At 72.5% G+C, this 56303-nt stretch carries 55 protein-coding genes, 1 tRNA gene and 1 other RNA gene (1 of these 57 cut by a window edge); 25 read left to right on the forward strand and 32 right to left on the reverse strand.

Annotated features, from left to right (window positions below):
* A protein-coding gene (locus tag VEL82_03920; protein ID HXW67008.1) for an NADP-dependent malic enzyme crosses the window boundary here: on the reverse strand, positions 1 to 297 show its 5' end (the start). 1134 nt of this gene lie to the left of the window's left edge; only the first 297 of its 1431 coding nucleotides appear in the window; the start codon lies at positions 295 to 297; the stop codon falls past the left edge of the window.
* A gap of 159 nt (positions 298 to 456) precedes the next feature.
* On the opposite strand from VEL82_03920, the gene VEL82_03925 reads away from it, so the two are divergent.
* The 3 genes from VEL82_03925 to VEL82_03935 all read left to right on the forward strand — a co-directional run bounded on the left by VEL82_03925 (position 457) and on the right by VEL82_03935 (position 3739).
* On the forward strand, positions 457 to 1542 hold the full coding sequence (locus VEL82_03925; protein ID HXW67009.1) for an MBL fold metallo-hydrolase: 1086 nt from the start codon (positions 457 to 459) through the stop codon (positions 1540 to 1542).
* Positions 1543 to 1622: 80 nt separating this feature from the next.
* Entirely contained in the window at positions 1623 to 2600 is a 978-nt protein-coding gene (locus VEL82_03930; GenBank protein ID HXW67010.1) for a hypothetical protein, read from the forward strand.
* Positions 2597 to 3739 carry a hypothetical protein gene (locus VEL82_03935; protein HXW67011.1) on the forward strand — a complete coding sequence of 381 codons (1143 nt, stop codon included), beginning with the start codon at positions 2597 to 2599 and terminating at the stop codon, positions 3737 to 3739. The genes VEL82_03930 and VEL82_03935 overlap by 4 nt, the downstream gene beginning before the upstream one ends.
* A gap of 19 nt (positions 3740 to 3758) precedes the next feature.
* Here VEL82_03935 and map read toward each other — a convergent pair whose 3' ends face one another.
* The 3 genes from map to ndk are packed head-to-tail and all read right to left on the reverse strand — an operon-like array spanning position 3759 to position 5679.
* The gene (gene map / locus VEL82_03940) at positions 3759 to 4643 is read right to left on the reverse strand and encodes a type II methionyl aminopeptidase (GenBank protein ID HXW67012.1); all 885 of its coding nucleotides are present in this window, start codon (positions 4641 to 4643) and stop codon (positions 3759 to 3761) included.
* A 6-nt stretch (positions 4644 to 4649) separates the two neighbouring features.
* A complete protein-coding gene (locus tag VEL82_03945) occupies positions 4650 to 5216 on the reverse strand; it encodes an L-threonylcarbamoyladenylate synthase (protein HXW67013.1) in 567 nt (188 codons plus the stop codon).
* Between the two features lie 4 nt (positions 5217 to 5220).
* A complete protein-coding gene (gene ndk, locus VEL82_03950) occupies positions 5221 to 5679 on the reverse strand; it encodes a nucleoside-diphosphate kinase (protein ID HXW67014.1) in 459 nt (152 codons plus the stop codon).
* Between the two features lie 164 nt (positions 5680 to 5843).
* Here ndk and VEL82_03955 point away from each other — a divergent pair, with 164 nt between their 5' ends.
* Positions 5844 to 6620, forward strand: a complete 777-nt coding sequence (locus VEL82_03955; protein ID HXW67015.1) for a class I SAM-dependent methyltransferase — start codon at positions 5844 to 5846, stop codon at positions 6618 to 6620.
* 7 nt (positions 6621 to 6627) lie between these two features.
* Here the strand turns inward: VEL82_03955 and VEL82_03960 are convergent, their stop codons facing one another.
* The 7 genes from VEL82_03960 to VEL82_03990 form a co-directional block, all read right to left on the reverse strand.
* On the reverse strand, positions 6628 to 7155 hold the full coding sequence (locus VEL82_03960; GenBank protein ID HXW67016.1) for a PD-(D/E)XK nuclease family protein: 528 nt from the start codon (positions 7153 to 7155) through the stop codon (positions 6628 to 6630).
* Positions 7137 to 7397: a hypothetical protein gene (locus VEL82_03965; GenBank protein ID HXW67017.1), complete on the reverse strand. Its 261-nt coding sequence runs from the start codon at positions 7395 to 7397 to the stop codon at positions 7137 to 7139. The genes VEL82_03960 and VEL82_03965 overlap by 19 nt, the downstream gene beginning before the upstream one ends.
* Positions 7398 to 7469: 72 nt before the next feature.
* Positions 7470 to 7889: a 50S ribosomal protein L24e gene (locus VEL82_03970; GenBank protein HXW67018.1), complete on the reverse strand. Its 420-nt coding sequence runs from the start codon at positions 7887 to 7889 to the stop codon at positions 7470 to 7472.
* Positions 7890 to 7898: 9 nt separating this feature from the next.
* Positions 7899 to 8111 (reverse strand): 30S ribosomal protein S28e, encoded by a 213-nt coding sequence (locus VEL82_03975; protein ID HXW67019.1) that lies wholly within the window; start codon positions 8109 to 8111, stop codon positions 7899 to 7901.
* 22 nt (positions 8112 to 8133) lie between these two features.
* A complete protein-coding gene (rpl7ae, locus tag VEL82_03980) occupies positions 8134 to 8505 on the reverse strand; it encodes a 50S ribosomal protein L7Ae (protein ID HXW67020.1) in 372 nt (123 codons plus the stop codon).
* A 73-nt stretch (positions 8506 to 8578) separates the two neighbouring features.
* A complete protein-coding gene (locus tag VEL82_03985) occupies positions 8579 to 9223 on the reverse strand; it encodes a dienelactone hydrolase family protein (protein ID HXW67021.1) in 645 nt (214 codons plus the stop codon).
* A 33-nt stretch (positions 9224 to 9256) separates the two neighbouring features.
* Positions 9257 to 10321: a tyrosine--tRNA ligase gene (locus VEL82_03990; GenBank protein HXW67022.1), complete on the reverse strand. Its 1065-nt coding sequence runs from the start codon at positions 10319 to 10321 to the stop codon at positions 9257 to 9259.
* A gap of 125 nt (positions 10322 to 10446) precedes the next feature.
* Between VEL82_03990 and VEL82_03995 the strand changes: the two genes are divergently transcribed.
* The 3 genes from VEL82_03995 (at position 10447) to VEL82_04005 (ending at position 13451) form a co-directional block, all read left to right on the forward strand.
* Positions 10447 to 12699, forward strand: coding sequence for an ATPase domain-containing protein (locus tag VEL82_03995; protein HXW67023.1), 2253 nt, complete (start codon positions 10447 to 10449; stop codon positions 12697 to 12699).
* 64 nt (positions 12700 to 12763) lie between these two features.
* Positions 12764 to 13076: signal recognition particle sRNA (gene ffs / locus VEL82_04000), an RNA gene on the forward strand.
* 78 nt (positions 13077 to 13154) lie between these two features.
* Complete coding sequence (locus tag VEL82_04005; protein HXW67024.1) at positions 13155 to 13451, forward strand: hypothetical protein; 297 nt, start codon at positions 13155 to 13157, stop codon at positions 13449 to 13451.
* 33 nt (positions 13452 to 13484) lie between these two features.
* Here the strand turns inward: VEL82_04005 and VEL82_04010 are convergent, their stop codons facing one another.
* Entirely contained in the window at positions 13485 to 13940 is a 456-nt protein-coding gene (locus tag VEL82_04010; GenBank protein HXW67025.1) for an acyl-CoA thioesterase, read from the reverse strand.
* Between the two features lie 155 nt (positions 13941 to 14095).
* Between VEL82_04010 and VEL82_04015 the strand changes: the two genes are divergently transcribed.
* Positions 14096 to 15388: a serine hydroxymethyltransferase gene (locus VEL82_04015; GenBank protein HXW67026.1), complete on the forward strand. Its 1293-nt coding sequence runs from the start codon at positions 14096 to 14098 to the stop codon at positions 15386 to 15388.
* Here VEL82_04015 and VEL82_04020 read toward each other — a convergent pair.
* The 5 genes from VEL82_04020 to VEL82_04040 all read right to left on the reverse strand — a co-directional run bounded on the left by VEL82_04020 (position 15385) and on the right by VEL82_04040 (position 22851).
* A complete protein-coding gene (locus VEL82_04020) occupies positions 15385 to 18165 on the reverse strand; it encodes a hypothetical protein (protein ID HXW67027.1) in 2781 nt (926 codons plus the stop codon). The genes VEL82_04015 and VEL82_04020 overlap by 4 nt on opposite strands.
* A 117-nt stretch (positions 18166 to 18282) precedes the next feature.
* Entirely contained in the window at positions 18283 to 18819 is a 537-nt protein-coding gene (gene thpR, locus VEL82_04025) for an RNA 2',3'-cyclic phosphodiesterase (GenBank protein HXW67028.1), read from the reverse strand.
* A gap of 9 nt (positions 18820 to 18828) precedes the next feature.
* Positions 18829 to 21387 (reverse strand): hypothetical protein, encoded by a 2559-nt coding sequence (locus VEL82_04030; GenBank protein HXW67029.1) that lies wholly within the window; start codon positions 21385 to 21387, stop codon positions 18829 to 18831.
* Positions 21374 to 21694 carry a hypothetical protein gene (locus VEL82_04035; GenBank protein ID HXW67030.1) on the reverse strand — a complete coding sequence of 107 codons (321 nt, stop codon included), beginning with the start codon at positions 21692 to 21694 and terminating at the stop codon, positions 21374 to 21376. Before VEL82_04035 ends, VEL82_04030 begins: the two co-directional genes overlap by 14 nt.
* A gap of 680 nt (positions 21695 to 22374) precedes the next feature.
* Positions 22375 to 22851 (reverse strand): helix-turn-helix domain-containing protein, encoded by a 477-nt coding sequence (locus tag VEL82_04040; GenBank protein ID HXW67031.1) that lies wholly within the window; start codon positions 22849 to 22851, stop codon positions 22375 to 22377.
* A gap of 144 nt (positions 22852 to 22995) precedes the next feature.
* On the opposite strand from VEL82_04040, the gene VEL82_04045 reads away from it, so the two are divergent.
* Both VEL82_04045 and VEL82_04050 read left to right on the forward strand, forming a co-directional pair.
* The gene (locus VEL82_04045) at positions 22996 to 23601 is read left to right on the forward strand and encodes a hypothetical protein (GenBank protein ID HXW67032.1); all 606 of its coding nucleotides are present in this window, start codon (positions 22996 to 22998) and stop codon (positions 23599 to 23601) included.
* Positions 23602 to 23619: 18 nt separating this feature from the next.
* Positions 23620 to 23946, forward strand: coding sequence for a luciferase family protein (locus tag VEL82_04050; protein HXW67033.1), 327 nt, complete (start codon positions 23620 to 23622; stop codon positions 23944 to 23946).
* 18 nt (positions 23947 to 23964) lie between these two features.
* Here VEL82_04050 and VEL82_04055 read toward each other — a convergent pair whose 3' ends face one another.
* From VEL82_04055 to VEL82_04065, 3 genes are read right to left on the reverse strand one after another with little or no spacing between them, the layout of a single operon-like run.
* A complete protein-coding gene (locus VEL82_04055; GenBank protein ID HXW67034.1) occupies positions 23965 to 25314 on the reverse strand; it encodes a DUF4147 domain-containing protein in 1350 nt (449 codons plus the stop codon).
* A gap of 56 nt (positions 25315 to 25370) precedes the next feature.
* A complete protein-coding gene (locus VEL82_04060; protein HXW67035.1) occupies positions 25371 to 26537 on the reverse strand; it encodes an FAD-binding oxidoreductase in 1167 nt (388 codons plus the stop codon).
* A complete protein-coding gene (locus tag VEL82_04065; protein ID HXW67036.1) occupies positions 26534 to 28192 on the reverse strand; it encodes a 2Fe-2S iron-sulfur cluster-binding protein in 1659 nt (552 codons plus the stop codon). Before VEL82_04065 ends, VEL82_04060 begins: the two co-directional genes overlap by 4 nt.
* A gap of 138 nt (positions 28193 to 28330) precedes the next feature.
* Here VEL82_04065 and VEL82_04070 point away from each other — a divergent pair, with 138 nt between their 5' ends.
* Complete coding sequence (locus tag VEL82_04070; GenBank protein ID HXW67037.1) at positions 28331 to 29401, forward strand: phosphate uptake regulator PhoU; 1071 nt, start codon at positions 28331 to 28333, stop codon at positions 29399 to 29401.
* Positions 29402 to 29413: 12 nt separating this feature from the next.
* Here VEL82_04070 and VEL82_04075 read toward each other — a convergent pair whose 3' ends face one another.
* The 3 genes from VEL82_04075 to VEL82_04085 are packed head-to-tail and all read right to left on the reverse strand — an operon-like array spanning position 29414 to position 31903.
* Complete coding sequence (locus VEL82_04075) at positions 29414 to 30562, reverse strand: iron-containing alcohol dehydrogenase (protein HXW67038.1); 1149 nt, start codon at positions 30560 to 30562, stop codon at positions 29414 to 29416.
* 23 nt (positions 30563 to 30585) lie between these two features.
* Positions 30586 to 30888, reverse strand: a complete 303-nt coding sequence (locus VEL82_04080; protein ID HXW67039.1) for a hypothetical protein — start codon at positions 30886 to 30888, stop codon at positions 30586 to 30588.
* Between the two features lie 52 nt (positions 30889 to 30940).
* A complete protein-coding gene (locus VEL82_04085; GenBank protein HXW67040.1) occupies positions 30941 to 31903 on the reverse strand; it encodes a hypothetical protein in 963 nt (320 codons plus the stop codon).
* Positions 31904 to 32055: 152 nt separating this feature from the next.
* Here VEL82_04085 and VEL82_04090 point away from each other — a divergent pair, with 152 nt between their 5' ends.
* Positions 32056 to 33990, forward strand: coding sequence for a glycosyltransferase (locus tag VEL82_04090; protein ID HXW67041.1), 1935 nt, complete (start codon positions 32056 to 32058; stop codon positions 33988 to 33990).
* Here the strand turns inward: VEL82_04090 and VEL82_04095 are convergent.
* The 4 genes from VEL82_04095 to VEL82_04110 are packed head-to-tail and all read right to left on the reverse strand — an operon-like array spanning position 33987 to position 38030.
* Complete coding sequence (locus tag VEL82_04095; GenBank protein HXW67042.1) at positions 33987 to 35180, reverse strand: glycosyltransferase family 4 protein; 1194 nt, start codon at positions 35178 to 35180, stop codon at positions 33987 to 33989. The two genes, VEL82_04090 and VEL82_04095, sit on opposite strands and share 4 nt — an antisense overlap.
* Positions 35177 to 36586 (reverse strand): hypothetical protein, encoded by a 1410-nt coding sequence (locus VEL82_04100; protein HXW67043.1) that lies wholly within the window; start codon positions 36584 to 36586, stop codon positions 35177 to 35179. Before VEL82_04100 ends, VEL82_04095 begins: the two co-directional genes overlap by 4 nt.
* Positions 36576 to 37766 (reverse strand): class I SAM-dependent methyltransferase, encoded by a 1191-nt coding sequence (locus VEL82_04105; protein ID HXW67044.1) that lies wholly within the window; start codon positions 37764 to 37766, stop codon positions 36576 to 36578. Before VEL82_04105 ends, VEL82_04100 begins: the two co-directional genes overlap by 11 nt.
* Positions 37767 to 37802: 36 nt before the next feature.
* Positions 37803 to 38030 (reverse strand): hypothetical protein, encoded by a 228-nt coding sequence (locus VEL82_04110; protein HXW67045.1) that lies wholly within the window; start codon positions 38028 to 38030, stop codon positions 37803 to 37805.
* Between the two features lie 362 nt (positions 38031 to 38392).
* Here VEL82_04110 and VEL82_04115 point away from each other — a divergent pair, with 362 nt between their 5' ends.
* Positions 38393 to 39424: a tetratricopeptide repeat protein gene (locus VEL82_04115; protein ID HXW67046.1), complete on the forward strand. Its 1032-nt coding sequence runs from the start codon at positions 38393 to 38395 to the stop codon at positions 39422 to 39424.
* A gap of 388 nt (positions 39425 to 39812) precedes the next feature.
* Here VEL82_04115 and VEL82_04120 read toward each other — a convergent pair whose 3' ends face one another.
* Both VEL82_04120 and VEL82_04125 read right to left on the reverse strand, forming a co-directional pair.
* Complete coding sequence (locus VEL82_04120; protein HXW67047.1) at positions 39813 to 40715, reverse strand: SDR family oxidoreductase; 903 nt, start codon at positions 40713 to 40715, stop codon at positions 39813 to 39815.
* Positions 40716 to 40959: 244 nt separating this feature from the next.
* On the reverse strand, positions 40960 to 41421 hold the full coding sequence (locus VEL82_04125) for a MarR family transcriptional regulator (GenBank protein HXW67048.1): 462 nt from the start codon (positions 41419 to 41421) through the stop codon (positions 40960 to 40962).
* Between the two features lie 94 nt (positions 41422 to 41515).
* Here VEL82_04125 and VEL82_04130 point away from each other — a divergent pair, with 94 nt between their 5' ends.
* From VEL82_04130 to VEL82_04140, 3 genes are read left to right on the forward strand one after another with little or no spacing between them, the layout of a single operon-like run.
* On the forward strand, positions 41516 to 42604 hold the full coding sequence (locus tag VEL82_04130) for an ATP-binding cassette domain-containing protein (protein ID HXW67049.1): 1089 nt from the start codon (positions 41516 to 41518) through the stop codon (positions 42602 to 42604).
* Positions 42601 to 43476, forward strand: coding sequence for an ABC transporter permease (locus VEL82_04135; protein ID HXW67050.1), 876 nt, complete (start codon positions 42601 to 42603; stop codon positions 43474 to 43476). Before VEL82_04130 ends, VEL82_04135 begins: the two co-directional genes overlap by 4 nt.
* Before the next feature lie 49 nt (positions 43477 to 43525).
* Positions 43526 to 43900: a ferredoxin family protein gene (locus tag VEL82_04140; protein ID HXW67051.1), complete on the forward strand. Its 375-nt coding sequence runs from the start codon at positions 43526 to 43528 to the stop codon at positions 43898 to 43900.
* 784 nt (positions 43901 to 44684) lie between these two features.
* Here the strand turns inward: VEL82_04140 and VEL82_04145 are convergent.
* The 3 genes from VEL82_04145 to VEL82_04155 form a co-directional block, all read right to left on the reverse strand.
* Positions 44685 to 44769: transfer RNA gene (locus VEL82_04145), tRNA-Leu, on the reverse strand.
* A 61-nt stretch (positions 44770 to 44830) separates the two neighbouring features.
* Positions 44831 to 45652 (reverse strand): 3-hydroxy-5-phosphonooxypentane-2,4-dione thiolase, encoded by an 822-nt coding sequence (lsrF, locus tag VEL82_04150; protein ID HXW67052.1) that lies wholly within the window; start codon positions 45650 to 45652, stop codon positions 44831 to 44833.
* Between the two features lie 62 nt (positions 45653 to 45714).
* The gene (locus VEL82_04155; GenBank protein HXW67053.1) at positions 45715 to 46206 is read right to left on the reverse strand and encodes an Lrp/AsnC family transcriptional regulator; all 492 of its coding nucleotides are present in this window, start codon (positions 46204 to 46206) and stop codon (positions 45715 to 45717) included.
* Between the two features lie 120 nt (positions 46207 to 46326).
* Here VEL82_04155 and glnA point away from each other — a divergent pair, with 120 nt between their 5' ends.
* From glnA to VEL82_04200, 9 genes are all read left to right on the forward strand, one after another.
* The gene (glnA, locus tag VEL82_04160) at positions 46327 to 47790 is read left to right on the forward strand and encodes a type I glutamate--ammonia ligase (protein ID HXW67054.1); all 1464 of its coding nucleotides are present in this window, start codon (positions 46327 to 46329) and stop codon (positions 47788 to 47790) included.
* A 92-nt stretch (positions 47791 to 47882) separates the two neighbouring features.
* Entirely contained in the window at positions 47883 to 49466 is a 1584-nt protein-coding gene (locus tag VEL82_04165; protein ID HXW67055.1) for an amidohydrolase, read from the forward strand.
* A 23-nt stretch (positions 49467 to 49489) separates the two neighbouring features.
* On the forward strand, positions 49490 to 50131 hold the full coding sequence (locus VEL82_04170) for a hypothetical protein (GenBank protein HXW67056.1): 642 nt from the start codon (positions 49490 to 49492) through the stop codon (positions 50129 to 50131).
* Between the two features lie 60 nt (positions 50132 to 50191).
* Positions 50192 to 51376, forward strand: coding sequence for a saccharopine dehydrogenase C-terminal domain-containing protein (locus VEL82_04175; protein ID HXW67057.1), 1185 nt, complete (start codon positions 50192 to 50194; stop codon positions 51374 to 51376).
* Between the two features lie 84 nt (positions 51377 to 51460).
* Complete coding sequence (locus VEL82_04180; GenBank protein HXW67058.1) at positions 51461 to 51808, forward strand: zinc ribbon domain-containing protein; 348 nt, start codon at positions 51461 to 51463, stop codon at positions 51806 to 51808.
* Positions 51809 to 51877: 69 nt separating this feature from the next.
* Positions 51878 to 52543 (forward strand): zinc ribbon domain-containing protein, encoded by a 666-nt coding sequence (locus VEL82_04185; GenBank protein ID HXW67059.1) that lies wholly within the window; start codon positions 51878 to 51880, stop codon positions 52541 to 52543.
* 13 nt (positions 52544 to 52556) lie between these two features.
* Entirely contained in the window at positions 52557 to 53831 is a 1275-nt protein-coding gene (locus VEL82_04190; protein HXW67060.1) for a zinc ribbon domain-containing protein, read from the forward strand.
* A gap of 84 nt (positions 53832 to 53915) precedes the next feature.
* Positions 53916 to 55520 (forward strand): aspartate aminotransferase family protein, encoded by a 1605-nt coding sequence (locus tag VEL82_04195; GenBank protein ID HXW67061.1) that lies wholly within the window; start codon positions 53916 to 53918, stop codon positions 55518 to 55520.
* Positions 55521 to 55972: 452 nt separating this feature from the next.
* Positions 55973 to 56303 (forward strand): hypothetical protein (locus VEL82_04200; protein ID HXW67062.1); only part of this gene is annotated, 331 nt, incomplete at its 3' end.

Raw genomic sequence — 56303 nt, forward strand, 5'->3', positions numbered from 1 at the left:
CGTGACGATCGCGATCGTGTTCCAGCGGCCTGTGAGCTCGAACGACTGGTCCGGATCGTCGCGGATCGTCCGAGAGACCTCCGCGACCCCGGGCGTGTACCACAGGGCAAAGTCGTGGAGCGAGCGCACCGGCACCTTCGGAACGGTCTCCACTTTGCCCTGGTAGAATCGGCTGAGGGCGACCGCGCGCCGACCGAGCGCGTCGGTCTTGCCCTCCGCGTCCGCGGTCCGTCGCGGCCTCGCGCTCCGCCGGCCGGCCCGGCCGTCGTCGACCGGGGCCGCGGTGCTCTCGGCCATCTGGATGAGCGCGCACCGAGCGCCCCGCACTTAAGGATTTGCGGGGAGACGATGGCCGGGTTCGGCGATTGTCGGCCGCCTTCGAGGCCGCCCGGCGGTCCCGTAAACCGCGGGCAAGCCCGAGTATAAATACGCCGGGCCGCGATGACGGCTCGGTCGATGGCCGCCGGCACGAGCCCGTTGCCGCATCCGTTCTTCCGCCCGCCCCGGGCGGGCGCGGCCCCGCTCGTGGCGCCGTGCGAACTGCGCCGGTTGCTCGAGGGCCCCTCGCCGCCCTACCTGCTCGACGTGCGCCCGGCCGCCGAGCGAGCGATCGCCCATCTCTCCGGCGACCGCTCCGTCCCGCTCGAAGCCCTGCCCGCCGCGCTCGCCTCGCTGCCCCGGGACCGCGCCATCGTCGCGTACGATCAGTTCGGTGCCCGCGCGCGCCAGGCGACCGAGTTCCTCCAGGCCCGCGGGTTCCCGCTCGCGGTCGCGCTCGAGGGAGGTCTCGACGAGTACGCGCGGGTCGCCGATCCGGCGATCGCGCGCTACGACCTCGATGCGGGCGGCCTCGATCTGGTCGTTCGCCAGATACCGCGACCCGACTCGGGCTGCCTCGCGTACCTTCTCGCGGACCCCGTGGAGCGCGCGGCGGTCATCGTCGACCCCGGCCGGGAGGTCGGGCCGTACCTCGAGCTCCTGCACGAGGAGGACTGGCAGCTGCGCGCGATCCTCGAGACCCACACGCACGCTGACCATCTGGCGGGGCACGCCGCACTGCACGCGGCGACCTCGGCCCCGATCTACGTCAGCCACCGCTCGCCCGCCGAGTACCCGCACCACGCGCTGAGCGAGGACGCCGCGCTCGCGTTCGGGCGCGAGGAGATCCGGGTGCTGGAGACCCCGGGCCATACGCGCGACCACCTCACGCTCGGCGTGCGGGACAAGATCTTCACCGGCGACACGCTCTTGCTGGGATCCTGCGGCCGCACCGACCTCGGGGATGGCTCGGCCGACCGGCTCTGGGAGAGCCTCACGGACAAGCTGCTGCGTCTGCCGGCCGAGACCGAGGTGTACCCCGCGCACTACGGACCCCGGCACGCCCTGAGCGAGCGCTACGTCTCGACCCTCGGCTTCGAGCGCGCGGTCAACGAGGCGCTCGCTCAGCCGACCCGCGAGGCGTTCGTCGCGTACATGACCGAGGGATGGCCCCCGAAGCCCGCCGACTTCGACCGGATCGTCCGGACGAACCTCGCCGAGTGAGCACCGGTTTCCCCCGACGCAAGGCTGTTTCTCCGCTCGCACCGCGGTACCGTTAAGCCCGTGGCGCGGTCGTCCCGCCGATGATCGTTCGGACCGGGCTCACCGGGCCGTTCCCGCGGCCCGAGGCGCTCGTCGCGGCGACCCGCGACCTGGACCGCGGCCGTGCCAGCCCCGACGCGGTCGAGGAGGTGTTCGCCCGCACCGAAGCGGAGGTCGTGGCGCTCGAGGACCGGCTCGGGCTCGACACGCGGACGGGCGGCTACCTGCGCTGGATGGACCTGTTCCGTCCGTTCGCCGAGACCTGGGAAGGCTTCAGCGTGGGTCCGCTCACCCGCTGGTTCCAGACGAACACCTTCTACCGCCAGCCGATCCTCCACGCGCCGCCGGGCCGGGTCCCCGGGGCGATCGCCGCCCGCCTGCCGCTCCCCGCCCGCGCGGACCCGGCCCGTGGCGGGGTGATCCTCCCGGGGCCGTACACGTTCGCCGGCCTGCTCGACAACCGCTCGGGGGAGGCCGACGAGGCGCTCGTGCATCGGCTCGGGCGCCTGCTCTCGGAGGAAGGCCGCGAGCTCGCCGGCCTCGGCTTCGGTGCGTTCCAGTTCACCGAACCGCTGCTCGTCGACCGGCCCCCGGAGGGCGCGCTCGCGGAAGCGGTCGTCGCCGCGTACCGGTCGATCGCGGGCGCGATCGGGCCCGGTACGGCCCTCGTCTGGACCTACGGCGCGGACGCCACCCCCGTCCTGCCGCTCCTCGACCGGCTCCCCGTGGGCGGGGTCGGCGTGGACCTGGCCGAGACCGATTGGGAGTCGCTTCCGGCCGGCGGCGAGCGACGGGGCCTCGGACTCGGGGTGATCGACCCACGGACCACGCTCGTCGAGGACCCCGCCGAGGTCGCGCGCATCGTGCGGGAGCTCGCCGAGCGCCGTCGACCGAGCGCGATCTGGCTGGGACCGGGCGCGCCGCTCGATCTGCTTCCGTGGGAGCCGGCGACCCGAAAGCTCCACCTGCTCGCGGCCGCGCGCCAGGCGCTTGGCGACGCCGACGGAGGCCCCCGATGAGCCGCCCGCTCTTCCCGGCGCAGGAGATCGGGAGCCTGATGAAGCCGCGCTGGCAGATCCTCGGCCAGCACGCCGAGCCGCTCGACGAGTCGGCACGATCGGAATTCGTTCGCGAGAACGAGCGCACCCACTTCGCCTCCGAGCTCCCCGGGGCCGCCGATGCGCTCCTCGCTGGTCACGCGCGCGAGCTCGGGGGCGAGGCCGTCCGCGACCTGGGCGCGCTGTTCGCCCTGCGCCTGCTCGAGCGGGCCGGCCTCGCCCGCGTCTACGACGGCGAGGCCCGTCGTATCGAGATGTACGAGTACCCGATCCGCCAGATGCGCGGCTTCCAGTTCCAGGGCCACGTCCGCTCCTTCGACAACAAGTACTACCTCAAGGCCGCCGTCACCGACGAGGTCCGCCTCGAGCATCCGTACCATCTGGAGGAGTTCGACTTCGTGCGGCGGCACGCGCACGGCGAGCCGAAGCTCCCGATCACGGGGCCCTACACCCTCGCCGACTGGTCGTACAACGAGTTCTATCTCGCCCGGCAGCGCGGCTGGAAGGGGCGCGCGGTGCGGCGGGCCGCGCAACGTGACTTCGTGGTCGACCTCGCCCGCCGGGCGATCCGGCCGACCCTCGCCGCGCTGATCGAGCACGGCTGTCGGGTCATCCAGATCGACGAACCGGCCGCGGGCACGCACCCGGACGAGGCGGACCTCGTGGTCGAGGGATTCAATGCGGCGACCGACGGGCTCGATGCGGAGTTCTCGATGCACATCTGCTACTCGGACTACCGCGCGCTCCTGCCCGAGCTGCTCGAGGCGAAGCGGTGCCGGCAGTGGGCCTGGGAGTTCGCGAACCGAGACCGCGACGGTCGGGACGGCTACGAGGTGCTGCGCGCGCTCGCGGACTACGGCGACACCCGTGAGGTCGGCCTCGGGGTCGTGGACGTGCACCGCGACGAGGTCGAACGCCCGGCCACGGTCGCCGATCGGATCCGCCGCGCGGTCGGCTACCTCGGCGACCCCGCCCGCATCTGGGTGAACCCGGACTGCGGGTTGCGCACCCGCGGCCTCGACGTCGCTCGGCGCAAGCTCGAGGCGACGGTCGCCGGCGCCGCGCTCGCGCGCGAGGACTTCGAGTCCGGACGGCGCTAGCCGCCGGACGGCACCACGGTCACTCGGAGAGCGGGGCGGACAGGACCTCGGCCCCGCCGGCCGCGACGAGCACCGTGTGCTCGGCCTGGGCGACCCGCCCGTGCCCGCGCTCGACGAACACGGGGTAGGACTGCAGCGAGCGTCGGGCGCGCTGGATCGCCGCGCGCTCCTCGGGGCCCTCCGCCCAGCGGACCGCGAATGGGAGCGTGCGGAAGCGCGCGAACAGTCGGGCGAGCACCGGATCCGCCGGCCCGGGGTCGGAGCGGAACCTCAGGATGTTGCCGAACGGTCCGTTCTCGATCGAGCCGCGGCCGTTGGTGGCGAACGGTTCGATCGCGACGATCTCCCCCTCGACGAACCTCCCGCCGTCGTGACCGGGCACGTTCGGCACCGACTTGCCCGCGTGCAGCAGGTAGCGCTCGATCGAGTGGCCGGTGAGCTCGACGATCGGCTTGAGGCCCCGGGCCCGGATCGCGGCCGCGACCGCCCGCCCGACCGCCTCGACCTCGGCGCCGGCGCGCACCTCCGCGATCCCAGCGCGGACCCCCTCGCGGGCCGCGCGCACCAGGTTGTCGAAGCGGTGCGTCCCGCCGACCTCGACGGTCTCCGCCGTGTCGGCGATCGCGCCGTCGAGGTGCGCGCCGACGTCGACCTTCACGACGTCGCCGGGCTCGAACGCGAGCTCGTCGTCGGGCCCCGGCGTGAAATGCGCGGCCTCGTCGTTCCTCGAGAGGTTGACGGGGAACGCCGGCGCCGCGCCGGCCTGGCGGATGAACGCCTCGACCGTCTCGGCGACGTCGCGCCGGCGCGCGCCGGGCACCGTCAGCCGAACTCCCAGGTCCCGGGCCCGGGAGGCGATCCGCCCGGCCGCTCGCCAGCGGTCCAGCTCGTCGCGGGGCGGCAGCGAATCTCACCTCCTCGCGAGCGGGCGCGGTTCGGTCCCGGTGAGGTCGACCAGCGCGGAGGGGCGACCGGAGGGGCGTGGCCCGCCGGCGACGTAGACCGCGACGGCCGGGCCGAAGGTGCGGCGGACCGCGGCGATCGAGGGGCACGGAGAGGTCCCGTGCCGGTTCGCCGACGTGGCGATCACGGGGCCGGCGCGGCGGGCGAGTTCGCGCGCGATCGGATGGTCGGGCACCCTTAGGCCGATCGTCCGCCGCGCGCCGGCGATCTCGTCGGCGAAGGCGCGCCGGGCCGACGCGCTCGGCCGGGCGAGGACGGTGAACGGGCCGGGGAGGTGCGTGCGGACGAACCGCCGCGCCTTCGGCGAGAGCTCCGCGAGCGGCTCGATCTCCTCGATCGAGCTCACCGCGATCGAGATCGGCATGCCGCGGGGTCGGCCCTTGGCCGCGACGAGCCGGGCGACGGCCGTCCGGTCGCGAGCGGACGCCCCGAGAGCGTAGAGGGTATCGGTCGGATACACTACGAGGCCCCCCGTAGCGAGCGCGCGCACCGCCGCCGCGAGCGCGGCCCCCATCGGGCTAGAAGTACTCCTCGCCGATGCGCGAGTAGCCGAGGAACTCCTCGGGCGAGAAGTACAGCGCGAGCTCGCGGGCGGCGGACTCCAGCGAGTCGGAGGCGTGGACCAGGTTGGGCGTCAGCCCGAGGGCGAGGTCGCCCCGCACGGTCCCGGGCGCAGCGGTCTGGGGGTTCGTCGCTCCGGTCAGGAGCCGGACGACGGGTATCGCCGAGCGGCCCTCGAGGGCGATCGCGAAGACCGGCCCGGACGTGATGTGCTGGATCAGGGCCGGGTAGAACGGCTTGCCCTGGTGTTCGGCGTAGTGGCGCTGGGCCAGCTCCGGGGCGACGCGGAGGGTCTTGGCCGCGAGGATCTTGAGGCCCTTGCGCTCAAAACGGGTCAGGATCTCCCCGACGATACCGCGCTTCACGCCGTCGGGCTTGACCAGGACGAGGGTCCGCTCGAGGTTGCCTTCCGCCATCCCTCGGGCCGAATGCCGCCGGGGGGTAAGCCTTTCTGGCGACCGGCGCGCGGAGCCCGCGCTGGCCCTCGGCCGGGTCCGGCCCTCCCGCGACGCGCGGGAGCTCCTCGCGCCGGCCCGCCCCGCGACCCCAGGGATTTTCTCCCGCTCGGGCTCGGGCGATCATGTCCCGTTCCCGGGTCCCATCCGAGGTCCGCGGATTCGACACCGGCGCGGAGGCCTACGAGCGCGGCCGGCCTGACTACCCGGCACCGGCGGTGCGCCACCTGGGCCGCGTACTCGACCTCGGGCGCGGGCGGACGATCGTCGAGCTCGGGAGCGGCACGGGAAAGTTCACCCGAGCGCTCGCCCCTCTCGACGCGGCACGAATCGCCGTCGAGCCGATGGCCGGCATGCGTCGGGTATTCCGCCGGGCCGTGCCCGAGGTCCCGGTGCTCGACGGGACCGCGGAGGAGATCCCGCTGCCGAGCGGGTTGGCCGACGCGGTGGTCTGCGCGCAATCGTTCCACTGGTTCCGCACCCGGCCCGCCCTCCGCGAGATCGCCCGGGTGCTGCGCCCGAGCGGCGGGCTCGCCCTGATCTGGAACACGCGCGACGAGCGGCCCGCCTTCTCGCGCGGGATCTCGCAGATCGTCGCACGCTTCGGCTGGATGAGCCCGACCGAGCGGGAGGCCCGATGGAAGCCGGCGTTCCTCGCCGGCGGGCACCGGTTCGGGCGCCTGCACCGGCGCCGCTTCCCCCACATCCAATCGGGCTCGCGCGAGACGTTCGTCGCCCGAACGCTCTCGGTGAGCGCGATCGCTCGTCGACCACCGGCCCAGCGTCGGGCCGTGGCGCGGGCCGTCCGGCGGCTGCTGCGCCAGGACCCGACCCTCGCCGGCCACGAGACGGTCGAGCTACCGTACACCACCGAGGTCTACTGGGCGTTCCGGCGCGGTTGAGTCCGGCCTAGGACCCCGGGGCCCTCGCATCGCACACCTCGCGCCAGCCGCAGCGCGCGCACTTCGCCGGCGAGGGCGTCGCCCGCCCGTCGTACGGCTCCGCGAGCGCGGCGCGCAGCCGCACGACCTCCGCGCGGGCGATGGGTGTCCACGGCAGCCGGAACTCCTGGCCGTCGCCGTAGCGGAGCAGTCCGTACGGAGGCGGACGGCCGGTCGTCTCCTCGATCAGGAGCAGGTAGGCCTCCAGCTGGACCCGGTGCGACGGCGGGGGTCCTCGGGCCGGGGCGTCGCGCGTCTTGAGCTCGATGGGGACGAGGCGCCCGTCCGGCAGCCGCCGGATCTCGTCGGGCCGGCCGGCGAGTCGGTACCGGGGCGAGCGCAGGGTGAGCGCCGCGCCCGCGTCGATCGCCACGAGGGCGCCGACGGCTGCCTCCCGTCGGCGGGCGGCGAGCGCTCGGGCGGCGGTGATCGCCAGCGCGAGGCCGGCGAGCGCGACCCCGATCGCGGCGAGGGTGTCTACGGATGGAAGATCCATGCCAGCGCCCCGACGACGAGCAGGACCCCCAGGACGAGGGCGCCCCAGTAGGCGACCCCGTGTTCCGCCCGCCGCCGCTCCGCGGCGAGCGTGCGGGCGTGGTAGCGCGCGCCGGACCGGGCGCGCCGGCCCGAGCCGCGCGCCGGTCCCTCGGGCGGCGGATGGTCCCGGTAGAAGTGGGCCCGGGGGCAGTAGGCGTACTCGGCGAGGTCCGACGCCGATACCCACTCGGGACCGTCCATCGGTCCGGTAGCGGAGCGGATCCGCCCTTACCGATTCCCCTCGACCGGCAGCGCACCGGCGACGCGACGCACTCAGGCGTCCTTCGGCGCCGGCTCCGCGTCCGCCTTCTTCTTCGGGCGCGCGCGGGGCTTCGCGGCCGGCGGGGCGGGCGGTGGCGTCGCCGCGGGGACCGTCGGCTCCGCCGGCGCGGTCACCTCCGCGGCCGGCACGGGCGCCGCGGCGGTGGGGGGGCGTTGGCGCCGGGGCCGCGCCTTGTGGGGCGGCGCCGAGGCCGCCGCCGGGGCGGTGGCGCTCGAGCGCTCGTCGGCCTTCTTGAGCGCGTGCGCCCGCGTCCACTTGAACCGGTGGCCGACGCGTCCGAGATGGAGCTGCTGCTTGCGGCAGGAGCCGGAGCAGAAGTGGAAGACGCTCCCGTCGCGTTTGACGAACATCGAGCCGGTGCCGGGCTCGATCTCCTGGGCGCAGAACGAGCACTGGCGCTTGACGACCATGGCGCCTCGCTAGCGGACGGAGAGCTTGCGCGCCTCGCGCGCCGTCTCCCTCAGGATCAGCACATCGCCGAGCCGGATGGGACCGGCGACGTTGCGGGTGATGATCTTGCCGCGATCGCGGCCGGCGAGGACCCGGACCTTCACCTGGGTCGCCTCCCCCGCCATCCCCGTGCGGCCGACCAGCTCGACGACCTCGGCCGGCGAGCCCTTGTCCTCCGGCATCGCTCCTCCCCCGGCGCGTTCGCTACTTCTTCAGGGTCGGGAAGCTGGACGCGAGCTCCTCGAGCAGCGACTTCGCCTCGCCCGCCTCGACGATCGCGACGCTCGCGGCGGACTTCGAGAGACCGGCGGACTGTCCCAGCCGCTGCTTCTTGGGGACGTAGACGTACGGGATCCGCTTCTCCTCGCAGAGCATCGGGACGTGGACCAGGATCTCGACCGGGTCGACGTCCTCGGCCATCACGACGAGCTTCGCCTCGGCGCGCTCGCTCGACTTCGTCACTTCGTTCGTGCCGACACGCACCTTGCCGGTCTCGCTCGCGATCTGCACGAGCTGGAGGGCCTTGTCGGCGATGTCGCTCGGGGTCTCGAACCGTACGTAGATCGGTCGTGCCATGGGCTGCCTCGCATCAGCGGGCCCGAGGAGGGCCCTCTGCTCACGGGTGGGGCCTCCCTACGAACTCCGCTATTTAACGATGCGCGGCCACCTCGCCGAGGAACTCGAGCGTGCGCTGCCAAGCGCGTGCGGCGGTCGCCGGGTCGTGGCCCTCCCAGCCCGGTCGGTGGAAGGCGTGGCGGACGCCGGGATACAGCTCGACCGTGGCGCGCTTCTTCCAGCGCGCCGCGGCGGGCAAGAGCTCGGCGAACGCCCAGGGCGTGACGCGCTCGTCCTCGCTCGCGAGGATCAGGAGCGCCGGCCCACTGAGCCCCGCCACGTCGTCCGCCCGGTCGATGCGACCGTAGTAGTCGACCACGAACTGGAACGGCCGCTGGGTCGCGGCATACAGCGCGTAGCCGCCCCCCATGCAGAAGCCGAGCGTCCCGATCCGCGCGTGCGGCACGAGGCGGCGCTGGACCGCGATCCGCGCCTCGTCGATCCGCGCGAGGACCCCCTCATCGGTGAGGTTCGAGCGCAGACGCAGCGCCGCCTCTAGGTCCGTGGCCTGCTGACCGCCGTACAGATCGACCGTCGTCGCCGGATAGCCGGAGTGGGCGAGCGACTCGGCGACCGAGCGCACGTAGCCATCGCGACCGAACACCTCGTGGACGACGACGACGCCGAGGGAGCCCTTCTCCCCGAACACCTCGGGTGCCCCGGCGCTCCCGGCCGCCACGGATCCGTCCCGGACGCCCAGACTCGCCCTCGCTCAAATGCTCGCACCCGGCGCGCGGAACGAGGCCGGGCCGAGCTCCGGGTGCGCCGAGAAGTAGGCGCGCGGCCGCGCGACCAGTCGCGCGAGCGCGGACGCGAGCGCGCCCTTCACGTCCTGCGGGTGGAGCGAGCCCGCCCGCCAGGCCTCCGTGAACGCCGCCGCGGTCTCGAAGGTCACGGGGCCACCGTGCGCGGCTCGCCGATCGATCGCGAAGCGGGACTCCCACGGGAAGACGATGTAGCGCACGGCCTCGACCACGGGGTTCCCATCGACCTCCTTCGGTGGGCAGAAGGCGCCCGCGACGCGCTCGCGGATCTCGTCCTCCGGGGCGGTCAGCGGGATCGAGGTGCCGGGGTCCGACTTCGACATCTTTCGCTCGGTCGTCCCCTCGCTCGGGTCCATCCGGCCCCCGCCCTTGAGCGAGGAGAGCAGCGGGGTGTGGATCGCCGTCGGGACCGGCCAACCATAGTGGTGGGCGACCTCGCGCGCCAGCACATGGGCGCGCCGCTGGTCGAGACCCCCGTAGGCGATCTCGACCGGGAGCTCGAAGATGTCCGCCGCCTGCATCGACGGGTAGAACAGCTTGGCGGAGTCGAGGTTCGTCTCCGACTCGTCCCGGCCCATGATCGACATCGCCCGCTTCGTGCGCGCCAGCGAGGTCGCCTTCGCGACCCGAACGACCCGCGCCCAGTAGTCCGAGCGACCGGTGAGTTCGTGCGCCCAGCGGAAGCGCACGCGCTCGGGGTCCGCGCCGAGCGACGTGAACGCGGCCTGCATGTACCGGCCGCACGCCTCGATGCGGGCGAGGTCGCCGCCGAGCTTGTCGTTGATCCAGGCGTGCCAGTCGGCGAGGAAGACGGTGACGTCGCAGCCGGCGTCGGCGAGGTCGAGGACCTTGCGCGCCGTGATCAGGTGGGCGATGGTGAAGCTGCCGGACGGCTCGAAGCCGATGTAGGCGCGCGGCCGTTGGACGCGCGCGAAGAGCGCGGTGACCTCCTCCGGGGTCAGGACCTCGGCGGTGTCCCGGACGACTCGATCGACCCGCGCGTCACGGTCCATGGGCCCGGGGAACGGATTGCCTATTTATCGCGTGGTCGCCGGCGCCGCCCGGTCGCCGAGGGGCCCGGCCGTCGGTGATATATATTAAGACCCCGCGGCGAGCTAGTACGATTCCCTAGCTCTCCATGAACGACGGCGCGGCGGAGGGGATCTCGGCTCCGAGCGCCTCCGTCCGAACGGCCGACGCCGGCGCGCTCGCGAAGGCGCTCGGCGTGGGAACGGACACGGCGGAGACGCTGATCGCCGCGGGCTACGCCTCGACCGAGCAGGTCCGCGGGATGTCGGAGAGCGCGCTCGAGCAGCTCGGCGTGGCGACCGCCGACGTCGAACGGATCCGCCACCCGGAGCCGGGCGGGGCCACCGGGGCCCCGGTCGTCGACCCCGATCGGATCGTCGAACGCTGGGCGGGGACGGTCCGCAAGGCGGAGCGCCCGCGACGGCGGCGGGTCACGATCCCGTCGAAGGGCTCGACGGACACGCTGCGCAAGTGGGTCGATGGGGACGACGGGGCGCTCGAGGAGTGGATTCAGTCGAGCGAGACCCCGCGGGCGTCGACCGGCCCGGCCGCCGTCCCGACGCACCGCTTCGAGACCGCGGAGCCCGGGCGCGCGCGACCGGACGCGGCCGCCACACCGGTCCTCGAGCGAGAGGAGACCGTCGTGCGCTGGCTCACCGGTCTGCTCGACCGCGTCAAGACCGACCAGTTCGATCCCTCCGCCCTGATCCAGGAGTCCCAGGATCTCCAGCGGCAGTTGTTCGACGAGCGCACGAAGCGCAAGCAGCTCGAAGAGGAGGTCGAGCACGTGAAGCGGGGCTCGATCGCGGTCATCAAGTACGTGCGCTCGCACGAGGCGAAGGAGCGCGAGGTCGCCGTCCGGGCGAAGGACGACGAGATCGCGGAGATGAAGCTGCGGCTCCTCGCCCTGGAGGGGGCGGAGTCGTCGCCCGAGCGCGCGGCGGTGCCGGCCCCCGCCGGTGGCCCGAGCGCTCGCCCCACCCCCGAGGCGATCGAGAAGGCCTCCCGCGAACTCGAGGGCCGCCTGCGCGAAGAGTTCTCCGAGCGCGAGCACGCCTACATCGAGCGAGAGACCGACCTGCGTCGCCGCTCGGTCCAGCTCGAGAGCGAGGTGCGCAACCTCCATGCGGAGCTCGAGCGCTCGCGCGAGCGCGGAGAGATCCTCGCGGGGAACAGCGCGGCGATCGGGGCGAGCGTCGACCAGCGGCTGAAGGAGGTCGACCAGCGCGAGCGCGATCTGCTCGCCCGCGAGAACGAGCTGCGCACCCGCTTCGAGGAGATCCGGATCCACGCGGACGAGATCGATCGACGCCGCTCGCCCCTCGAGGTCAAGGAGCGGGAGCTCGCCGTCACCGACCAGCAGCTCCAGGCGCGTCAGCAGGCGCTCGACTCGGAGGCGCGACGAATCGAGGGGCTCCGCCAGGACCTCGCCGGCTCCGGTGGCGCCAACGCCTCGGAGGAGGCGCGCCGGGTCGAGGCGCTGCTCGGGGAGCTCCGTTCGAAGGAGGAGCTCCTGAGGGCCCGCGAGGCCGTGATCGCGAAGCGCCAGGCCGAGCTCGAGAAGCTCGCGTTGCGCGGCTCCTCGGCGGAATCGGACTCGAGCGCCCCCGAGCCGGCACCGACCGCCGAGGTGAAGGTCAAGAGCGGGATCCGGCGGCTCGACGACCTGCTCTACGGTGGCTTCCCGGTCGCGACGCAGCTCCTGATCAACGGACCGGCGCACACGGGCAAGGACGTGCTCGCGCGCCTGTTCTCGGTCGAGGGCCTCCGGCTCGACATCCCCTCGATCTGGGTCGTCACCGACTCGACCTGGAACCAGGTCCGCGACGATCTCGCGGCGCTCTATCCGAAGTACGCCGACGCGGAGAAGGCCGGGATGGTCCGGTTCGTCGACCTCTACTCGCGCAGCGTCGTCGGCAGCCCGACGGCCGCCCCGGGCGTCCGGATGCTCTCGTCCACCGACAAGGGAGTGCTCGAGCAGATCGGCCAGATCGTCAACGGCTACTCCGAGGAGCTCAAGGAGAAGTTCTCGACCTACCGCCTGATCTTCGAGTCGGTGTCGACCGTCACGGCCTACCTCGACACCGCGTCGACGTTCCGCTTCCTCCAGCCGTTCATCGGCCGGCGCAAGATCGACCAGGCGGTCGCCTACTACGTGCTCGACCGGGGGATGCACTCGGACGCGGACCTCGAGACGCTCGAGCACATGGTCGACGGCTCGCTCAACTTGAAGGTCGAGCAGCTCAAGACGTTCCTCTCGGTCAAGGGCGTCGGCGAGACCCAGTCGCGGGCGTGGATCGGCTACACGTTCACCAAGCGCTCGCTCAACCTGGGCTCGTTCAGCCTCGACCACATCCGCTAGCGCCGTCGCCGCGAGCGCGGCGGGCGGTACGAACGGCTAAGTAGGGGCCCGACGGTCGATGCGCCGCTAGGCTGGACCGGGGGGTTGGGCGTCCCCTTACACACCGAAACCGTCCTTAGCGGGGGTGACAGGCAGGAGCGACGTTCGGGCGGGCAACGTGTCTCGCGTGGCCTCGTAGACGCTCTGTTCCGCTGGGCCGCGGGCACCGCGACGAGCGCTCGGAGGAGCGCCCTAGCGGTTATCCATCACGGGCACCGGGTTAGGTCCTGACGGGAGCAGCCTTACCGTGACCCGTCGACGCTGGCGGGGCGACGGGGCCGAGGGGTCCGCGGGGTCTCCACGCCGCCCATCCGAACGGCAATCCTGCCGGCCTAGCATGTCGCCCGATCGCCCCGCGGGGACGGGAGATTTAAGTAAGCGACCCGAGCGTTCTGCATCCGATAGCACGCGCGACGATGCATAGCTACCTCGACCTGTTCTTCTCGAGCGACGGCGTCTCGCCGCTCGAGATCTCCGACCGCCTGCGGGCCTCGGCCGGCCTCGCCTTCATCATCGGCCCGCACGACATCGCCTTCGAGTGGCACACGGTCGAGGAGTTCCGCGACAAGCTCTCGAGAGTGCACGCCGCGCTCCGCGGCACCGGCGCGTTCTACCGGATCGAGACCGTCAGCGACGAGCCCGGTTTCATCGAGCCGATCACCTGGCCCCCGCCGCCGATGGCCGGCCGGCATCCGACCCACCCGGGTTACTAGGCCCCCACCCCCCCGTTTCCACTGGAACCCACCCTACCAGCCCTCGGTCGCGGGGTCGATCGCGTCCCGCTCCAGGCGCGCGCGGCGATCGACGGGGATGGGCTTCTTCGCCCGGATCGCGTAGTCGTAGCAGACGATGACGGTCCGGCCCTGAGCCGTGACCGTGGTCGTGCCGTCGACGCAAAAGCGGTAGAGCAGCGCGAAGCTGGAGGTGCCCAGCGGACGGGCCGGGGCGACCTCGCCGAGCAGCGTGTCGCCGTAGCCGACCGGGGCTCGGTAGCGGCAGGCTGCCTCGGCGATGATGATGTCGAGGTGGCGGGGGTCCCGGGTACCGAGGAGCGAGAGGTAGTACTCGCAGCGCAGCGTCTCCATATAGGGAAAGTACGCCGCGTGGTTGAGGTGGTTGAGGACGTCGAGATCGTGGTACGGTACGACGAAGCGACGGCGGACCGGCCAGGGCGCCGCGGACGTCACTATCTCCGGGGACATCGCGCGGCGCGGACGCCCACGGCCCATATATGGCCACGAGGGGCTGGGGGCCCCGCGCGAGCCGTCGCACGGCCGCCACGAGCATGACCCCCGCGGCGCAGGACTCCACTGGAAACCGGGGGGTGGGTGAGGCGACCGCGCCCGCCAGCGAGGGGATGGCGGCCGTCGTCGCCCGCGTGCGCGAGACCACCCGTCGCCACTCGGCCCGCTTCGAGCGGGCAATCCCGCTCATCGCGAGCGAGAACCTGCTCTCGCCCTACGCCAAGGAGCTCCTGATCAGCGATCTCCACTCGCGCTACGCCGAGGGACTTCCGGGGGAGCGCTACTACGAGGGCAACGAGCAGGTCGACGAGATCGAGACGACGTGCCTGGCCCTCGCGCGACGCGTGTTCCGCTGCTCGTTCGCGGACGTGCGACCGATCTCGGGGACGGTGGCGAACCTCGCCGTCCTCAAGGCGCTCGGCGAGCCCGGCGACCTGGTCGGAACGAGCCGCCTCGCCGACGGCGCCCACATCTCCAGCGCCTCGTTCGGCGCCTTCGGCCTGCGCGGCGTGAAGCCGGTCTACTACGCGTGGGACGCGGAGCGGATGACGATCGACGTCGCGCGCACGCGCGAGATCCTGCGGGCCGTCCGACCGAAGCTGTGCCTGTTCGGCCTGTCGCTCTTCCTGTTCCCGTTGCCGATCGAGGAGCTCCGTCCCACGCTCGAGGAGATCGGCGCCCGGGGCTGGTACGATGGCGCCCACGTCCTCGGGCTGATCGCCGGCGGCGAGTTCCAGGACCCGCTGCGCGAGGGCTGCCAGGTGATCAGCGCGTCGACGCACAAGACCCTCCCGGGCCCCCAGCACGGGATCCTGCTCGGCGACGGCCTCGACGCGGAGGCGACCAGGCGCCTGCAGTCCGGCGCGTTCCCCGGCGTCACGAGCAACCACCACCTCAACGCGATGGCGGCCCTCGCCGTGAGCCTCGCCGAGCAGCTCGAATTCGGCCGGGACTACGCCCGGCAGACGGTCGCCAACGCCCGCGCTCTCGCGCAGGCGCTCCACGACCGGGGTTTCGACGTCCTGGCGGCCGACCTCGGCTTCACCCGCTCGCACACGATCGCGCTCCGCGTCGAGCACGAGGGAGGCGGCGAGGACGTCGCGCGACGGCTCGCCGCCAGCGGGATCATCTCGAACAAGAACCTGCTGCCCGGCGACAAGAGCCCGAAGCACCCCGGCGGGATCCGGCTCGGCACGCCCGAGGTCACCCGGGTCGGCATGCGCGAGGCGGAGATGGCCCGCATCGCCGAGCTGTTCGACGACCTGTTGCATCGCGGTCGGCCGCCGGAGGCCGTGGCGAGCGCCGCCGCCGAGCTCAAGCGCGACTTCACGACGCTGCGCTACTGCTTCGCCGCCGGCGAGGCCGCCTACCGCTACTACGACCTGGTCGGGCGGGACCCCGCCTAGGGCTCGCCCTCGTCGTCGCGCTCGGCCCGCCGCCGCTCCGCGCGCTCGTACTCGGCCGGATCGAACGTGACCCGGGGGCCCGGGTCCGATGGCCCTCCGAGGGAGAACCAGGGTCGTCCGTCTCCGCCGATCGTCGCCCGCAGGCTACCATCGGTCACGAGAGACGCGACCCACTCCGCCAGTTCGGCCGGCGCAGGGGCGGGACGCCACGCGGCGGCGAGACCGGCGAGGTCGATCGGGCCCTCGCGCGCGACGAGCTCGAGGACGTCCTCCCGGCCCTCGGCGAGTCGCCGCAGCGCCGACTCCTCGTCATCGCGGGCCGCCGGGTCCGATCCGCGCCGGGCGCGTCGTACGGAGAGGGCTCCGACCGACCCGGCGACCGTCACCGCCGCCCCGAGGACGGCGAGGCCGAACGCGATCGGGGCGGCCGTTACCGATGGGAACACGATCGGCGGGAGGAGCGCCTCCCCCGCACCATCGGTGACCGTGATGGTCGCGGCGACGTCGTACGGTACGCTATAGTTCACCCAGACCGCGGTGAGCCCGGCATCCTCCTCGATCACGGGGACCTCGGCCGCCTGCACGCGGCCACCGAGCGCTTCGGTCACGGTGATCATGGCGCCGGAGGCCGGGTTGCCGAAGCAGTCCTCGACGCGCCAGAGGGTGTCGCTCGCCCGGGGTCCGAGAGAAGCCACGGCGGGGTCGAAGAGCCGGAGATGATCGATATCGGGCAGGATCGTGACGTTGACCGTGTCCGATGGTTCGGCGAGGCCGGTGGCGACCGTGAGCTCGATCGCGAGGGCGCCGGCCGAGGGCGAGGCGATGCTGACGTCGAGCGCGCCAGCGATCCACGCGGAGGCCGGGACCTCGAACCAGCCGGGCACCGGGCTGGCGAGCGGGCCGAGGCCCGAGGCGTTGACCCAGCCGGCCACCGCCGGTCCGTCTCCGGCCCCGGCGAGCTCGATCTCGGCCGGCGAGGAGAAGTCGCGCACGGGTGCGCCGGCGGCATCCACCGCCTGCCAGCTGAGCGGCAGCGGGGCGCCCGCGCGCAGCGATTCCGTCGGCGGGTAGAGGGAGGGGACGATCGCGCTCGCGAGCCCCACGGCCACGGAGAGGCTCGCGCTCTGGGATGCCCCGGAGGCGAGCGCATCCACGACCGTGAGCGTCACCGTGAGGTAGCCCGGCGCCGGCGGGACGAGCGTCGCATTGAGGGTGCCGTCCTCGTCCAGCGTCCCCGTGAGGAAGGCGCTCGACAGGCCGGTCGCGTTCCACCAGTAGTGGAGGGGCAAGAGGCCACCGGAGACGTCCGCCTGCAGGGTCAACGCGACCCCCGCGGAAGCGTTCACGGCCGGGAGCTCGAGTGCGAGCGAGAGCGGCTCGGCGATGCGCACGAGCGCTCGAGCGCTCGCGTTGGCGCCGGCCCCATCGATCGCCCAGGCGAGCGCCGGGTAGTCGCCCGCCGCCGCGTAGCTCTCGTCGAACGTCCAGCTCGGGCCCGGAGTCGTTTGGCACGTCAGCGCGCCGGCCCCGCTCGCGAGGCACGCCTCGGAGTAGGGCGCCGTCCCCGCGCCGCTCGCGGCCATCAGCGCGATGGCGAGCGTCGTCCCGACGTAACCGCTCGGTGAGGGGGTGACGAACTGGAGGGATGGCAAGGGATTGACCGTGAGATCGGGCAGGGTCCAAGAGGCGCTCGACGCGTCGTTGGAGAGCGTCAGCACCGGCTGGGCGACGCCCGAGCGATCGTAGCTGAGGTTCGTCGCGCAGGCGAGGGAGACGGCTCCCCCGGAGGCGTTCTCGGTGGAGCACGGAACGCCGAGCGCGGCTTCGCCGAGCCCCGGGGCGAGCGCCGCCGAGTACGAGTAGCCGTCGGCGCCCGAGCCCGAGAGCGTCACGTCGACCGGCTGGCCCACGTCGATCACCGTCCGGTTGAGCCCGGCCGACGCGATCGTGGTGGGTACCGCGATCAGGGTGACGCTCGCGGGCGGGGTGACGAGCTCGCCCGTGACGCTCGCGAGCTTCGCGACCACCGTCAGGTTTCCGAGCGCGGCGCCCGGGGCCGCGGTGACGTTGACGCTCGGACCGTCCGCCGGCCCGGCGAAGGTCCATCCGGCACCGGACAGGCTCCAGGAGAACTCCGGCTCGACGGGGCTCGCGCCGCCCAGCGCGCTCGCCGGATCGGCGTGGAGCGGGTCGAGCGCCTCGGAGCTGTACGTCAGGGCCGGACCGGCGGGTGTGAGCGCGACGGACGCGAGGTCCGCGTAGTAGGTGATCGCGAACGTGGTGCCATTGCGCGCGACCTCAGGCTCGTAGCCGGCCGGATTGGGATCGAGCGGGGTCAGGTTCACCGCGACGTACGGTCCGGAGGTGAGGTTGCAATACTCCGACCCGTCCGGGAGAGGACTGCACGATCGCAACGGAGTGGCGAGGATCGTGAAGTTGAACGCCCCGGACGGTCCGACGCTTGTCGACCCGCCGTCGACGACGCAGGTTTCGGTCTGGTGGGGGTTTCCCTGAACTCCGGAGACCACGGTCGCGTCGTAGGAGTAGTTCGCGGCACCGGTGGGGACGAAGGACGAACCGACGATCGACACCGTGCCGGCGTATCCGTGGGGGAGGGGGTTTCCCGGGCAGGGGCCGGTGGAGTCGGCAGGGGCGAGGCGAGCCGCGGGAGCCCCGACGGAGGCCGGCGTCCCCGACCCCGACGCGAGGACCGCGAGCAGCGAGATCGCCAGCATCGCGGCCAGCGCGATCGCAACCGCAGCGCGTTGGGCGGGCACCCGGCCTCCGTCCCGCGACCTCGCGTCGCGGGGGGGACCGAGCGACCCGGTGCCGCAAAATAGTATCGATTCGGGCCAACGGCGCCGGAGGGAGTGAACGGTGCCGCCGGCGACGGGCTACCCATCGGCCGCTCGGCCGCTGAGCGTGAATGATCGTAGCGTCCGATGCTGCGCGCCGCGAGCGAAGAGGATGCTCTCCTTCAGCTGCACCTCGCTCACGTGCACCGAACGAGGTGGCGGTTCGAGCTCGAGTCCCTCCAGCAGCGCGGAGGCGCGTTCCCGCTCGGCGCCGCTGCGCACGCGAAAGAGCGTCACGTGGGGGACGAACTCGCCGGGCTCGGGTGCGAACCCCACGCCCTCGAGCGCGGCTCCGACCGCGCCGGCGAGTTCCACGAGCTCGGCGCGTCCGTCGGTCACGCCGACGTAGATCACGCGGGGCCGGTGCGCGGACGGGAAGGCCCCCACTCCCGAGAGTCGGAACTCGAAGGGGGCGATGGAATCGATCGCGGGACCCAGGGCGCCGGCAATGGGCTCCACCCGCTCCGGTGCGATCTCGCCGAGGAACTTGAGCGTCAGGTGGGTCGGGGCGGGGAGGGTCGAGGAAGGCGGGGCCGGGACCGCTCCCCCGACGTCGATCGCCACGAAGGCGCGCACGTCCCCCGGCTAGGCTTCGGGTGAGATGAGGGGAGCGTGCCCGATCGCGGGTAGGACCCAGACCGAGGCCCGGCGGGGCTCGGCGTGCCATCGCGCGAGCGACGCGCGCACGCGGCGCGCGTGCGCGCAGGTCCCCACCACGAACAGCACGAACGCCCCGACCGATCGCGCCTTCGTCCAACCCCGGTGGATCCGCTCCGGTCGGAGGGCCCCCGTCACCTCGGCCTCGATGTTCACATCGCGGCCTCCGAAGTATCGCCACGCCCAGCCCGAGCGGACCCGGTCGATCGTCTCCGCGAGGTCGACCGGCGTTCGTGCTCGGGCGTCCGATCCCAGTTGTCGAAAGCGCGCATCCGGCAGCGTCGTGTCGAATCGACCCTGACGCACGATCTCGATCCGATAACCGCGACGAGCGAAGACGCGGAACGTCGCGATCAACAGTCGGCGGTGCTCGGCGCTCTCTCGACTGGCCCCCGTGGGGCTCGAGAGCCCGAGGGCGCGGCGACCGCCGGCGCTCAGACCGAGTCGGCCCGACTCCCCGTGGACCCACCCCCGGGAACGGAGTGTGCGAAGACCGTCCCATAGGAGTGCCGGGTCGATCGCCGGACCGGGTAACGAACCCGCACGTTCGACGGAGTCGCCCTCGCCGATCCCCAGTCCCTCCTCTTCTGCGCCGAGCAGGGCCAGCAGGAGCCGCTCGACCGCCGGCTCCTGCTCCTCCAAGGGGGTCGGTCGGTCGAGGGCGCCGAATTCCCGACGGGCGCGGTCCCGCGCATCGATCCAGGGCGCGTCCTCCGACGCGAGCGGCGGGCCCTCGGGCGCGATCGGGTCGAGCCGACCGGTCTCGGGATCGAGCGCGATCCCGTGCCCGGCGGGCAGTCGCGAGAAGATCCGCTCGGCGAACGGCGGCGACAGCCCGAGCCAGAGCCCGACCTCGGCTGCCGAGCGGGGTGGGACCCGGAAGGCCACGAGCCCCGTGGCCGCTCCGGCGGCGGCCGCACGCAGCTCGGGCGCCATCCGCTCCGGATACTGCGTCGCGACGACCGCCCGGAAGCCGTACTTGCGCCCCTCCCCGAGTAACTCGCTGACCAGCGGGGGCGAGAATCCGTGCACCTCATCGAGCACGATGAGCACCCGTGACCGTGCCCCGTCGAGAGCCTCGCGATCGGCGAGGCCCAGGAAGAGTCGAGCGAGCACGAGCGTGCCCGCGAGCGTGGCCGCCTCGGGCCCGAGGCGGCGGAAGGGCAGGCGGACGAGGAGAGCGCGCCCCTCGGCGAGGAGGCGCTCGACCGGCAGACCACCGTCGGGCGGAGCGAGGAGATCGCGGAGAGACGGGACCAGGGCGATCTTCGAGAGGCGCGTGGCGGCCGACCAGAGGAAGTCGGGGCTCCGGCGCACGATCGGGCCCAGCTCTTCGAGGAAGCGGGCCAGCTCCGGACGCCGGGTCGTGAGGCGCGCCGCCTCGCGCCGCTCCTCGCGCGTGAGCAGGTCGTAGACGTCGACGATCGTTCCGCCCGACTCCTGCGCAAGCCGGACGAACGAGTCGAAGATCCGCTCCAGTCGAAACCCCCAGTACAGATCGCCGGACTCGGCGCTGAGCCGCTTGATCGCGGCCACCAGGACCGCCGCGGCGCGGTCGTCCGCCGTGCTCGAGGGTAGCGCGGCGATTCCAGGGACGGGACGTTCCGTGGCGTCGATCGCGACCACCCGAGTGCGGGAGGCCGTGTCGAGCGCGGCCACGATCGCCGGCGTCAGATCCCCGTGGAGATCGAGCACGGCGGTGGCCTCTCCCCGCTGGATCGCCTCTACCGCGCGGCGGGCGAGATAGGTCGTCTTGCCGGCACCGGTCGAGCCGAGGACCACGGTGTGACCGCCGGCGGAACCCATCTCACGGCGGATCCCGACCCATCGGACCTCCGCGGTGCCCGCCAGGGACTCCCCGTCGAGCCGGGTCCACGCCCGCCCGTCCAGGCCCGCGAGCGACCGGCGACGCCAAGTCCGCGTGGCCCACCGGTGGGCGGGGCGCGCCTCACACGGCCGGCCCGACAGCATCGACCAGTCGTAGGCCATCGCCCGCGCGACGGAGCCGAACCGGTCGGCGCCATCGGATCCCTCGGAGGTGGCGAATCGGATCCGACGGCCCGCCACCAGGCCCCCGTGCGCGCCCCGCACCCAGAAGGTCTGCACTCCGAGCCATCCCTGAGGTCCGAGGAGTCGATCGAGGGTGGGAGGAAGGGGCGGCACCGGGGTCGGCGGTCCGGGGACGCCACCCTCGCTCGAGACGATCGACGCGATCCGATCGATGGTGGCCCGCGGAGGGTGCGGTGCCGGTCCCCCGGGATCGATGTCCACGTCACCGAAGGTGCCGGCGGGGCGGTGCCGGACCACGTCGAGGAGTCCCGCAGGCCGGACGGTGATCCACGGCACCGGGTCCGGCATCACGGTCTCGAAGACGGCCCCCGCCGGTCCCCCGACGGTCGAGATCGCGTGGGACAGCGCCCGGTACAGTTGACCGCGCAGGCGGAACGGAGCGCCGCAGCGCAGTCGGGCCGTGTCAGCCGACCGCACGGCATCCGTCCTGGCTCGCGCGCTCGACCAGTCGATCGATCTCGGTCCGTATCGACGGCAGTCGGTTGATCCGGGCGAACGTCCTCAGCGCGTCAGTGCTCGCGATCCGCACGACGACGCGATCGTACTCCCACAGGCGGATCCGCCAGAGAAGTCGACCGTCGGGCAAGCGGTAGAGTCGGGCGCGAGGACGATACGGGCCACCGAGCGGCAGCCGCAGCTGACCGAGGTAGCGGACCCGCGAAGCGGTTCGGGGTGGGCGCGGAAGGGGTTGGGAGGCGCTCAGCTCGATGCGAATCGCATCCACATTTCCACGAAATCCTCCCGCCTCCGGCGAGCCTCCCGGTCGGCGGGCGTATTGGCCGGCGCGATGGAGCCCTGGAATCAGCTCCGCCACCCTCCGACCGGCTCACCCCGCGGTCGGACCACCGCTGGGGGTTCGGAGGGAGGTGGTCCGGCCGATGGGCCGGGAACGCGCTAGTCGCCGACGCGACCCTGTCCGCGGCGTAACGCTGGGCCGGTCCGGCCGGGCATTCGCTCGCGGTGGGCGGCCACGAGGGTCCCGTTCGTCCTCGCGGCGACGCCGGCGGCTAGACGGTTAGGGCCCGCGCGGAGCGGAGCCGTGGGTGATGAACACCGACGGCCATCGACCGCTCGGAGCCCGGGGTCGGGTCAGGCACGCGTCGGAGACGATCGAGGTCCTCGGGTCGACGAGACGTCGGCGGAGGACGAGGGACCGTTCGGGCAACGCAGCGCCTCGCATTCGGCGAAGGAACCTGCGTCGGGGTAGAGGCGCGCGTCGAAAGCCGAACGATGAACGATGCGTCGAGGTTGTTGGAAGGACCCCTGGCACGCCCAGGACACGGTGCTGTCCTCTGGGGGCGATCTAGAGAGGTCCTTCCGGGGGTGGTTGCACTAGGGCAACGGCGGCCCCGGGTATATCAGACGGCGATGGGGGGGCACTGCAACGCCTCGGGTCGAGGCGTTTCACCGCGAGCGAGGCGTCTCCGTGTCCGCCACGACGATACGGGGCAGCTCGCCCTGGATCGCCGGGGTCCGCCGCGTTGGCGCGCGCGAGGTGGCATTGTGGCGCGGCAGCAGCCAGCGCTCTCCCCAGGCGCGCAGCTCGCGCGCGGCCGGAGCGAGTCCGAGGCCCATCTCGGTCAGCGAGTAGACGACCGAGAAGGGACGCGTGCTGACGACGGTTCGCTGCACGACGCCCTGCGACTCGAGGAACTTGAGCGTCGCGCTGAGCGTCTTCGCGTTCAGGCGCGCATTCGACTTCAGGATCTCGCTGAACCGCTGAGGTCCCTCGAGAAGGCGATGCACGATCGCGAGCCGCCACTCGGTTCCAATCACCCCGACGGCGGCGAGCACCGGGCACAGGCTCCGACCGTCCGTGCCGTCGCAGGCGTCGGTACCGGACGGCGGGCTCGCGGCCCGTCGGGATCGATCGGAGTCCATCCCCGCAGCCTCGACGCCTCCTACGTCGCCGGGGGCTTTAACGGTTACGGCGTGAAAGTAGGTGAACAAGTGTAACTGCCATCACCCCCGGCGACCCCGCGCGCCGCAGCGTACCTTTTTCTTCGGTCTTGTCCGTCGCGGCGCGTGGCACTGCGGCGCCGCGAGGTCGAGCTCAGCGTCGACCGGCCCCTCGACCCCGGGAACCCGAGCGCGGGTTCCGTGCGCCTGTCCGCGCGGTTCGAGCCCGGGGAAGGAGACGCGAGCGGTCCCTCCCATGCCGATCTGATGGACGCACTCGAGGGCTTGCGCCAGGACCTCGACGCCATGGTCGGACCGCCGCTCGCGGGGCTCGTGGGCGCTCGCCCGGATCGCGATCTCGACGAGCTCGTCGAGACCTACCGACCCCGTCAGCGCGAGCTCGTCGACGCACTGCGGGATGACGGCGAGCTCACGCGCGGAGAGCATGAGCAGCTCGTCGCGTACCTCGGAGGCGCGGGGTCCCGTCCGATCCCGGCGATGCCCCAGCCCGAACCGAGCTTCGATCGTCCGATCGCCGCGGCGCCGATCTCGGCCGGCCGCTCGGTGAGCAGCGCGCGCCCGGTCCCCGAGCTGCTGCGCCAGTACCAGATCGCATCGCTCAAGCAGGCCGGCGCGGTCCGCGCCCGACGGCAGATCTCCTTCGAGGAGTACATGGCCCTCAAGCGCCACTTCCAGCGGGAGGACGTGGCCGACCCGCGCTCGACCGAGTAGCGCCTCGCGTTCTCGCCCATGATGCCGCGTCGGCCGGACCTGGCGAGCCGTCTTGAGGGTCAGCTGCGCTCGCTACCGGGGATCGAGCCCCGCCGCTCACGATGGGGACGCGGTCCGGCGTACGGGATCGGTGGGCGCGAGATCGTGCATTTCCACGGGCGATTCGAGGTCGACGTGCGCGTGACACGCGAGTTCGTCGGTGACTGTCTCCGCGCCGGGCCCCCGGATACCCGCCTGAGCTTCCGCCGGCATGGCTCCGACTGGGTCGCCGTGCGGTTACGATCCCCGCAGGACCTCGCCCTCGCGCGGGAGCTCTGCGAAGAGGCGGTCCGCAGGAATCAGTGAGCCGCGGGCCGCGCCCCCTCAGGCCGGGGTGCCCCGGGACTCGGGCTTGGGGTACAGCACGAGCGCCAGGCAGCCGACGTCGGTGATTCCCCGACGCATCCGAAGTCCCCGGGCCCGGTCGGGCGCGACCGTCGCCTCCGGATCGGTCGGGGCGCCGATCACGGCGCCCGGAGGGTAGAGCGGTCCGTCGGGGAGCGGGTTCGCGAGCGGCGTCCCGATGTCGCCGCCGGTGCGGAACAGCCCGACGCTCCCCTCCCGTCGACGGAGCTGCGAGCGGGCCACCCCGAGGAACGTCGCGAGCGCCGGACCCTCGTCGACCCCCTCGGGGAGGCCGAGGCTCGCCATCGCGAACGTCGCCACGCCCTTGGTGCGGCTCTCCGGGCCGAGTCGCTCGGTGGCGAGGAGCTCCTCGGACCGCTCGAGCAGCCTGCGGGCCGCCGCGTCGGGCGGCTCATGCATCTCCAAGAATCCGAGCCGCACGCTCCATCCCTTCTCGAAGACCGCGTCGGAAGCCGCGCGCAGCGCGTCCGATGGGCTGGCGACGACCACGGGCCGGGGGAACCGGTCCCCCGGGGGCGGTGTCGAGGCCGCGTCCTTCCCGGCCGCTGCGGGCCACGAACCACCGAGGCCGATCCGCTCGACGACCGCGCGCACCTCGGCCCGATCCGCATCCGCGATCGGCCGCATCGGTCCACCCCCGAGCACGGCCGCCCCATCACCCCGTTCGACCAGGAGAGTTGTCGTGTCGGCCTCGGGAACGAGCGAGGGCAGGCGGCCGCCGACCGCTCCCCGCCCGAGCACGCGCGCCAGCAGGCCGATCTCGCGACCGGAGGCTCCGCGCGCGAACGCGTCGGTCAGGAGGGCCCGGAAGCCGGCAGGGTCGAGGCCCGGCGGCGGGGTCGCGAGCGCGCCCAGCGCTCCCGGCGACAACAGGACGAGGAAGAGGTCCTGCGCGCCAAGTCCCGCGGCGATCTCGTGCGCGGCGAGCACGACCTCCTCCGCCTCGCGAGTTCCGGGGAGTCCCGGCGGGACGGTGACGCCCTGGAACGGCAGCTCCGGCGGGATCGGCTCCGGTCCGGCGAGGAAGCCCTGGGTGAGGCGGTCCCCCAGCGCGTGCAGCGCGCCGAGGGCCATCGAGTTCGCGGCGTTACCGGCCGCGAGGAACCCGACCTCGCGGTAGCGTCCGTCCGGGACGAAGCGGTTGCCGACCCGCAACGTTCCCGACTCGCGGCGGAGCGCGAGGCGGACCGCGTGGTAGGCGTCGGCCGCCGTCACGGCGGCCCGGTACGCGACCGCGTGCACCGGGTCCGGTCCTTTCGGATCCGGCTCGCCGGGCGGGAACGGGTCCCACGGGAACGCTCCGATCACGGGCGCGGCGAGCGTTGCGCGGGTTCAAGACGGTGCCGGCGAACCGAGGACCGGCCTCATCCGAGCTGCAACCGTTCCTTCGAGCCCGAGGGCCCGGGGACGCGGAACCGACCGGGCGCGAACTGGGCCGGATCGAGGTCCACGGCGTCCCCGACGACCGCACGCGCGACGCGCCGGGTCGCGGCCGGCGCGAGCATGAAGCCGTGGCCGCCGAAGCCGTTCGCGTGCACGAAGCCTCGCAGACGGGGGTCCTCGCCGATCACGGGGAATCCGTCCGGCGTGTCGTCGTAGAAGCCGGACCAGGCGCGGAGCACGCCGACCGGGGCGAGCCGGGGGAGCAGCGCGACGAGGGCGTGGGACATCCGCGCGAGGAACGCGGGCGTGCTCGGCATACCGGCCTGCGTGCCGGGGGGATGGGGGACGGTGAGGCCGCCGACGATCTCGCCGCGCATCGTCTGGCTGAAGTAGAGGCCGTCCGACGCTCGGACGACCATCGGATCGAGGAACGGCTTGAGGGCCTCGGTCGCCAGGATCTCGTGTCGGGTCGCGACGTTCGGGCTGTCGAGCCCCGCACGGCGGCTCACGTCGGCGGACCACCCGCCGGCGGCGTTCACGACCGCGGGGGTCTCGATGCGGCCGGCCGACGTGCGCGCCGCGACGACCCGGCCGTCGCGAGTCTCCACGGACCCGAGCTCGGCGCCGAGGGCGACCTCGACGCCGAGGGAGCGCACGGCCTCGTACAGCCCCCAGATGGCGGGAAAGGGGTAGAGCACACCGTCGCTGCGAAGGTAGGTCCCACCGACGACCGCGCCCGGGGCGATCCCCGGGAGCAGCGCGGCGACCCGGTCCGGGCCGAGCACCTCGGAGGGCAGGCCCTCGTCCGCGACGAGGTCGTGGACCGAGCGCAGGCGGGCGAGCTCGGAGTCGTTCTCGGCGAGGAACAGGTAGCCGGTCTGCCGGAACCAGATGTTGTAGCCGAACGTCCGGCCGAAGTCCCGGTAGGCCGCGACCGATTCGCGCGCGAGCCGCACGGTGGCTCGCGTCTCCCACTGCTGGCGCACGCCGCCGCCGTTGCGGCCCGACGCGCCGCCCGAGAGGAACCCCCGATCGAGAACGAGGATCGGGCCCGCACCAGCGCGCGCGAGGTGGTAGGCCGTGTAAAGCCCGACGACGCCGGCGCCCACGATCACCGCGCGGTAGTTCGCGCGCGCGGGGGCGCTCACATGTCCCCCGTCGGCGCCGTCCCGTCGAGCGACGCGAACGCGCCGAGCGGCGTCGGCGCGAGCGGCGGGCGCTGGGTGATGTACCCGACCTCGGGCGGAGCGCGGCCTTCCAGGAGCGAGAGCACGAGTAGGGCGTCGGGAAGGCAGTAGCGCCCCTGGCAGAGCCCGGTGCCGACGCCCGAGTAGCGCTTGATCACCTCGATGCCCCGGTAGCCGAGTCGATGCGCCGACTCGATCTCCTCGAGCAGCACGTCCTCACAGGGGCAGGCCACCCAACGGCCGGGCCGCGGGCCCCGCAGCAGCTCGCGGTAGTAGCCCTCCAGCTCGTGCGGCCCCTCCCGTGCGACCCCGGTCGACCTCGACAGGACGCCCTCGCGGCGGCCGAGGATCGCGTCGGCCGCGATCCCCCCGCTCGCGGCCGCATCACCCGCCAGCGCGCCGGTTGTCTCGCCGACCGCGAAGAGGCCGGGCACCGAGGTCTCGCCGGCCGGATCGGTGAGCGGGTAGTAGGCGCCCGTGCCCGACCGCCACTCCATGCGGGCGCCCGCCTGGAAGAACAGCTGCGGAGTCGGCAGGCGACGGTGCGCGAGTATCACGGCGTCGCAGGCGAGCGAGAACTCGGCCCCCCCGCCCCGCGCCTGCAGCCGCAGCCGTCGCACGCGGCCCCGGCCGCTCGCCGATCGCACCAGCGTCCGCGGGTAGAGCGGGATCTCGAGCTCCGAGGCGCGGCGCACGAGCTCCGGATGGATGGCCCCGGGCGCCACGACCGCGTCGACGCGGTGGCCGAGCTCGGCGAGCACCTCCTCGGCGCGCGCCCCGCCGCCGAGGACGATGCCGCGCCGGAACGGCGGCTCCCCGCCCGGTCGGGTCAGTGCGAGGGCGCCGTCCGCCGTCAGCACCCCGGGGCGGTCGTTCCCTCCAAAGAGGAGCATCCCGTCGTAGGCGCCCGTCGCGACGATCGCCACGCGGGCGCGCACCTCGATGCCACGGCCCAGTTCGTCGAAGCCGAGCAGGACGAACGGCTCGTCCGGCGACCGGCGCGGCGGGAGGAACGTGACGGTGGTGCGATCGAGGAGATCGGCGCCGGGGATCGACGGCGGCGCGAGCGAGCGATCGACGACGAGCACGGAGCGCCCCGAGGTGACCAGACGCGCGGCCGCCGCCGCGCCGCTCGCCCCGCCACCGATCACGACGACCTCCGCGGTCCGTCGAACGGCCGGGGCCGGCGTCCCGGCCGGTGCGGGCGCGGGCGCCGCCCCGTAGCCCGCGAGGCGTCGAACCACGCGCTGGTAGAGTCCGGTCGCCCACGCCGGACGACGGAATCCGCGCAGCGTGTCAACGCCCGACGGGAACACGAAGTCGAGGGCGCCGAGGACGTCGAAGCGCGCCGAGGGCCACGCGTTCTCCGTGACGACCCGATCGCCCTCCTGCGGCTGGTAACGGCAGGCGCGGACGTTCGGGCGCCCGTTCACCCGCACGAGGCAGCCGGTGCACTGGCCGATCCCGCAGATCGGCGCCCGTGGCCGATGGTAGCGGATCGAGCGCTGGAGCGTCGGGAGCCCTCCGCGAGCGATCGCAGCGAGCAGCGTCTCGTCCGGTCGGGCCTCCCGCGGTCTGCCCTCGAAGAGGAACCGACGCGCCGGAGCCCCCGCCATCCCGAACCGCGGTCACGAGCGGCGCCGCTCTTTACGGTAGTCCTCTCGAAGCGCCGGCGAGCGCGGCACCGGCGCGACGCGAACAATGGAGGAACGTGGTGGCTATATAGAAAGGGAGAACTCCGCCCTCCCATCCGCATGCGGAGCACCGGCGGCTTCCACGGGCGGCGCATCCAGAAGACCGGCGGCTCGACGTTCATCATCTCGCTGCCGAAGAACTGGGTCGTCAACCGCGGCCTCAACGCCGGCGACACGCTGTTCTTCACCCCGCGGGCCGACGGCTCGCTCACGGTGTTCGCCGACTCCGGCGCGCCGGGCGACGCCGAGCGCCGGATCGTCGAGATCTCGAACGATCTCGAGATCGAGCACTTGTTCCGTCGCCTGATCGCGGAGTACATCGCCGGCTACCCGCTGCTCGAGATCCGGACACCGGCGCGGATGAGCCCGCGCACGCGCGAGGTGATCCGCAATTTCGCCCAGCGCATGATCGGCCCCGAGATCCTGGAGGAGACTGCCGAATCGGTGATCCTGCAGGACGTGGTCGGCCAGAACCCGCTCCCGATCCCGTCGGTGATCCGACGGATGCACCAGATGGTGCGCGCGATGCAGACGGACGCGATGGCCGCGTTCCGCGCGCGCGACCCCTCGATCGCCCGGGACGTCATCGAACGCGACTGGGAGGTCGACCGCCTCCACTGGTTCCTCCAGAAGCAGGTGACGAGCGCGCTCCGGGACGCCCGGATCCTCGCGACGCTCGACCTCACGCTGCCGGAGTGCTCGACGTACCTGCTCGCCTCGCGCGTCCTCGAGCGGATCGCCGACCACGCGGTCCGCATCGCCGAGACCGTGACGATCCTGGGCAAGGAGCGCACCCCGGACCGCCTGTTGAGCGAGCTCGACCGCATGGCGAGCGCCGCCGCCAGCGCGCTCGCGGACGCGCTCGACAGCCTCGACTCGCGGGACATCGCGAAGGCCAACGCCGTCATCGACGCCGCGAAACGGATGACGCGGGAGCGCGACCACGTGCTGCACGAGCTCACGAGCAAGCGCGGCCGGCTCGCGGTCGGCCTCGCCTACGTGCTCGAGAGCCTCGAGCGCAGCGCGTTCTACGCGAGCGATCTCGCGGAGATCGCGATCAACCGGGCGGTCGAGTCCCCCGCGGCGACCGACGAGCGCGGCCACCCCTCCGCCGAGCACGTGGCGGCGTAGGCGGCTCGGCCGTCACCCGGGACCCTCCCCGAGGATCGCGCGCGCGAGGTCGGCGACCTCCGCGGCGGTGGGCACGCGGGGATTGCCGAGGGAGGCCGGGGCGCGGCGCGTCTCGGCGACGACGCGCTCGAGGCTCGCGCGGGCTCGCTCCAGGTCGCCGCCCGCCTCCCGGACGGTCAGCGGCAGGCGAACCTGGTCGGCGAGGCGTCGCGCGCGCTCGGCGAGCGTCGTCTCGGTGCGGTCGTCGTGCGCGCGCACCCGGTCGGCGAGTCGTTCGAGCCGGTCCCGGGCGCCGGGTTGGTCGAAGTCGAGGACGTAGGGAAGCGCGATCCCGAGGAGACGGCCGTAGCGTAGGCCGGTCGGGCGCACGAGGGCGCGCGCGAGCGCGTGCGCGAGCCCGCGCTGGGCGTTGGACGCGGCGAGACCGCCCAGGGTGGCGGCGAAGTGCAGGGCTTCGAGCGCGTCGGGGTCGTCGCTCCATCGCACGGCGTGCGGGAGCCGCTCGACGACCGTGGCCGCGGCGGCCCCGGCGAGCGCGTCCGAGAACGGGTTCGACCAGGCCGACACGTAGGCCTCGGCGGCGAGCGCGAGCGTCTCGAACCCGCCGTCGACCCGCTCGTCGACCGGGAGGCCCCGCGCCAGCGCCGGGTCGATGAGGGCCCAGTCGGGGACGAGCGCGCGGTGCGCGAGCTCGATCGGACTGCCGTCATCGGCGAACAGGTCGGCCGCCCAGCTCGCCTCCGCACCGCTGCCGCTCGTGGAGGGGATCGCCGCGAGTCGGATCCGCGGGGGCTCGGTCACGTCGGCCATCGGCGTGAAGCTCGCGAGGTCGGCGTCGGGCCGCTCGGCGGCGAGCCGGGCGGCCTTGGCGCCATCGATCGTGCGCCCCCCTCCGACCGCGACGACCCAGTCCGGCGCCTGCTGGCGGATCCGCTCGGCCAGGATTCGCACTCCGGCGAGCGTCTCGGGCTCCCCCACGTCCGTGACGGTCTCGATCGTGGCATCGGACTTCGCGAGCTCCTCGGCGATGCGCCGGGGTCCGCTCGCGGAGGCGAGCGATCGGTCGACGAGGAGGAGCGCGCGGCGCGCGCCGAGCCCGCTCAGTTGCTCGATCGCCCCGGTTCCCCAGGCGATCCGGGGGGCGACGAAGAAACCGCTCATCGAAAGGGCGGTGACGGCGAGGGCTAGCCGAGCGCCGCGGGTCCCTCCCGGCAGCGCCGGCAGGCGCCGGTCGCGGAGAAGGCGATCCCGTCGACGCTCCAGCCGTCCGGGTGCCGCGCGGCGAGCTCGGTCAGGACGTGCCGGTCGAGCTCGGTCAGCTCGATCCCCTGGATCCGGCCGCAGTTGCGGCAGACGATGTGCGCGTGCGGCTCTTCGCCGAGCTGGACGCGCACGACGCGTTCGAGCGGGCGGGGCGAAGGCTTCGCGGTGGGCCGGGACCTCGCCGGGCCCCGGCGGAGGCGGCGCGGCGACGCGCGTCGGGCCATCGCGGCGCGCCAGCGCGTGAGGGTATTTAGTCGGTGGCCGGCGCGGCGCGCCTCAGAAGAGCGTAGGACGATCGGGCGCGCTCGGCAGCGCCCGGTCCACCCCGCGCCCGAGGTCGGCGGCACGCGCGAGCAGCGCGTCCGCGCAGATCAGCTCCTCCCACGCCGCTCCGGTGTTCACGATCAGGCGGTGGTCCCGCGCGTCCCGGGCGCTCCCGTCGAGCACCGCGGCGCCCAGCGGTCGGAGGCGGGTGCGCCGGGCCGCGCCCTCGAACCGGGTACCCGGGCCGCTCGCCTGTACGACGCTATCGGTCCACACCTCCCGCGGGGCGTCGAGCAGGGCGTCGTCGAGTTCCGGCCGACGGTAGGCACTGAGGCTGACGAACAGGCGCGGGCCCGGGAGGCTCGCGGCGCGCAGCACGGGTGCCTCCGCGGAGGTGGCGAGGACGATCGTCGGGACCCGTTCCGCGAGCTCCTCGGCACTGGCGGCGAGCTCGACGCGCAGGTCGAGGGTGCGCTGGGCCCAGTCCCGGAGCTCCTCGCGGTGGGCGGGCGCCGGGCTCCAGGCGAGCGTGCGTCGCAGGGGAAGGGTCGCGGCAAGGCAGGCGAGCGCGTTGCGCGCCTGGTACCCCGTTCCGAGGATGCCGAGCTCCTGCGTCCGGGGTTCGACGAGGTGGATCGCCGCCGCGATCGTGGCGCCGGTGCGCAGGTTCCCGACGAGCCGGCCGAGGAAGACCGCCCGCAGCTCGAGGGTCGAGAGCCGGTAGAGCGCCACGATCTGGTGGCCCCGGTCGAAGCCGTCGGAGCGATACTGGTACGAACGGAAGCCGAGCAGGTCCTCGCCCGGGAGGGCGGCCCCGAGGAGGGCCATCATAGCCCCGCCCGCCTCGGTCCGGCGGCGGGGCAGCGGGACCACTTCGCCCCGGGCGTCCGCGCGATACCCCCGCTCGAGCGCCCCGACGATCGCCGGGATGTCGACGAGGTCCCGAACGTCCTCGTCGCTCAGGATCCGGACCATCGGCCCCGCCCGCGACGAGGCCGGGGATCGGCTTTACGCGGCCGGTTCACAAACTCCGAGGAGATCGTGGGCGCGCCGGCGGCGGGCGACGTGATTCCCAACGCCGGGAACGGCGGCTCGGATTCTTAATGGCCCAGTGGGCTCCTCGGTCGGTGCTCCGCGAATCGGGCGTCCTGACCGGCGGTGTCGTCGCGCACAACGAGGAGCGGCACGTGGCCGGCGCGATCCGCTCCCTGCTGGACCAAGAGCTCCCGTCGACGGCGCGCTGGAGCACGATCTGGGTCGTCGCGAGCGGGTGCACCGATCGCACCGTCGAGCGGGCCCGCGCCATCGCCGACGACGATCCTCGGGTGCGCGTCGTGGAGGAACCCGAGCGTCTCGGGAAGGCCCACGCGATCCGAGCGATCCTCGGCCGTGCCGACGGCGAGAGCCTCGTCCTCCTCAACGGCGACGCGCGCGCCGAACCGGACGCGGTCGGCGAACTGCTCCGCACCGCCGGCGGGGTGCCGGCGCCGTACGCGGTCATGGGCCGACCGTGTGTCCCGCCCGGGATGCGCGGCCGCTGGGCCGGGACGCTCCGCCTGATGTGGGAGGTCCATCACCAGTTCCACCTCCTCCTGCGGTCCGAAGGCGGCGGTGCTCACCTCTCCGACGAACTGTTGCTCCTGAGCCTGCGGCCCGCTCCCGAGCTTCCGGACGGCATCATCAACGACGGCTCGTACCTCGGGGCGTGGCTCGCCCGGCAGGGGGGCGCCCGCCTCTACGCGCCCGGGGCCCGGGTCGCGATCACGATCCCCTCTCGGTGGCGCGACCATCTCCAGCAGCGACGGCGGGTGCGCTTCGGTCATCGCCAGGTCGCCGACGTGCTCGGCATCGCCCCCACGAGCCTCTCCCGGTACGCGCTCGGCTCGCCCGCTTCCGCCGTCCGTGTCCTTCTTCGCGCGCGCCGCGCCGAGCGCGCCGGCCTCCCGTCGCTCGCCGCGCTCGGGGCCGGTGAGCTCGCCGCCGCCGGGTTGGCCGGATGGGACCTGTTGCCTCCGCGCCGGGACCACATCCGATGGCGGCGGATCTCGAGCGAGGATTCGACGGAGCGGGCCGGCGGCGGACCCATCGAGGCGCGGGCCGCGCCGGATCGGCGGTCCGGAGCGACCGAACTGGATCGGCGCGTGGCCTCGCTCGTCGAGGTCGCGGGCCGGTTCCGCACGGGGGTCGGGCTGGACCAGCTCCTCACGCTCCTGCCCGACGAGGGACCTTCGACGGTCGCCGGCGTCGCGGAGTACGTCGCCCGGCGGCCCGCGCTCGGCGATGTGCGCGGAGACCTCGTCATCGCCGCCGGAGCGACGCCGGAGGCGCGCGGGGAGCGCCGGGCCCGCGGAGTGGCGTTCCAGGCGAGGGCCGAGCGGGTGCTGGCCCGGGACCTTGCCGGCCTCGGCCCGTGGTTGCGGTGCGTGGGGGTCACCGGCTCGACCGCCTACGGCGAGCCGGAGGCGGGCGACGATATCGACTTCTTCTTCGTGGCGCGCGCCGGGGCGCTGTGGGCCTGCCTCGCCTACGCCTACCTCGAGCTGCGGTTCGGGCCCGCCCGCCTCGAACGCGCTCACGGTCCGCCGATCTGCCTCAACTACGCGCTCGACGAGCGCGCGGTGGAGCGGGAGTTCGCCCGGGACCAGGGCCTGCTCTTCGCCCGCGAGGCGCTCACGGCCCGGATCCTGCGCGGCGAGTCCTACTATCGAGGGCTGCTCGGACGCGCACCGTGGATGGCGGGCGAGCTGCCCCGGCTCTACGCCCTCCGCCGGGGCGACGACGCTCGCGCCCCCGGCCCGCCCGTGCCGTTGCCGGTCCGCGCGCTGAACCTCGCCCTGTTCCCTCTCCTCGCCGCGTACCTCCAGATCGCCGGCCTCCGGCGGAACCGGCGGCTGGAACGGCACGGCCGACGGGAGGCCCGCTTCGCGACGCGGACGGCTCCGCGGGGATTTGCGTACGTGTCGCAGCGTTTCGAAGCCCTCCGACAGGCGTACGAGCCTGTGCGGGCGGCGGGCGGGTTCGCGCCGGCCGCACCGTCGACGAAGACGCCGCTCGAACGCTAGGCGGGCGCCGAGACGGCCGTTCCGGGTGCGAGCTCTCGGAACAGGGCGAGGTACTGCGGGGCGAGTCGGGGCCAGGCGAAGCTCGCGGCGCGCGCCCGGCCGGCCGCTCCGAGCCGGGAGGCGCGGATAGGATCGTCCAGCAGGGAGCCGATCGCTTCGGCGAGCGGGCCCGGTTCGCCGGGCGGCACGAGGAGCCCGGTGCGCCCGTCCGCCACGACCTCGGGGATCCCGCCGACCCGGCTCGCGACGACCGGAAGGCCAGCCGCCATCGCCTCGAGCAGGACGATCCCGAACGGTTCGAAGCGCGACGGCAGCACGAGGAGGTCCGCGCGTGCGTACTCGCCGAGGAGGGCGGCCCGCGGCACCGGCCCCGTGGCCGTCAGCCGGCCGGCGATCCCGCGCTCTCGGGCGATCCGCTCGGCCGCGGCGAGCCCACCCCAGTCCTCGCCGACGAGGCGCAGCCGGGCCGCGCGGGTCCGGGCGAGCGATGCGAACGCCTCGACGAGCGTCTCGATCCCCTTCTGCTCCGGATAGAGGCGACCGACGAACAGTACGATCGGATCCTCCGGGCCGGCCGGACGCGGCGCGCGGGCGGAGAACTCGTCGAGGTCGACGCCGTTCGGGATCACCCGGATGCGACGCTCGTCGACCCCGTCGCGGGCGAGCGCGTCGGCCTCCACGTGCGTGAGCGCGACGATCCGATCGGCCCGACGCAGCGTCGCCCGACGGACCGCGCGCGCGTAAAGGAGGGAGGCCCCGGTGCCGGTGCCCGGGTCCGAGTGCGGGGTGATCACGAGCGGGACGCCGCGCAGGTCGTGGGCGACGCGCCCGGCCCAGGTCGGGAAGTAGCCGAAGGCATGCGCGTGGAGCACGTCCGTCGGGGCGCGCAGCGCGTCGACGAGCATCCCCGGCGCGGCGATGCCGAGGCCGTGCCGCACGGGCACCCATCGGACGGCCCGGTGGCGTCGGACCGTCACGGACGCGTCGGACGGGCCGAAGGCGCCGCGCGCGAACGGGCGATCGCGCATCAGGTCCGTGGTCACGACCTCCACGCGGGCGCCGGCGGCGGCGAGCTCGCGGGCGAGCTGCTCGACGTGGCGCTCGACGCCGCCGAGCGCGGGAGGGAAGCGCTGCGTGAGCTCCAGGACGCGCGGCCCCCCGCCGGGCGACGTCGGGGTAGGACGATTCATGCGGTCGTTCCCCGGCGCACCCAGCGCCCGACGCGCACGAGGCCGTCCAGGCACCAGGGGATCGGTCGTTCCTGGTCCTTCGCGATCGCCCAGAGGAGCTGGGCGAGGGTGACGGTGACGATCACGGCGAGCCCGATCAGCGCATACGAGCGGAACAGTCCCCAGGTGTCGTTCTGGTCGAGGGCGGCGGTATACGGCTGGACGGCCGTGCTGAGCGGGCTCACGAAGCGGATCCCGAGGTCGTTGTTGACGAGGAGCCAGACGAGGGCGAGCGCGTAGGTGAACCGGAAGTAGGCGCGCCGGCCCGGATGGAAGACGACGACGTCGAGGACGAGGAGCGAGAACAGGTAGAGCATGTACTGTTCGTAGACGCCCCAGCGCAGCAGCAGGAACGTCGTGACGACGAGCAGCATCGCGCGCAGCTCCCCGCGGGGCGTGGACGGGCGGAGCCCGGCGGCGCCCACGTAGCCGGCGACGATGATGCCGGGTACCCAGAGGTACGCCGCGACCGTGTAGAATCCCGGCACCCGGAATAGGACGGTCTGGACGGCCGGGAGATCGAGCAGGGAGGCGTAGTTCATGCCGAGGCCCCCGCCGTGCGTCTGGGAGGTGCCGGTCGCGAGGAGGCCCGTGAACGCCCAGCCCTCCGCCGCGAACACCGCGAGCGTCAGCGCCGCGGGCAGCGCGAGCGCGACGACGAACAGCAGGCGACGCGCGCCCCGCTCCCGGAGGATCTCGAGCGGTAGGAAGATCGCCGTCAACCACTTCACGAAGATGCCGATGCCGTAGAGGACGTTGCGTTGGAGCGAGGAATCGGCGAACAGGAGCGCGAGGACGACCACGACCTCGATGGAGTCGAACTGGCCCCAGATCGCGGTGATGATGATCGAGTACGGGAAGAACGACCAGAAGCCGACGATCTGGACCGTCCGCGCGGAGTCCTGGGTCCAGCGCATCACGAGCCGCCCGAGCAGCAAGGCCGTCGCGACGTCCGCCAGGATCGGCGGCTGCTTGAGGAGGAAGTAGAGCACGAACCGATCGCCGCTCCCGACCACCTCCCAGAGCCGGTACAGCTCCCCGAGGAGCGCCGGCCAGAAGGGCAGGTAGGCGGCCGCGGTGATCGGCTGGGTGAGGTACGCGAAGCTGACGCCGGGGACGGCGGGCCAGAACGAGGAGTACGGGTCGACCCCGCGCGCGGCCGCCGCGCCGGTGCGGATCCAGACCTCCAGGTCGAACGGGTGGCCGGTCCAGAAGGAGAACGCCTCCCGCAGGAGAAGGCCCCCGAGCAGCAGCGTCACGGCCCGGGCCGGCAGGCCAACGCGTCCGAGCGTCGGCGGCGAGGGAGCAGGGGCCTCCGTTCCCGGGGCTACGGTGGCAGGAACGCCCGCGCTCTCGTCAGTGGCCATGCCGGTCCTGAGCCGTTCCCCGGTCGGGCCGCCGCTCGTAATCGAGGAGTACCCACTCCGCGAGCAGCGGACCCATGGGCGCGCTCGCGATCCGTGCGTCCCACCGGCGAGCGCGCTGTCGCCCCATTGGCGTGGGCAGCAGGCGGCCCACCCAGTCCGGATCGAACGGCGGGGCGATAGCCGAGATCGCCTGCGTGCCCACGCGGCGGAACCCGACGCGCAGCAGCCGGTCCCACGCCGCCGCGGTCCGGACGGTGAGCTCGAGCGGGTAATGGCCACGGCCGCCGGGCACCCGCTCCGTGAGGCGGGATGCGGCGGCCCGGGGTCGACCGGAGGCGATCTCCCAGGCGATGGGCGCGAGGGCCGGCCGATTCAGCGCCACGAAGGCGAGGCGTCCTCCCGGCCGGACGAGCCGGGCCAGCTCGGTGGCCGCGCGCGGTAGCTCCGGCTCCAGGTTGAACGCTCCGAAGGCGGAGAAGGCTCCCCCGATGGCGCCGTTCGGAAGGTCGGCGGTGACCCGGTCGAGCTCGCCGAGCCGGCCGGTCCGCCGCTCGAGGCGGCCGTCGAGCCCGGCGGCGGACGCGCGCCGATGGAGCTCGCCGAGCATCCCGGTCGAGACGTCCACCACGATGAGGCGATGGCCCCCTGCGAGCAGTGGGAGCGTGTGGTAGCCCGTGCCGGGGCCGATCTCGAGGAGCGGATCTGCCCCGCGGAAGATCCGTTCGAACACTGGGATCGCCCGGTCCTTGAGATACCGCTCGACCGGTTTTTCGGCGAGCGCCCGGTCGTAACCCTCCGCGGCCCGGTCGAATTCCTCGCGAAGTCGCTCCGCGGGCCGGAGCGCCGGCACCGGCCGGTGCGGGTCGAGCTCGAGCAGCCGTGTCGCCTCGGCGAAGTGGGTACGGAACGTCGTCTCCCCGTACTTCGCGCGGAAACGCTCGCGTACCCGATCCGAGTCGATCGGGTCGACGATCTCCCGGGCCGCACAGGCCAGCCCTTGCGCGTCGCCCAGCTGGACCATGGCACCGCCCGCGCCGAGCGCGTCCCGGAACCAGCCCGCGGTCCCAGCACTCGGTATGACGTAGAAACGGCCATCCTCGCGGACGAAGAGGAGCGGGACAGGACGCTGAGCGGGAAGTCGGAGCTCTAGGGTGGCCATCTCCGGGCCCAGCGCCGCCACGCTAGGGTCTCCGGCGGGGCGATGGCCATCGCCCGCTCATCGACCGTCGGGATAGACCTCGGCGATCAGGGCGAGCACGCGCGGCGTGCTGTAGCCGGCCCGCGCCACGATGCGGTCGGCCGTGCGGATCCGCTTCATCCCGACGAACCGGTGCGAGACGATGAACAGGTACGAGTGGGTCTTCATCGTCAGGGAAACGATCCCCCCGTGCGGCTCGAGCAACACTTTCACGGTCCGGCGCTCCGAGATCCAACGCGGACACACGGCGCGGGAACTTCCGACCGGCGGGATAAAGGTGGGCCCGATTCTCCCGAGGCCGGGAGCCCGAGGTCCGAGGGTGGTATCCGCCTCCCTGCGCGACGGAGATTAAGGAGGGGGCCGCGCCTCGCCGCAGGACGCGAGGGAGTAGGCACGCATCGGACGGGCCTCTCCGCGCACGTGACATCGCGGGGGGCGCACCACGCCGGCGGCCACCAACCGGCGCAGGACCTTGGAGACGGCACCCTGGGTGGCGGAGAGTCCGGACGCCATGCCCCGCTGCGCGGATTCGGGCCGCATCACCGCGGGAAGGGCGACGACGCGGCTGGGAACGGTAAGTAGACGCGCACGATCTCGGCCGCGGCGGCATGGACGAAGCGAGCGCGCTGCGCTATCTGTCGCTGGCCGACGAAGCGGGCGAGAAGCTCGATGGACCCGAGGGCGATCGGTGGGCGGATCGCTTGGAGCAGGAGCACGAACGTCTGGGGGAGGCGTTCGACTGGCTGGCCTCGCACCAGCGGAGCGCGGAGGCGCTGCGGCTCGCGGCCCGCATCTGGACCTTCCAGTTCGATCGCGGCTACGCCGAGGAGGGTCGTTGCTGGCTGTCCCTCGCCCTCGACGCCCCCGGAGCGGCGGCGCCGACCGCCGTCCGGGCGACGGCGCTCTACGCGGCCGGAACCTTCGCCTTCCGGGCGCTGGATCAGGAGCGAGCGAAGCGCTACTTCGAGGAGCTGCTCGACGTCGCGCGCTCCCTCGACGATGGGAGCCTCGTCGGCCAGGCCTACGGGGGCCTCGCCCGGGTGGCGTTACGTCGCGGCGACACGACGGAGGTGCGGCGATGGAGCGAGAACGCGCTCGAGCTCGCCCGCCAGCGGAGCAGCGAGGCCGCGACCGCCACCCCCCTCCACATGCTCGCGGCGGCGGCACGGCTCGACGGGGACCTCGACGGGGCGCGGCGACTCTACCGGGAGAATCTGGAGCTGAACCGCCGGCTCGGTCGGTCGAGCTGGGTGCGCGCGGAGACGTTGAACCTCGCGGCGATCGAAGTTCTCCGGGGGAGCTCCGACGACGCGATCCCCCTGCTGCGCGAGAGCCTCCGCCTGGTCCGCGAGAGCTCGGATCGCTACCTGATGCCGTACGTGATGGCGTGGTCGGCCCGCGCGGCGCTCGCCCGGGGGGAGGCGGCGCTCGCGACCCGGCTCCTGGGCGTGGCGCAGGCTCAATCCGAACGCACCGGCCTCGCGATGGATCCCGACGAGGAGCCGGAGTTCCATCGCGGAGTCTCGGCCTGCCGAGCCGCCCTGAGTGCCGGCGATTTCGAGCAGATGTGGGACAGCGGGCTCCGGACCTCGGACGAGGAGTCCCTCGGGCTCGCCGACCGGTTCCTCTCGGTCCCGTGATCACGATCCCGGGCGCGCTCGCGCGTCGCCGGCCCGGGGTCGCGACGGGGGTGCCGCCCCGCGTTGGAACCCCGGGGCCGGGCGAGAGCGCACGACGGCAAGCTCCGCTCGTTCCGCTCCACAGGCCTCGCCACCAACCCGCCCAGCGCGAACCGGGAGTGGAGCGACGTTGAGGGCGCTACCCGTCTCGAAAAGGGCGCACGCGAAGCGGCTCGATCCGCCTAGCTCGGACCGCCGGGCGCCATCGGCCGCTTTTCGCCTTCCCGGCTCGGAATGCTGCCTCGCGCACGCACGCCCGAGCCCCACGCACGCGGGCCTCTCGGATGGAGCCGGTCCGTTCCTCGAACCGCGGAGCAGGTCCCGCTGCGGGGAGGCGGATCCGAAGCGACTACGGTAGCCCGTCGGATCCGCGCAATCTTCGGGCGAGCTCCTCCGGGGGCAGACGGCCCGGGTGGGACTCGTTCAACTCCCGAGTCAACGACAGGAGTCGATCCACCACGGCGCTCAGCTCCTCAGCGGTCCCGACGACGTAGCGGGACTTGGGCTCGTCGTCGAAGAGCGCGTGAGTCACCGCATGAGCTACCGGTACCGGGAGAGGGTACTCCAATCGGTGCCGCACGTTCGGCTGTTCCAGGTACGTCAGCGTCTGCAGCACTTGATCTCGGTACACCGAATCGGAGCCGGTCCACCGGCGCCGCAGCTCGTCGCCCCGGCGACGGAGCCCGCTGTCGAAGATCCTCGTCTGGAATGCGCCCGGCTCGATGGTGATCACACGAATCCCCAGTGCGGCCACCTCTTCTCGGAGGACGTCGCTGTAGGCTTCGAGGGCATGCTTGCTGATGTTGTAGGGGCCGATGAGCGGCTCGACCAGGAACCCGCTGATCGAGCTGATGTTCACGATCCGTCCCTTCGATTCGCGAAGGAGCGGGAACATCGCCGCGATCATGCGATGCGCTCCGTCGAGATTGACGGCCAGCACCTCGTGCAGCTCGTCGATCGACATCTCGGCGAGAGGACCCAGATTCCCGATCCCGGCACAGTTCACCAGGCCGAACAGGCCCCCGTCCGTGGCTCGCACCCGGGTCACGGCGCGATCCACCTCCTCCGGGCGGGTGACGTCCAGGGAGAGGGGTGTGACATGAGCGAGGGCGCCGAGCGAGTCGAGGTCTTGGGCCGAACGAGCGCCCGCCCATACCGGGCATCCCTTCGACGAGAGGAGTTCGACCGTCGCCCGGCCGATGCCCGAGCTGGCCCCCGTCACCAGAACCGCTCGACCCGACAGGTCGGTCATTGGTCGGCCCCTCGCGTACCCCGGATCGGCCTATAAACTCCGTGCGGGTGAACCCGGGTCCTCGCGCCCGTCCCGGCGTGTCGCTCGCCGTTGATGATGCGTTGTCCGTCGCGCGACGGGGGCCCAGCGTGCCGCCGAGGGACCACCTGGTTCGGAGGCCGTGAACGGCGCGTCCCCGTGCGCGCCGACCGAGCTTCCGCTCGCACCCATGACCCGGTCGTGCGGTCGCACGTGGCGGTCGGGATCACTCGCGGGGGGGCGCTGCCGACGGGTTCGCCAGCTTTCGCAGCAGCGTCTGGAAGGTGGCGATCTCCTCGTCCGTCCACCCCTCGAACAGCGGGATCGCGGTCACCGGGAAGCGTCGGTGCAACGTGTGATGGAAATGGTGGCCCTTGATCGTAACCGACAGGCGGATCACGCGTCGATCCTTACGATCCCGGATTCGTCGCACGAGGTGTTCCTGCTCGAGACGGTCGATGAGCGTCGTCACGTAGCCCGGCGAGACGCCCAGCAGGGCGGCGAGCTCGGTCTGGGTGATGCCCGGACGATCGTGCATGATGTAGTGCAGCGCGAAATGCTGCAACAGCGGGAAGCCCTCCCCAGTCGGGCCCGCGCCCGCTCCCGCCAGCGCGCGACCGAGCGCGCCGCGCATGAGGCCCAGCGTCTCCTCGATCCGGGTTTCTCGAGGCGTCGGGGAGGGCTCCACGGGCCCCAGAGTCCCTGGGGCGCCAAGAACCTTTCGCACGCAAATGATTCTCTAGAAAACAATTTATTAGAGAACGACTCTGGGGTAAACGACTATGGCCGCCGCGCTGCCCTCCCCGGTCCCGATCGCCCATGCCGATACCGCCGACTCCGAGCCGATGATCGAGGTCGAGGGTCTGGTGAAGGTCTATGGCGGGACGAAGAGGGACGCGTCCAGTGTCCGAGCGGTCGACGGGATCGGCTTCCATGTCGGGGCCGGGGAGTTCTTCGGCTTCCTGGGTCCCAACGGCTCGGGCAAGACGACGACGATCAAGGTCCTCACCACCCTGCTCCAGCCGACGCAGGGCCGAATCCGCGTGCGGGGATACGACGTGGTCCGGGAGGCGCCGAAGGTTCGGCAGATCCTCGGCTACGCCGGCCAGTCGATCGGGGTCGACGGCGACCTCACCGGTCGGGAGAACCTGCGGCTCGTCGGCCACCTCTACCATCTGCCCAAGACGGTCGTCCGCGACCGGGTCGAGGAGCTCCTCGACGTCCTGCAGCTGACGGAAGCGGCGGACCGCCCCGCCAACACCTATTCGGGCGGGATGCGCCGGCGGCTCGACCTCGGCTCCGGCCTCGTGCATCATCCTCCGTTGCTCTTCCTCGATGAGCCGACGACCGGGCTGGATCCGCAGACCCGCAACGGCGTCTGGGAGTATCTTCGCAAGCTCCACCGGGAGGAGCGGACCACGATCTTCCTCACGACCCAGTACATGGAGGAGGCCGACCAGCTCTGCGAGCGGATCGCGATCATGGACCACGGTCGCATCGTCGCCACCGGTTCGCCCCGGGAGCTCAAGGCCGCGATCGGCGCGGACCTCGTGACGATCCGACTTCCGCAGGACGCCCAGTTCGAAGCGACCCGGGCCCGCGCGCTCCTCCTCGCCCGGAGCGTACCCGGGGTGGAGGGGGCGGTCGAGTTCGAGCACGGGGTCACGATGCGGGCCCGCAACGGGGGCGCGACGCTCGTCGAGGTCCTGCGACGCCTGGAGTCCGAGCAGATCCTGGCGAACGAGGTCGCCGTATCGCCGCCGACGCTCGACCAGGTCTTCCTCCAGCACACCGGCCGGGAGATGCAGGTCGAGGAGGTCCGGCCCGCCTCCCGCACCCACTGGAGCTCCGGACGGAGGAACGGACGATGACCTCCGCGGAATCGGCCTACCGCCGGTCGCTTCCGTCCCTCCCCGCCACCGGGGCGCTCGGCTACGCCGGGGGTCGGCTCACGGAGGTCCTGTGGGTCGCCTACCGGAGCCTGCGCAAGCTCAGCCGCAACCCCTTCCTGTTGTTCTTCACGCTGATGATGCCGATCGTCTGGCTCGGCATGTTCAGCCAGACCTTCGGCACAGTCTTCGAGCGGGCCGCGGACCTGCCGGGCCAGGCGCCGCCCACCTACGACTACATCGCGGTCCTGCTGCCCGGGATCGCCGTCATGAGCGCGATCCAGAGCGCGGCCCAGTCCGGGTTCTCCATGGTGAGCGACATCGAGACGGGGTTCATGGACAAGTTCCTGGTCGCGCCGATCTCGCGAGGTTCGGTGCTGATCGGCAAGACGCTCGCGGACGGGATCCGGATGGCCGCCCAGACGGCGATCGTGCTCGCGATCGCCTTCGTCTTCACGCTCGTCTTCGGCTGGAGGATCCCCTTCGCGACGGGCGTCGCGGGGGACGCGATGATCGTCCTAATGACCGCCGGCTTCGGTGTCGCCTTCGCGGGCCTGTCGAACTCCGTCGCTCTGTTCACGAAGAACACCGAGTCGACGATGGCGGTCAGCTTCACACTGACGTTCCCGCTCCTGTTCCTCTCGACGGCGATGCTACCGGCGGGGCTGCTTCCGCCGTGGCTGCAGACGTTCTCGCGGTTCAACCCGGTGAGCTACGTCGCCACGGCGTCGCGTTCGCTGATCCTGACCGGGTTCGACTGGACGCAGATCGGGCAGGCGTTCCTGGCGATCGCGATCGTCGGGGTCCTGCTCTACGCGCTCGCCGTCACGGCGTTCCGGCGTCAGGGCCGATGAGCCGGCCGGCCCGCCTCGCTCGGGACGGCGCGGGGTCGGTCGGCTCCACATGAGCGACCCGACCGGCCCCGAGCTTCCCGAGGGCTCGCCCAACGCGGCCAAGGCGCGCCGGGCCGCGAGGGATCCCCGGCGGCCTGGCGAGGAGTGCCGAGCCGCCCCCGGGACCTGGCGTCCCATCGTCGACCTGCGGCGATGCGAGGGCAAGTCCGACTGCGTCGAGGTCTGTCCGTACTCGGTGTTCGAGCTGGGAACGCTCACGGACGCCGAGTACCGATCGCTCGGACACCTCGGACGCGCCAAAGCCCGCCACCATGGGCTCCGGACGTCGCGGACTCCCCGGGCGACCGAGTGTCGGGCGTGCGGTCTCTGCGTGGTATCCTGCCCCGAGGATGCGGTGCGCCTCGTCCGGCGCGATTCCCCCTGAGATGCCGTTCGGGGCCGTTCCGTGGCCTCCCGGGCCGGGGCCGACGACCCTTGGCGCCTCGGTCCGGGAGGGATACGGTGTGGCCTCCCCTGAGGTACCCGGCGCCGTGTGAGTCCGTCGCGTCGGGACGGCACGGGCCTCGTCCGTACGCGGGTGCTGCATTCGGGGAACGGAACCCACCTCACCACCCGGGGATTCGGCCTAGCCGAGCCGAGCGGGCGCCCGCGTGGGTAGGATCGACGGACGATGGCCCATATCACGGTCTTGCGTGACCAAGCGAGAGGCGCCTCGTCGCTGTCCGGTGGCGGCGATGATCGCGTCGAACGCCTGCCCGACGTTCCGGGCTTCGGCGGCGGTCAAGCCGGCCCGGATCTCGGCGAGGGAGAGGGTCGACACCATCGCTCGAACTTTCCCCGCGTCGATGAGGTCGAGCAGCCGCGTACACCCGGCGTGGCCCGTCCTGTTCCGGTTCCGAGGCGACACGAAGATGTTAGCGTCGATGAGAAGCCTCCGACCGCTCACGGCGCACTCTCCGCTGGTAGGTCACGCCGTCCTCCTTCAAGGGGCCGAGCCGACCGAGGAGTTCGGGGACCTTCGAGGGCTCGGCCTTGCGCTGTACCCCGCCCGCTCTCCCACCTCCAGGTCGACCACCGGCCCGGTCGTGAGAGTAGGATATCCCAGGTTCAAGGCAGGGGAGTCTCGGGCTCGGACGAGCCTCGACGGACTCGCCACGCCATGGACGCTACGTGGGCACCCCGGGAAGTCCTCGCACCCCCCGGGGAAATGCGGGGAGAGGGATTTGAACCCACGAACCCCTACGGGACCAGACCCTGAATCTGGCGCCTTTGGCCAAGCTTGGCAATCCCCGCGCGCCGGCGCGGTAGGGTTAGTCCCATATCAGGGTTCGGCCGCCCACTCCGGCGGCCGGTGCTAGGCGGGCGTCGCCGCGACGCTCGTACGTCCGGCGCGCGACTCTTCCTCCACGATCCGCAGCGCCTCGGGGACGCTCGCGCGCTCGTGGACGATCGCGCGCAGCGCCTTCAGCATCCCCACGGGGTGGTCCGACTGCCAGATGTTGCGGCCCATGTCGACCCCGTGAGCCCCCTCGTCGATCGCGCTCCGCGCGAGCTCGAGCGCGGCGCGCACGCTGTCGAGCTTCGGCCCACCGGCCACCACGAGCGGCACGGGGCACGCCTCGACGACCTTCGTAAAGCCGTCGCAGTAGTAGGTCTTGACGAGGTGGGCGCCGAGCTCGGCCGATACCCGGCAGGCGAGCGCGAGATAGCGAGCGTCCCGCTTCTCGAGCTCCTTGCCCACGGCCGTGATCGCCATCACGGGCATCCCGACGTCCTCCCCCGCGTCGACGAGCTCGCCCAGGTGGACGAGCGACTCGTGCTCGTGGGCGGCGCCGACGAAGACGCTCATCGCCACGGCGCTCACGTTGAGCCGCAGGGCTTCGCGCATCGACGTCGTGATCTTCTCCTCGGAGAGGTCGTCTTTGAGGATCGTCGCGCCGCCCGAGACGCGTAGCACGATCGGCGTCGACGTGTGGGGCGGCACGCATCGTCGCAGGATCCCCCGGGTGAGCGCGAGCGCGTCCGCGTGCGGGAGCAGCGGGGCGATCGTGGACCGAGCGTCCTCGAGCCGGTGGGTGGGGCCCATGAAGTAGCCGTGGTCGACCGCGAGCATGACCGTGTTCGCGCTCGCGGGCGAGAACATCCGGCCCATCCGGTTCTCCATCCCCCAGTCCATCGTCGGTCCTCGCTCGGCGTCGAGCCGTTCGGGCTCTTTTAGGTTGTCCGCGCCCGGTCGGTTCAGCTCGCCGTGCCGGGCTCCGTCGTCCGACGCGAGACCGGCACGCGCCGGTCCTCCTTGACGCGGTTGAGCACCACCTGGGTGTTGGTCCGCTCCACGTGGGGGTCCTGCAGGGCGTGCTTGACGAACCGATCCAGGTCGCGTCGGTCGCGGAAGCGCCCGATCAGGAGGGCATCGGTCTCGCCGGTGACGTCGTAGATCGCGTAGGCCCGGGCGTCGCGGGCGAGACGTTCCTCGACCTCCCGCAGCCGACCCTTCGAGATCCGGATACCCATCGCCGCCCACAGGTCCCAGCCCAGCTGCTCGTCGTCGAGCAGGGGGATGTACCCACGGATCACACCCGCGCTCTCCATGCGGGCCACCCGCGCGCTCACGGTCGTGGGGGAGACCTTGAGGCGGTGCGCGATCTCGCGATGGCTGCGGCGCGCGTCGGTGTTCAGCTCCTCGAGGATCGAACGGTCGAGCTCGTCGAGAGTGGACGTTCGGCGCATGAGTTGGCATGGTCTTGCTACGAATTAATACTTCTCCGTAGAATAATGGTCAAACATCCATTTTTGGCGGGTCAATGTTGATGTAGCTCGGCACCGTCGCGGGGAGCGGAGGCAGAGAGGGTGGCCCCGCAGAAGGAGTCGAAGGGCGGACCGGACGGCGCGCGGATCCTCGAGGAGCTCAGGGCGGAGAAGGTCCGCTGGGTACAGCTGTTCTACACCGACGTCTTCGGCGGCTTCAATCAGGTCGACGTCCCGCTCCATACCCTCGAGGCCGAGTCGTTCGTCTCGGGGGTGCCGAAGCTCGATGGCTCGTCCGTCCGGGGCTTTCGCGAGATCTTCGAGTCCGACATGCTGCTCGTGCCGGACCCCCGGACGCTCGCGACGATCCCCTGGAACCCCGAGGCGGGAGGGACGGTCCGGTTCATCTGTGACGTCCGTATCGGCGGGACCAAGGAGCCGTACGACCACGATCCGCGGGGGGTCGCCCGGCGGACCGAGGCCGTCCTCGCCTCCGCCGGCTTCGACAAGTCGTTCTGGGGGCCGGAGATCGAGTTCTGGGTCTTCGACTCGGTGGAGCTGATCCCGTCGTACCAGGGCGTCCATGACGCGTGGGCCGGATCCGGCTACCTCGTCAACCACAGCGAGGCGCCGTGGCACCCCGGACCGATCGACGCGACGGTCCGCTTCAAGGAGGGCTACCACCGCACCCCGCCGGTCGACTCGCTGCTGCCGCTACGGGCGGAGATGTGCAACATCCTGGCCGACCAGTTCCACATCGTGATGGACGCCCACCATCACGAGGTCGCGACCGCGAGCCAGTCCGAGCTGAACGTGCGCTTCGACGAGCTCGTGCCGATGGCCGATCACATCCAGGACGTCCGGTACGTGATCAAGAACGTCGCCCGGCAGCACGGCAAGGTCGGGTGCCTCATGCCGAAGCCCGTCTACGGCGACAACGCGATCGGCATGCACACGAACCAGTCGCTCTGGTCGAAGGGCAAGAACACGTTCTACGACGAGAAGGACGCCTACGCCGAGGTCAGCCAGACCTGCCGCTACTACGTCGGCGGGCTGATGAAGCACTCGCGCGCGCTCTGCGGCATCACGAACCCGACGACGAACTCCTACCGACGGCTGGTGCCCGGCTACGAGGCGCCCGTCTTCATCGCCTGGAGCCGCGCGAACCGGTCGGCGTCGATCCGCATCCCGGCCTACTTCCGGGGCCGGATGGCCCCGAAGCGCGTGGAGTACCGTACTCCCGACTCCTCGGCGAACATCTACCTCACCGAGGCCGCGCTCGCGCTCGCGGGCCTCGATGGCATCAAGAAGAAGATCGAGCCGCCGGCGCCGGTCGACGAGAACATCTACAAGCTGACGCCGGCGCGCCGTCGCGAGCTCGAGATCGCGGAGCTCCCGGGCTCCCTCGGGGAGGCGCTCGACTGCCTCGCCTCCGACCACGACTTCCTGAAGCCGGCGTTCTCGGCGTCGCTGATCGAGACCTACCTCGAGCTCAAACGCCAGGAACAGCTGGAGCTCAGCCTGCGGCCTCATCCCTACGAGTTCTACAAGTACCTCGACGTGTAGGCGCGCCGGTCGACGTACCTCGGCCGGCGGTGGCGGGGCGGTCCGAAGCCTTTCGTGCCCCGGCCGCCTCGCCCGGGACGGCGCGGGGACGGATGACGGACGCGACGCTGTTCGTGGGCGGTCGGATCTTCACGGGGCGTCGCTACTGCGCCGCGCTGCTGGTCGAGGAGGGTGAGGTCGTTCTCGCCGGCACCGAGGCCGAGGCGCGCCGGGCGGCGGCCCCCGGCACCGAGGTGGTCCCGCTCGGGGGCGACCTCGTCGTCCCCGGTCTGATCGACGCCCACCTCCACGTCGCCGAGGTGACCCGCGCGCGCGAGGGGCTCGACGTGCGGGAGATCGGATCGGCGGCGGCGCTCGGTGAGGCGATCGGGCGCTGGGCGAGCGATCACCCCAACGGGCCGATCGAGGCGCGCGGGTGGGATCCCGAGCGGTTCCCCGGCGGCACCTGGCTCGACCGTCGAGATCTGGATCAGTTCGCGGCGGACCGCCCCCTCGTACTCGTCCACGTCAGCGGGCACGCGCTCGTCGCCAACTCGAGCGCGCTGCGCGCGGCCCGGATCGACCGCGCTACGCCGGACCCACCGGGGGGCCGCATCGGTCGAGGCAGTGATGGCGAGCCCGACGGCCGCCTGCTGGAGGCCGCGATCCCCTTCTTCGCCTCCCGGCGGCCGGCTCCCCCGGCGATCGATCCGGACGCGCTGGTCCGCACGCTGCGATCGGCCGCGGCCCTCGGTCTCACCACCGTCGGAGCGATGAACGCGGCGCCCGAGGAGGCCGTCGCCCTCCGGCGTCTCGCCGCCGAGGGCCGGTGGCCCGGACGCGTGCGGGTCTACCTCGACGGGCGACGCTGGCAAGAGTATTTCGAGGACCCGGGCGGACCGTCCGGCCCGGGGGGACTGTTCGAGGTCGTCGGCGCGAAGGCGTTCCTGGACGGGGCCTTCGGCCCGAGGACGGCGTGGCTGAGCGCGCCGTACTCGGACGAACCCTCGACGTCCGGCGGGGCGGTCGCATCGGCCGACACGCTGCGCGCCTGGATCCGGGAGATCACGGCCCGCGGGCTCGCGCCCGCCCTCCACGCGATCGGGGATGCGGCGGTCGCGCTCGCGCTCGACCTCCTCGAGGGCGTGACCGTCCGCCACCTGCGGCGCGCCCGCATCGAGCACGTGTCGCTGACGCCGCCGCTGTTGCTGCCGAAGCTGGCTCGCGCCCGGCCGGCGATCGTCGTCCAGCCCGGCTTCGTGTGGAGCGATGCGTGGCTGGGCCGCCGCCTGGGGCGCGATCGCGCGCGTTGGGCCTACGCCTTCCGCACCCTGAGCGAGCAGGGCCACCGGCTCGTCGGATCGAGCGACGCGCCGTACGACTCCTTCGATCCCTGGCGCGGGCTCCGGGCGGCCGTCCAGCGGACCGATCCGAGCGGTCGCTCGGCGAACCCGGATCCGGCCGAAGCCCTCGACGCGGAGGAGGCGCTGCGCCTCTACACGGCCAACGCCGGCGCGGTCTTCGGAGAGCCACGCCTGGGGTGGCTCGAGGCGGGATCCCCGGCCGACCTCGTACGCGTGCGCGCGCCGTCGCTCGACGCGGCGATCTCCACGGGGGCCCCCGTCGTCCGCGAGACGTGGATCGCGGGGACCCGTCTCGACGCCCCGGCCGACGCGACCGGCGCCCGAACCCGCTAAGCCCGCGGGCGGCTCGCTGGCCCGTGGCGGCCCCGGCCCCGGTCCCGGCCCAGCGGGAGTTCTCGCCGAGCATGAGGGTCGATGTGCTGATCTCCGACTGGCGCGCGGCGCTCGACCCCGAGCTGGGCGAGGAAGAGCGCGAGCGGGCCCTCTACGCCCGGGCCTGGGAGGCCTACCTCGAGGGCGACTACGGCTTCGGTCTGTGGTGCTGGCACGAGTGCGATCGACTGACCAACAACCTCAACGGTAACGTCCGGGAGGTGACGCGCATTCTCGGTCCCGGTCGGTACTTCGGCTTCTCCCATCGCCGGGCGGTCGCGGCCGCCGTGCCGGTCGAACGGATCTACCGTCCCCGCAAGGGCGACATGAGCACACCGCGGCCGGACGCGTTCGTCCTGCCCCACTACCAGGCGCTGTGTGTCTACCTCGTGCGCGCCGCGAGCGGGGATCCCAAGGCGAAGGCCCAGCTCGAGATCGCGCTCCTCGAGCTCGAGGAGCGTCGACGGGCCGATCCGTTCCTGCGCCATTTCGAAACCTTCCGGGAGCTCTTGGCGCGATCGCCGTCGACCCCGGCTCCCGCCCCGACCGTCGCGCCGCCGGACCCGGGCCCCGATCGCGCGGCGCCCCCGCGTCGCAGGACGCGCCGTCCGCGCGCGACGAGTTGACGCCGGGCTCCGAAGGTTCCTATAGAGGCTCCGCCTCGACCGCCCCGACGAGGGACCAACGTGCGAGCGATCGTGCTGGGGGGCGGGGGGCTCACCGGCCGCTGCGCCGTACGCGACCTCGCCGTCGGAGGTGTCTTCGACGAGGTCGTCGCGGCGGACCTCGACCCCGAGCTGGCGCGGGCCGCGGCGCACGCCGCCGGGGAGCGGGCGAGGGCGACCGGACTCGACGTGCGCCAGCGCGGCGAGCTGGTCACGCTCCTGCGGGGCGCGGACGTGGTCGTCAACGCGGTCCAGTACGGGTTCAACCTCACCGTGATGGAGGCGGCGCTCGAGGCGAACGTGCCGTACCTCGACTTCGGCGGCCTGTTCCACATGACCCGGCGCCAGCTCGCGCTGGACGGAACCTTCCGCCGGGCCGGCGTGCTCGCGATCCCGGGGCTCGGGCAGGTGCCGGGCATCTCCAACGTGCTCGCCATGGAGGCCTGCCGCGATCTCGACCGTGTCGACTCGATCGTCATCCGGGACGGTTGGCGGGACCTCACGGTCGGCGGACCCGAGCTCGCCTTCACCTGGTCGCCGAGCACGTTTCTGGACGAGATGGTGCTGCCGGCCGTGGTCTTCGAGGGCGGTGCCTACCGCGAGCATCCGCCGATGAGCGGCGCCGAGGAGTTCGATTTCGCTCCGCCCGTGGGCCGGACCCGGGTCTACCGGACCCTGCACTCGGAGCCCGCGACGCTGCCCGAGAGCCTGCGGGACAAGCGGCTCGCGCACTGCGAGTGGAAGGAGGGCGGCCCCGGCATCGAGGTGCTCCGCACGATGGCCCTGCTCGGGCTCGGGTCGGATCGCCCGCTCGAAGTGCGGGGCCAGGCGGTCGTGCCGAAGGAGTTCACGCTCGCCCTGGTCAAGCGCGAGAAGCTGCTCGGCGTGCCCGAGGACGTCCGCGTCGTCGACTGGGAGGTCTGCGACATCGAGATCCACGGGTCGAAGGGAGAGGCCCCGGTGGTCCGCCACGCCATCGCCCGATTCCCAGCGCGCCCGGACTGGCACCTGACGGCGACCGAGTACGCAGTCGGGGTCGCCGGCGCGATCGGCGCGGAGCTGATCGCGACCGAGCGGATCCGCGAGGTCGGCGTGGTGCCGCCCGAGCGGTGCGTGCCGGCCGGGGAGTTCCGCGCCGCGCTCGCGGGTCGGTCGATCGAGACCGCGATCGTCCCCCCCGAGGACCCGCTGCCGCCGGTCGGCTGACGGGGCGGCCGGCGGCGCGTCCGAGCCCGCCGCGCGCCCGCGCGGCCGTACCATTCCAAATAGCCCGAGCCCCATCGAGAGCGGATGCCGGGCTACAAGCGGCCGTGCCGCTTCTGCGGCAACCTCGTCGACGAGGACTCCAAGGTCTGCCCGTTCTGCTCGCGCGCCCACCCGCTCCAGATGGTCTGCCCCTACTGCGTCGCGCCGATCCAGGCGGGCTGGACCACCTGCAACACCTGCGGCAAGCCCCTCTCGATCGCCTGCCCGCGATGCGGCGCCGCCGTCGGGCCCGACTCCGACGTATGCGAAAAGTGCCATGCGGTGGTCCGCTACCGCTGCCCGTCCTGCGACGCCGTCGTAGCACCCGGCGCGAAACGCTGCGAGCGCTGCGGCACGAAGCTCAAGGATTTCTGGAAGCAGAAGGGTCTCTGAGGCCGGCCCGAACCTGAGCCGACCGCGGTGGGTTTAAACCGAGAAACCCCTTTCGAGCGCGGGGGTCCGATGGCGCTCCTCGAGTACCCGAGGAACGTCGACGACCTCAGCGGCGACAAGGGCTTCCAGTGGCGGTTCCACTGCGATCTCTGCGGGTCTGGCTACGACTCCACGTTCATCCCCTCCAAGAGCCAGGCCTCGTCGCGCCGGCTCGGCTTCCTGAGCGGCGGCCTCTCCGCGATTAGCGGGATGGCCGGCAGCGGTGGCAGCGGTCTTTCCAGCGCCAGCTCGATGGCCGGCACCGCGAGCCAGTTCCGCGGCATGTCGGCGGACTGGCACAAGGAGCACGACAACGCCTTCCAGCAGGCCGTCAACGAGGCCAAGCCGCACTTCCAGAAGTGTCCGAGGTGTAACCAGCTCGTCTGCTCCGCCGACTGGAACAACGAGGCCGGTCTGTGCACCCACGACGCGCCGAGCCTGGCCGCGGAGACCCAGGCGGCGAAGGCCCAGGTCCGCGTCGAGCAGATGCAGGCCCAGGTGCGCAGCCAGAGCCAGTTCGACGGCGACACCTCGGACCGCTCCACGATCTGTCCGAAATGCGGCAAGCCGTCCGGCGCGGGCAAGTTCTGCAACAACTGTGGCGCTCCGCTCGGGTTCCGCGAGTGCCCCAGTTGCCACCATCAGAACCCGCCGACCGTCAACTTCTGCGGGGACTGCGGCGCGAAGCTCGGGTGACCCGACCCCTCCGATGTGCCAGCACTGCGCCGGGGAAGCGAGCTGCTCCCACCCGGACTGTGCCCCCTCCCCCTCGGCCTGCGCCTGCGCGCGCGCCGGCGCCGGGCGCTGCCCGACGTGCGGGCATCCCTGCCTGCCCTGGTACTTCGGCCTGGGCCTCGTCGGCGCCCCTCCCGCGGTGAACGACTTCCTCGGGGGGGCCGGTTCGGAGAGCCCCGGCTTCGACGGATACCCGGCCAGCCGGTCGGCCCTCCTGGCGGCGGCCCGGGAGGAGTTCGCCGACATGGAGGAAGCGCCGACGGCGGCGCTCGCGTGGCTGGACACCCACCTGCCGGACCGGAGCTACCAGGACCGGGGCGACGTCCTGGTCGCCCTGACGCCGGAGATCCGGGGTCCCGAGCTCGTCCCGCCGCGCTGGCGTTCGAGCGCGGGTCCTTCCGCGCTGCCGTTCGGCGTCCGCCTCGTCGTGCCGACCGGCCAGGTGGCGGTGCTGGTGAGCCGGGAGGGAGCGCCGCTCGATGCGTTCGGGCCCGGCGAGCACGTCCTGACGACGGCGACCGCGCCCCACGCGGCCGCGGGCTCGCGGCCCCCGGCCGCGGGCTTCGACCGCACGGTGCTCGACACCCGGGCGGTCTTTTACACGACGGGCCCGCAGACCGGCACGCTGTCCGTTCGAGCCCGCTCCCCGTCCGGCCCCCCGGCCCCGATCCGTGCCTCCATCCGCTTCTCGATCCAGGACCCGGTCCGATTCGAGGCGGCGATCAGCCGTCGCCTCAGCGACAGCGCCCCAACGGACACGGTGCTGAGCATGGTGGCGGGCCCGGCGCTCGAGCGCGCGATGGCCGCCCCGGCGGGCGACCCCTCGTTCGTGGAAGGGACGATCCGACAGGCGCTGGAGGCGGCCGGCCTCGTCCCGGCCGACATCACGGTCGGCGCGACCGGCCCGGGGGCCGGGTTTCCCTCCGACGTGCTCGCCCGGCTGCCACCCGAGCAGCGCGCGCTCGTGGAGGCGCGCCTGCAGGAGTCGATGCGCCGTCGAGCGGCGGCCGGCGCGGGCGGCCCACCGAACCCGAGCCCGTCGGCGGGTCCGGTCGCGCCGCCGGCGCCGGCCGGCGTCCCCCCGGGGCCAGTGCGCTGCTCCGCCTGCTCGGCGCCCAATCCCTCGACCGTGAGGTTCTGCGGAAACTGCGGCAAACCTCTCCCTCCCGCGCAGAATTGCCCCGCCTGCGGGGCGCCATCACGGCCGGGGGTGAAGTTCTGCGGGAACTGCGGAGCGCCGGTCCGCTGACGGGGTTCCGCCGCTTCCGAGCTAAAATTATATAGGGCACTCGGGGTCGGAACCGCGCCCCAAGATGCGTGAGTTATGGCGGATATGGAACCCGCCCCGCTGCCCCGTCTCCCGGACCCGGGCGACGGCCGAACGGTCCGCCTGCCGGGGCTCGATCACCCTTCGCTGAGCCATCTCGCGGCGGCCGAGTCCGAGGCGGAGACCCCGACGCATCCTCCGGCGGAGCCGGCGCACAAGGGCCCGGCCGAGCCGGCGGGGGAAGAGAAGAAGGAGCCGAGGGAGGGCGCGAAGTCGGAAGCGAAGGAGGCCCCCGCGGAGCCCGAGGCCCTCCCGATCCCGATCGCGCGGCTCGTGCCGAAGCTGAAGACCAGCGCCAAGCTGTTCGCGGAGGGCAAGAAGTACATCCCGAACGCGTCGAGCTCGCTGATACGCGTCGCTTCCTACGACCCCTGCCCGCCGTTCATCTCCGCCGGCAAGGGCGCCCGCATCTGGGACGAGGACGGCAACGAGTACCTCGACTTCAACCTCGGCTACGGCTGTCTCATCAACGGGCACGCCCCCAAGGAGCAGGTCAAGGCGGTCCAGGAGCGCGCCGAGCTCGGGCTCCACTTCGCGGCGCCCACCGCGCTTGAGATCGAGCTCGCGAAGATGTTCCGCAAGATGGTCCCGAACGCGGAGCGGGTCGCGTTCTGCTCGAACGGCTCGGACGCGACCATGAACGCGATCCGGATCGCGCGCGCGGTCACGGGGAAGGACGCGATCCTGAAGTTCGAGGGCCACTACCACGGCCAGCACGACCTCGCGTTGATCAGCGCGGAGGCGCCGCCGATGGTGGCCGGGCTCGACGAGTACCCCCGTCCGCTCCCGAACTCGGCCGGGATCCCGCCCGGGGTCACCGACTACGTGATGGTCGCCCCGTTCAACTCGATCGTCGCGTTCGAGCGGATGGTCCGTCGCTACCGCGACCGCCTCGCGGCCGTGATCTTGGAGCCGGTGATGGCGAACGCGGGCGTGATCCCGCCCGCCCCCGACTACCTCGCGCGCCTGGTCGAGGTCGCGCACCAGAACGACATGCTGGTGATCTTCGACGAGGTGTTCACCGGTTTCCGCGTCGCGCCGGGCGGCGCGCAGCAGCTGTACAAGGTCGAACCCGACATCTCCTGCTGGGCGAAGGCGCTCGGGGGCGGCGTCCCCGTCTCGGCCGTCTCGGGCAAGGCGGAGTACATGGACATGATCGCCCCCGGGCGGATCAGCTTCGGTGGCACGTACTTCGCGAACAACCTATCGATGGCCGGGACGCTCGCGAACCTGAAGATGCTCCACCGCGGCGGCGAAGACCTCTACGCGCGCTTCGCGAAGATGACCGAGAAGATGGAGAAGGGGATCGAGGAGGCCGCGCGGGACGCGAAGATCTCCGTCCTCGTCCAGTCGGTCAACGGGATGCTCCAGTTCTTCTTCACCAAGCGCAAGAAGATCACGAACTACCGCGAATCGCTCCAGATCGACTGGAACCTCTATCTGCGGCACCAGGAGCTTCTGCTCGACAAGGGAATCTACATCCACCCCGACAACTACGAGCGGATCACGTTCTCGAGCGCGCACACCGAGAAGGAGATCGACAAGTTCGTGGGCATCGTCCACGAGACGTTCAAGGAGCTCCGGACGCTCCCGCGGGACTACCTCGTTTAAGTCACGGGTCCGTGCGCAAAAGCGCGTCTACGGTGGCTTAATACAGGGAAGCGGTAACCCTCCCGAAATGCCGGGGTCGGCAGGTCCGCCGCCCCCCTGACGGAGGGAGGTCCGGGGGTTGGGGCGCAGTCCAAGCGATCTTCTGGTCTTCATCGCGAAACGCCTCGTCCAGCTCATCCCCGTTCTGATCGGCATCACCATCCTCACGTTCGTCTTCACGCACCTCTCGGCCGTCAACCCGTGCAACCAGTGGTACCCCCACGCCGACCCGGGCACGATCGCCGCGTGCAAGGCGTACTTCGCCCAGCCGCTCTACGTGCAGTACTGGCAGTACCTCACGAACCTCCTGCACGGGAACTGGGGCTACTCCTACCCCGGCGACCAGCCGGTCTACCCCGCGATCGCCGACGGGGTTCCGGCGACGCTCGAACTCGTCCTTGCCGCACTCTTCCATGATCGTCGTCGGGATTCCCCTCGGGGTCATCGCGGCCCAGTCGTCCGGCCGGATCCCGGACCACCTCGTCCGGATCTTCTACCTCTCGGGGTGGGCGACCCCGACGTACCTCGGCGCGGTCATCGCCGCGGTGTTCCTGGCGCCGTATCTCGGGCTCCCCTCCCACGGGGAGTACTCGACGAGCCCGCCGCCCTTCCCGCAGTACACCCACATGTCGGCCGTCGACGCGATGCTCGCCGGCAACTGGCCGTGGACCGCCGACGCGATCGAGCACCTGATCCTCCCGGCCACGGTCCTCGCGTTCATCAACATGGGGATCGCGACGCGGA

Source organism: Thermoplasmata archaeon (assembly GCA_035622275.1).
GTDB lineage: Archaea > Thermoplasmatota > Thermoplasmata > Lutacidiplasmatales > UBA184 > Lutacidiplasma.

Coding starts and splice junctions, on each gene's coding strand:
- VEL82_03955 (HXW67015.1), top strand. CDS start 5,844: ATGTCCCGTTCCCGGGTCCCATCCGAGGTCCGCGGATTCGACACCGGC.
- VEL82_03960 (HXW67016.1), bottom strand. CDS start 7,155: ATGGATCTTCCATCCGTAGACACCCTCGCCGCGATCGGGGTCGCGCTC.
- VEL82_04100 (HXW67043.1), bottom strand. CDS start 36,586: ATGGCCACTGACGAGAGCGCGGGCGTTCCTGCCACCGTAGCCCCGGGA.
- VEL82_04085 (HXW67040.1), bottom strand. CDS start 31,903: ATGGTCCGGATCCTGAGCGACGAGGACGTTCGGGACCTCGTCGACATC.
- VEL82_04165 (HXW67055.1), top strand. CDS start 47,883: ATGACGGACGCGACGCTGTTCGTGGGCGGTCGGATCTTCACGGGGCGT.
- VEL82_04065 (HXW67036.1), bottom strand. CDS start 28,192: ATGGCGGGGGCTCCGGCGCGTCGGTTCCTCTTCGAGGGCAGACCGCGG.
- ndk (HXW67014.1), bottom strand. CDS start 5,679: ATGGCGGAAGGCAACCTCGAGCGGACCCTCGTCCTGGTCAAGCCCGAC.
- VEL82_03975 (HXW67019.1), bottom strand. CDS start 8,111: ATGCCGGAGGACAAGGGCTCGCCGGCCGAGGTCGTCGAGCTGGTCGGC.
- VEL82_03925 (HXW67009.1), top strand. CDS start 457: ATGGCCGCCGGCACGAGCCCGTTGCCGCATCCGTTCTTCCGCCCGCCC.
- VEL82_04155 (HXW67053.1), bottom strand. CDS start 46,206: ATGCGCCGAACGTCCACTCTCGACGAGCTCGACCGTTCGATCCTCGAG.
- VEL82_03990 (HXW67022.1), bottom strand. CDS start 10,321: ATGGACCGTGACGCGCGGGTCGATCGAGTCGTCCGGGACACCGCCGAG.
- VEL82_04120 (HXW67047.1), bottom strand. CDS start 40,715: ATGACCGACCTGTCGGGTCGAGCGGTTCTGGTGACGGGGGCCAGCTCG.
- VEL82_04015 (HXW67026.1), top strand. CDS start 14,096: ATGGCGGCCGTCGTCGCCCGCGTGCGCGAGACCACCCGTCGCCACTCG.
- VEL82_04005 (HXW67024.1), top strand. CDS start 13,155: ATGCATAGCTACCTCGACCTGTTCTTCTCGAGCGACGGCGTCTCGCCG.
- VEL82_04075 (HXW67038.1), bottom strand. CDS start 30,562: ATGAGCGGTTTCTTCGTCGCCCCCCGGATCGCCTGGGGAACCGGGGCG.
- VEL82_03935 (HXW67011.1), top strand. CDS start 2,597: ATGAGCCGCCCGCTCTTCCCGGCGCAGGAGATCGGGAGCCTGATGAAG.
- VEL82_04040 (HXW67031.1), bottom strand. CDS start 22,851: ATGGACTCCGATCGATCCCGACGGGCCGCGAGCCCGCCGTCCGGTACC.
- VEL82_04135 (HXW67050.1), top strand. CDS start 42,601: ATGACCTCCGCGGAATCGGCCTACCGCCGGTCGCTTCCGTCCCTCCCC.
- VEL82_04070 (HXW67037.1), top strand. CDS start 28,331: ATGCGGAGCACCGGCGGCTTCCACGGGCGGCGCATCCAGAAGACCGGC.
- VEL82_04115 (HXW67046.1), top strand. CDS start 38,393: ATGGACGAAGCGAGCGCGCTGCGCTATCTGTCGCTGGCCGACGAAGCG.
- lsrF (HXW67052.1), bottom strand. CDS start 45,652: ATGGACTGGGGGATGGAGAACCGGATGGGCCGGATGTTCTCGCCCGCG.
- VEL82_04080 (HXW67039.1), bottom strand. CDS start 30,888: ATGGCCCGACGCGCGTCGCCGCGCCGCCTCCGCCGGGGCCCGGCGAGG.
- VEL82_04180 (HXW67058.1), top strand. CDS start 51,461: ATGCCGGGCTACAAGCGGCCGTGCCGCTTCTGCGGCAACCTCGTCGAC.
- rpl7ae (HXW67020.1), bottom strand. CDS start 8,505: ATGGCACGACCGATCTACGTACGGTTCGAGACCCCGAGCGACATCGCC.
- VEL82_04095 (HXW67042.1), bottom strand. CDS start 35,180: ATGAATCGTCCTACCCCGACGTCGCCCGGCGGGGGGCCGCGCGTCCTG.
- VEL82_03930 (HXW67010.1), top strand. CDS start 1,623: ATGATCGTTCGGACCGGGCTCACCGGGCCGTTCCCGCGGCCCGAGGCG.
- VEL82_04190 (HXW67060.1), top strand. CDS start 52,557: ATGTGCCAGCACTGCGCCGGGGAAGCGAGCTGCTCCCACCCGGACTGT.
- VEL82_04195 (HXW67061.1), top strand. CDS start 53,916: ATGGAACCCGCCCCGCTGCCCCGTCTCCCGGACCCGGGCGACGGCCGA.
- VEL82_03995 (HXW67023.1), top strand. CDS start 10,447: ATGAACGACGGCGCGGCGGAGGGGATCTCGGCTCCGAGCGCCTCCGTC.
- VEL82_04130 (HXW67049.1), top strand. CDS start 41,516: ATGGCCGCCGCGCTGCCCTCCCCGGTCCCGATCGCCCATGCCGATACC.
- VEL82_03970 (HXW67018.1), bottom strand. CDS start 7,889: ATGGTCGTCAAGCGCCAGTGCTCGTTCTGCGCCCAGGAGATCGAGCCC.
- VEL82_04140 (HXW67051.1), top strand. CDS start 43,526: ATGAGCGACCCGACCGGCCCCGAGCTTCCCGAGGGCTCGCCCAACGCG.
- VEL82_04050 (HXW67033.1), top strand. CDS start 23,620: ATGATGCCGCGTCGGCCGGACCTGGCGAGCCGTCTTGAGGGTCAGCTG.
- VEL82_04010 (HXW67025.1), bottom strand. CDS start 13,940: ATGTCCCCGGAGATAGTGACGTCCGCGGCGCCCTGGCCGGTCCGCCGT.
- VEL82_03965 (HXW67017.1), bottom strand. CDS start 7,397: ATGGACGGTCCCGAGTGGGTATCGGCGTCGGACCTCGCCGAGTACGCC.
- VEL82_04185 (HXW67059.1), top strand. CDS start 51,878: ATGGCGCTCCTCGAGTACCCGAGGAACGTCGACGACCTCAGCGGCGAC.
- VEL82_03945 (HXW67013.1), bottom strand. CDS start 5,216: ATGGGGGCCGCGCTCGCGGCGGCGGTGCGCGCGCTCGCTACGGGGGGC.